Origin of the sequence: Streptomyces sp. NPDC047917 (assembly GCF_043204345.1) — a bacterium.
GTDB lineage: Bacteria > Actinomycetota > Actinomycetes > Streptomycetales > Streptomycetaceae > Streptomyces > Streptomyces sanglieri.
In genome coordinates this window covers 115,344-170,881 of sequence record NZ_JBIDCA010000010.1, presented here as the reverse complement: position 1 = coordinate 170,881, position 55,538 = coordinate 115,344, and the positions used below count along the sequence as shown (strand labels likewise).

Sequence of the window (55,538 nt, the reverse complement as noted above, 5' to 3'; positions counted from 1 at the left end):
TTGGCCGTGGGCACACAGAGGCCGGACGGTGGCTGTGGAAGACCGGCGGACGGTGCGCTGCGAGGTGGACGAAACCGAAGCGATGTCGAGCGCGTGTCACCAGGGCGGGCGCGACGGGACGGCGCGCGGTTTTCCGCCGGCTGGGCGCTCAGCTTCGTTTCAGTTGTCCTCTATACGGAGCATGGCGACACCGGCACAGGCCGACACCCTCGCGCCGATGCGGAGAGGCCCTCTTTGTCCCGGATATCGGAGAAACTCCCGGCGAACAGAGTCTCCCGCGCGCGGCCACACACCAACGTCTGTTCAGCAGGCATCTCGCAGAAAGGATTACGCATCAGGCGACAACCCTGCCGGGCCGTCGCTCAACCTGCCGACCAGACAGCCGTGGCCGTGGCGGTTGCCGTTGCCGTCGCCGTCGCCGTCGCCGTCGCCGTTGCCGTTGCCGTTGCCGTTGCCGTTGCCGTTGCCGTTGCCGTTGCCGTGAGCGAACGGATAGGACCGGCTCGCCGAGCCGTGGATGCCCCAGGCCGTGAGCAGACAGCGTCCGCCGACAGGCCGCGGCGTCGCGTGCGCGGACGGCCCCGCATCCACCGGCGCGTCGTGGCTTCCGGGACGTCAGCCACGTCGGCCAGGCGCTGAACGGTTCGGCAGTCGTGCGGAGTTCACGGATGATCGCCGTTCGGCTGTGCCCCTCTCTGTGCATTCCGTGGACGGCGACAAGTCGCTCGCGGGTCCGTTCGGCGAACCGTCGAGCGGTCGGCCGGGATGACGCCGGTCACGCCATTCCGCGTCGTCCCACGCCTTTGTCGTCCCACCGGATGTCCTAGCAGGTCACCGGTATGGGAGTCCCGCCTTGTCCCAGGTGCACCGGCTTCGGTGGCCGGGAGATGGACCCGGCCCGCACGCTCAGGGAAGCACGGCGGACAGGGCTACCCGCCCTGCTCCGCCCCGGCCATCGGAAGGAAGAATCCCCATGCACAACACGACAGTTCGCACACGACTCGGTCTCTTCACCGCGACCGGGTTCCTGGGCGTCGGATCGCTGCTGGTCTCGGCAACCACAGCAGGTGCCGCCGCACCGGCACCGGCCGGCGCGTCCGACAAGGTGGGGGTGGGGGCCCAGTCCGTGGTGTACATCCCCGGCAAGGACGTCACCTCCGGTTCCTGCAAGGGCTGGCTGAACCGTCGGTCCTCCGACGGGTATGTGCAAGCCCTGGTCCAATCGTGGGGAGCCCGGTGCGCCATGTGGCTGGAGCGCGCGGACACCTACCCTCACTACAAGCAGATCTCCTACGTCTACGAGGCCCAGCTCAACAAGCGTTCCACCGGGTTCCATTGGAACGGCCGCGGGGCCGGAGCGCGGGTCTGCATCGTGAACAAGACCCTCGGCCAGACCACTCCCTACTGCGGCAGCATCGCCTGGTAGCAGGCGCACACCACAGGGTGCCCCGGCCGGGCCTGCCGGGGCACCCGGGTTCGGCGAGCCCGCGGGCGCCGGACGCTGCACCCGACCACTGCGGAACGGGAGAGGCATTCCATCGAGGTCCGGACGACGAAAGCGGGTGCGGCGGCACGCGGAGCCACCCGGACTTCGGTACCGAGCCGGACCGGCGCGAACGAGCCCACGACCGTAGAGGAAATGGCTTCCGATCCGGCGGCCGTCCCATCACCGGGGCGGCCCGACCGCTCTTCCGAATCCCAGGACACTGGGCAGGTCACGGACGAGTGGCCACCAGCAGATCAACGACGTAGGTCTCTTCCACCGCCTCGTCGGGGAACATGTCACCCAGCCGCCTGCGCTCCTCGCGGAGAAAGGCACGCCTGGCATCCTCGGCAAGGACAAGGAACGCCGAGCGGCTGCCGATGTTGGCAAGGTGCGTGTCGAGGGGGACCGTCCGGCTCCACCGCACCTGGTGGCGCGCCACCCGGATCCCGGACAGGCCCGCGAGCCGGACAGCGTCGCTGTCATCGGGACGCGCCCGAGAAGTCGGCTTCACTCCGCAGTGTTGCGCGATCCGCTGATGCTGCCCGCGGATCCAGGGCACGTCGAATGCGGTGGTGTTCCACCAGATCGCAAGCGCACCGCCGGGAAGCAGGACCCGCAGCGCTTCCGGGACCGAGCGGGTGGTGTCGGTCCACTGCCAGGACTGCGCGTAGGTGATGAGGTCCTGGGAGGCGTCCGCGAGAGGGAGAGCGTTGCCGTCACCTCTGATGATCGGCACGTCCGGGAGCACGGTGCGGAACTGGGCGGCCATGGCGCCGCCCGGCTCGACGCCGATCACGTCAGCCCCGCGTTCACGCAGCAGAGCGGTGGCGATTCCGGTGCCCGCGCCGACATCGGCGACGCGGGCTCCGGCCAGAGGACGGTTCGTGAACTGTTCGATGAGATCGAAGAGCGCGGGAGGATAAGACGGCCGACCGGCCGCGTACTGGCCAGCGGCCGCGTTGAACGAATGGGCGCGTGAGCTGGCTGTCATCTCCACATCATCGCCTCTCTGCCCCACGCTCCGCCCACTCATCGATCGTTTCCGGTCCGCGCACCGGCCACCGGCGGCGCGTCAGCGTTGGCCGTCCGGCGGGTTCAACAGAGACATCCACAGGCGTCGATCCGGCTTGGGCTCCGCGCCCGGACAGACCCGCGCGTTCCCCACCACCACTCACATGAGAGGGCGATTGGAAGACGCGTACTCATCCGCGATGTTGAAGACGCCGGCACACCGTGGGCATTCCGCCCGGCCGAAGAGATGGGCGATTCCGTCGGCAAGCACAACTTCCCCGTCACGGACCGCGGTCTCGTGCATCCAACGACCGATGCCGGAGAGCCCCTCGGGGGACACCGGCCTCGGATCACGTCGGTCCACATCGCCCAGGTCCCAGTCCCGGACCGCCGAGTAGCGCCCGTATCCGCCGATGGCGATCGTCACCTCCACAGCGCAGTGAGGGGAGGCGACCTGGTAGAAGTCGTCCGAGAAGTCCCCCAGGACCGCACTCCAGTGGTAGTGCCCCTCGACCGCGATCGAGTCCCGGAAGGGCGTGAGGTAGTCGTCGGGCCGTGACCGCAGGTGGTGATTCAGCACCGACCGGAACTCCGCGATCGCCTCGGCACAGCTCGCCGGCAGATCGTCGCAGTCATGGTCCCCTGCCGCGCACCGGACGATCGCCCCGGCCGGCCCGCGCGCCCGCGCGCTCCGCGACGCCAGCGACACCAGACACGGCAGTGCGGCAAAACTGGCGGGGAACACCATGTCGCCCTCAAGGATCAACCGGTGTCCCAGCTCGTCCCACACCTCTGCTTCGTCCTCGCGCTCGGCCCGCGCCAGGAGCTCGGGGACGCGATCGACGTCCCCGTAGCAGTCGTACATCTGCCACCCATTGCACCACCTGAGTATTCAACCGCCCCGAGGCTGCCAGGGGCTGCTCCGCACCCCTGAACGCCATTGCGCGACCCGGCGGACAGCTCCTGGCGCGACGGGTTGCCGCAGCCCTCGCGTGCAGCGTTCCCCTGGAGGGGAAACCCGCTGGTCGCCGACCTGGGTGCTTCGACAGCCGGCGCCGTCGCAGCCGCCCGCCCTGGCGCGAACCGATGGGTCGGCGCAGTAGCGGAGCTCCTTGACCATCTCCCCCTTCGCCGGGCATCGGGAGGCTTTCGGGGCGTGGCTTGCGACTGGTGTTCAGGCGAGCACCGGTGCGGGAGCGGGCAGGTAGGGGGTGATGTTGCGCCAGGCGCGCTCGACGTATTCCTCCTTCTCGCCGACCGGGGCGACATAGTGCAGTGCGCCGTCGGCGGCCTCCTTGCCCTCAAGGCGGGCGATGGTCCAGGCGGCGAGGTAGTGCGAGGCCAGGCAGCCACCGGCGGTGGCGATGTTGCCCTCGGCGTAGAAGGGCTGGTTGAGTACCTCGACGCCGGCGGCGGCGACCCAGGGCCTGGTGATCAGGTCGGTGCAGGCGGGGATGTCGTTGAGCAGGCCGAGCCTGGCCAGCACGAGCGCGCCGGAGCACTGCGCCGCGATGAGCTGGCGCGAGGGGTCCAGGTTGCGCAGGACGTTCATGATCGCCGGGTCTTCGACGACCTCGCGGGTGGCGATGCCGCTGCCGACGATCACGGCGTCGGCGGCGCATGCCTCCTCAAGAGTGGACATCTGCTCGATGACCACCCCGTTCATCGAGGTCACCTTGGGACTGGGGGTGGCGAGGGTGACCCGCCAGTCGTCTGTCCTGACGCGGTTGAGCACACCGAGCGCGATCAAGGAGTCGAGCTCGTTGTAGCCCTCGAAGGTGAGGATGGCGATGTGCACGGCGGCTGCCCTTCCGAGTGGGTGGGTCAATAGGTCCAGACGGTATGGAGCCGCGAACAGGACAGTCAAAGAATTGTCATGCATACAATCCGGTGCATGACAGCCTCGCGGTACAAAACACTGGTCGACGTGTTCGCCGCCGATATCCGGACCGGGCGGCTCGCCGCGGGTACGCGGCTGCCGACACACCGCGGGCTAGCCGCCCGTGAGGGCATCGCCGTGGTGACCGCGACCCGGGTGTACGCCGAGCTGGAAGCGATGGGCCTGGTGAGCCGGGAGCAGGGCCGCGGCACGTTCGTGCGTGACATCGCGGTTCCCGCCGGCCACGGCATCGACCAACAGGTCGTCGCCACGGACGCGGTCGACCTCAACTTCAACTATCCGTCGCTGCCCGGACAGGCCGATCTCCTCCGACAGGCGCTGAGAGAGATAGCCACCTCCGGCGATCTCGACTCGCTGCTGCGCTACCAACCCCATCGAGGGCGCCCCCAGGACAGAGCCTCGATCGCACGGCACCTGGAGCGCCGGGGAATCACCACCGACGCGGACCGGACCCTCATCACCAACGGTGCGCAGCACGGCCTGGCCATCACTGTCATGGCCGCGCTCAACGCCGGTGAGGTCGTCGCGGTCGACGCACTCACCTACCCGGGTTTCAAGGTGCTCGCACACGCCCACCGTCTCGGCCTGGAGCCCATCCCCGCAACCGCCGAGGGACCGGATCTCGATGCCCTCGAAATGCTGTGCGCGAGCCGCCCTGTGCGCGCGATCTACACCATGCCCACCTTGCACAACCCTCTGGGCTGGGTCATGCCGGCCAGCGATCGGACCCGCCTGATCAGGATTGCTCGACAGTACGGCTCGCTCATCATCGAAGACGCCTCCTACGCCTACCTGGTCGAGAATCCACCACCACCTCTGGCCGCGACCGCGCCGGACATCACGGTCTATGTTTCGGGACTGTCCAAGAGCGTCGCCACCGGCCTGCGGGTCGGCTTCGTCGTCGCCCCGCCGTCCGTGGTGCCGTCGCTCGAACGCGCTACTCGGGCGACCACCTGGAACACTCCGGCCCTCACCACCGCGATCGCCTGCCGCTGGCTAGACGACGGCACGGTGGACCACTTGGAGGCACAGAAGCGAGAGGACGCCAAGGCACGCCAAGCACTCGCCGGACAGGAACTGGCAGGGCTCCCACTCGTCAGCCACCCCTCGTCCTACTTCACCTGGCTGCCGCTGCCCGACGACGCGCGTGCCGATCGGCTGACCACCGCCCTCGCCCGTCAGCACATCTCGGTGTCCACGGCCGAGCCGTTCACCACCTCGGTCCACACACCGCAGGCGATCCGCCTCGCCCTGGGCTCGACCGATCTGGACAGCCTCCGGTCGACGCTGCGTACCGTGCGACGAGTCGCCGTCGAGGACGCCTACGCTTGAACGCCCTCGTCGATCAGCGAATCTCTGCCCGCATCGGCGTCTCCCCCACGAAAGGGCGTCGGCGCCGCAGGGGCCTCCGGCAACCTCGTGGCAGATCTTCCGCAGGGGGGCCGGGCCGGATGCCGAACTTGTGCAGCCACAGACCGATCCGGCGGCCACTGAGCGGGCGGCCCGGCTGTCGGCCGGGGAAGAGCCGGGGGCATTGTCGGGGGTGCCCTTCTTGACTCCGCCGGTCCGGGTCGCGGCGGGCTCGCGGACCGCGCGGCCAGCGGTGTCGGGAGGATGCGGGGTGGAGTCCCCGGGGTGATCGCAAGGGTCGCGCCGGTGATGCCGACGTCATCGACGCGAGTTGGCTGATGGTGCGATCTGCTGTGCGTGATGCTGGATCCCTGGGCGCATCGCGCCTTACGGTGCCGCCATGAACGCATACCCGGAAGCGCCTGCCGCACCCGTCGAAGCCTACGACCCCCCTACTACGCGGCTGTCTTCACTACGGTGCGATCGCTGGAGCAGAGCGGCTACAGCGAGACGAACGCACGCATGGAAGACCTGGTGAAGGACGTGCCCGGGTTCCTGGGGATGGACCACGCGCAGACTCCTGGCGGGCTGGGCATCACCGTCGGGTACTTCCGCGACGCCGACGCCCTCACGGAGTGGCGGAACAACGCCGAGCACCGCGCGGCGCAAGAGCGCGGGCAGGCCGAGTGGTATCAGAGCTACACACTGCATGTGGCGAAAGTGGAGCGGAGCCACGGGTTCACGCGGGTGCATGCCCCGCAGAGCCCGACAACAGACTGACCGATCGAAGTCACCTCCCGGTCCGGCAGGCGCCGTTCCACCGGGCTGTCCGGTCGACGGAGCGAGCGGCCCTGTACCTGCCGCGCTGCCGCGGAGGGGTATCGGGCGGCAGGACGGGCGCAAGACACCAAGTGGGCGCTCGACCTGAGGGCGCCCCAGCAGTCCTGCGCACGCATTCACCGGGCGACGAGTTCGTCGAGCGAGGGCGTGCCGGCATCGGCCGCGGGGCGCGTGAGATGCAGCGCGGTGTGGAAATGGCCCGCCGCTTCCCTGCCCTCCGGGTCCTGCCCCTGGGCGGTCACCGCGTCGATGGCGTACTGCTGCTCGGCAGCGCCGGTGAAGCGGCGTTGGACGAAGGTGTGCCCGGTGTACGTCTCGGTGGTCAGGCCGTTACCGGCCAGGTACTCGGTGATCGGCTCGTAGGAGCCGGTACGCAGGACAAAGGCAGCGACCCACGGCGGTGTGCGGGCGGTTTCCAGGAGGGGCCGGAACGTGGCCCGGGACAGGAAGCTGGCACCACCCGTGATGGTGATGAGTCGGATGCTTCGGGCTGCGTCCAGCAGGTCCGGGGTCGGTGGGGTGGTCTCCAGATTCTCGGCGAATCCGTCGTCGAGCAGGCCGACCGCTCGTGCGTAGGCGATGGCGTTCGGCGCGATGTCGAGACCGATCACCGGGACGGCGTCCCGTCTGCGGCGGGCGCGGAACAAGGACCTGTCGTGCTCGGTCAGTTCCTCGGTGGTCATGGCCGCCACCCGCGGTGAGGTGTAGTGGGCGTACAGGTTGTCCAGGGTCAGGTCGTGGTTGAGCAGGGCGGCGTTGATGCCGTACGAACAGCACAGATCCAGCACCGCGTCCCCCGGAGTCCGCAGCCTGAGTGCTGCCAGGCGGCGGAAGACGCGCTGGGCGTGATGCGGCGTGCTGTAGCCGAACGCGCCGAGTTCTCGGAAGAAGGCGCGTGGATCGGCCCGGTCGTAGATGTCGTCGAACGGAGTCATCGTCCGCTGGGCGGGTTTCCCCGCGTCGTCTTCTCGTACCTCGGCCATCGCATGCTCCGTTCTGCAGGCCGGACCGCCGGCTGTGGCCGCCACAGCCTCCCGCACCGGGCGGGCCGGGGAAACAGGCCGGTGACGGATCCGGCCATGCTCGACCGGACGTCGGTGAGCATGCCCCGGCCGGTTGCGCGGTCACGACCCTCGGTGTCCTCGTTCGGCGCTCGGGGTGCGGTCGGACGGTGTTGGGCCCCACGAGGCCCCACAAGGCCCCACGAGGCGTCACGAGGCGTCAAGTCGAGCCGGAAGGACGGAACGGACTCAAGAATCCGGCGAACCGGACCGTGCACTCGCGCTCGGGAGTCAGGAAGGCTGGACCTCGTCGAAGAGGGCGAGTGCTTCGGAGGGGTTCGCGCTCACCAGTCGTTCCAGACCAGCCATCGTGATGCTCGCCCACTTGCCGGCCCGTGCCCACATCTGTTCCTCGAAGGCACGGACGGCCTCGTCCAGATCTCCTGGGCCGGGGGCGGCGGCGACGGACTCGGCGAGTTCGGCACCTTCCAGCATCGCGAGGTTCGCGCCCGCACCCAACGGGGGCATCAGGTGGGCGGCGTCGCCCAGCAGCGTCACCCCGGGGACATGGGCCCAGGTGTGGGACTCGGGAAGGGCGTAGAGGGGGCGGTGAACGAAAGCCGTACCGTGGCGGAGCAGGTCGAGGACGGGAGCGGCCCAGCCGTCGAACAGGGCCAGCAGGCCTGATCGCACGGCCTCGGCGTCGGCCCGGCCCGGGCCCTCGCGCCGATCGGGGCCCACACGCCGGTCCGGATTCGGGTCCCAGTCCAGCGGCACGCGGAACTGGGCGTACACCTTGACATGGCCGCCACTGCTGCGCTGGGCGACAAGCGCGCGGTTCACCCCGTACACGGCCACGGAACCGTCGCCGACCAGCCGGGCGAGATCGGGGTGGCGGGTGTCGATGTCGTCCAGTGCGGTCTCGACCAGGGTGACGCCCGTGTACTGGGGCGTCGCGGCCGAGACCGCCGGGCGGACCCGGGACCAGGCACCGTCCGCGCCGATCACGAGATCGAAGGTCTCGTGTCGGCCGTCCGCGAAATGGACCAGCACGCCGTCCCGGCTCCCCGGCACCACCTCCGTCACGCCCCGCCCCCACTGAACGTCCAGGGGCCCGAGCAACAGGTCACGGAGCTGCCCGCGGTCGATCTCGGGATTGGCCCGCTCCCCCGGACGGGGCTGCCAGTCCCGGAGGACGGTTCCGTCCGGGTCCAGGATGCGCATGGCCTGCCCCTCAGGACGGGAAAGTGCCTGGAATTCCGCCAGCAACCCCGCCTTCTCCACGGCCAGTTGCCCCATCCCCTCGTGCAGGTCCAGCGTGCCGCCCGCGGGACGGGCGTCGCGAGCGGTGTCGCGTTCGAGGACGGTGACAGGGTGACCATGACGGTGCAGGACCCGGGCGAAGGCAAGGCCGGCGGGGCCGCCGCCGATCACGGCGATTCGGGATCTCATGTCGATACAACGCAGGCCCCTCACCGAGTGGTTCCCGCCCCGTCACCGAACTGGAACGACGGCGGGTGTCAGCGGATGCCCCCGCAGCCGTGTCCCGCCCGCGAACTCAGGGCGGTGAGACCGGAGGAGAAGCCGCTGACGGGACGACCTGCTCGAAGGCGTTCCGGACATCCCTCGTACCGGATCCGCAATGGCCGATGTCGCGGGCCTCGGACACATGGCGGCCGTACGCCGCTGGATCAGCCCGCCCGTGGCCCGCGTCAGGTCCTCGTTCGGCGACTACGAACCGGGCCGGTTGAGCCACCTCCTCAGCCGGTGTGGCTGAGCACTGCCCTTGGCGGCTTTCGTCAAGTGGAGCACTCAGTTCTTGCCTCGCCTGTACCGGCTCCTTCGCAAAAGCCACCAGAGCGTTGGGACGGCCGTCGCTCGTCCGTGCCGGCGCTGCACTCGCGGGCTGCCGCCCAGACGCGTCGGGGCTCGGCCGCACTGATCGCCACTGCGGACTCGGTCGTCCGCCGGCCCTCCCGGTTGCCCTTGGTGAGGATGCCTCGCCGGTGTTGGTGGACGGCCATCGCAGTTCGGTCGTTGAGCGGGTCAGGCCCCGTACACGAAGACGAGACATAGAGCCGCGAAAGGCACGACGGACCCGCCGAGCAGTGCCAGCACCGCCGGAACCGCCGCCGTCAGCCGCCTCTTTCCCTTGCGTTGGCCCGAGCGGAACACCGCGCAGGCCAGGCCGAACGGCGACGCCACGAGGACGAGGGAGATCACCGGCACCACGAACCGGCTGAACGCGGTGGTGCCGGTGTCGGTGATCAGCTGCCGGGCCGTCGTACCGAGGAACATCGCCGGGCCGGCCAACAGGAAGAACGCAAGGCCCAACACCACGGCGACGGTCACTCCTTCCGTCAGCCGCTCGGCCCACTCATGCTCCCGGCGCACTTCCGCTCCACTTCTGTCCCTCATGCCCATTCTCCATTTGCCGCAGCTCGGTGTGATGCGCCGACGCCTCTCTGCCCGTCGGAACGACGTGGACGATGGCAGACCTCGCGACCCCGGCCGCACGAGCTCACTCGGACGGCACGGCCGGGGACCGGATGCCGAACCACTGCTCGGCGCCGTAGGCCTCGTACCGCTCCACCTCGGTGAATCCCAGTTTCGCCGCGAGGCGCATCGAACGGACGTTGGCGGTCTGGGTGGCGAGCACCACCGGCTCGCCGGGGGACGCGTCGGCGAACCAGTCGAGTGCCGCGCCGCACGCCTCGGCGGCGTACCCGCGTCCCCACACCTCAGGCAGGAACAGGTAGCCGAGTTCGGTCCTCCCGGCAGCCTGACGAAGGTGTCCGGTTTCCCTGTAGAGCGTGATCTGGCCGATCATCGCTCCGTCGAGATCGACCATGAAGCGGCCCGGGCGCCGACTGGGTGCCCCGGGCATTGCACGCTCTAGTTCGTCACGCGGCTGGGGGCCACCGAGGTAGGTACCCACCTCTGGTGAGGCCAGCAGTTCGATGGCCGCCGCACGGTCCCGGGCCTCGGCCTCGCGGAGCACCAGCCGCTCGGTCTTGATCGGGGCTGGTGGCCAGACGGCAGATCCCAGTTCAGTCATGGCGAGCAAGCTACCTCATGCCCGGCGGGCACGAGTTCCGGACGGCCGCCGGCGGCAGCAGTTCCCCGCCTCCGTCGTCCCGCGGAGGAACCCGGTGGGCGACTGAGCACAATGGACGTCTGCCGCCGCGGCCATGTCGACGAGCGCTGCCGGGCGGCTGCCGTGCACCTCCGAAGCGATCAGGCATGCCCACTCCACCGGCGTGTGTCACTCCCTCGCGCCGTATGCAACGCGCGGCCCGATCCGCGATCCGCGATCCATTTGGGCCAGAGTGGCCCTCAGCGTGGTGAAGGGTTCGCGGAACTCGGGTGCGGTGTTGGGCGGACGCCCGCCGTGCCGAGAGCTCTTCCGGCTCGGATGAATCCGGTACTCAAGCCTCTCGTCGGCGGCTTTCGATGCCTTCGGTCCCGATGCTCCCCCACGACCGACAACCAACCGCAAGGGCACGGTGGTTGTGCAGGCGTGAGGGCCGGAATCAGAACGCCAATGGATGGTGTCGAGGATACGGAGCCCGTACCGGACTCCGGACTGGCCCCGCACCGGACGTCCGCACCCGGCTACGGGAGATCGAAGGCGGCGGGGCAGCGGCCTTCCCAGATCCGGCGGGAGGCCTGCTCGGGGTAGGGCAGAGTCTCCGACTCGGCATCCAGGACGCGGGTGAGCTGCTGGTCGGGTCTGTGGGCGGCCCAGCCCGCGTCGCCAGTAGTGACGAAGCGGATCCAGGCCTCCTTGATTTCGTGGGAGAGCGCAACAGCCTCGGGGGTGGGATCGTCTCCGATGAGCTGCGTGCCGACGGGGCTGTCCAGCGTGCCGAACGCCAGCGGGACATCGAGGCTGTGGCAGGCGCCCAGGGCACCATCGAGTACGGGCGCGGCCCAGCGCAGTTCGAACAGGTACGAGGTGCCGCCGGCTGCGGCGTTCGCCTCGGCCAGCTTCTGTGACGGCATGCGGAAGAGGGCGTCGGAGTACACCGCCTCCACCAGCTCCTCGGGGCCGGCCTGCGGAAACGCGGCACGGTACGCCTCCGCGCCGTCCGGCTGCGGGGCCAGCCGTCCCAGGGCTGCGCGGGCGTCCTGTTCGGTGAAGGTGCCCCGCCGTCCGCTCATGACGCTGAACAGCCGGAATTCGTCCCGGGTGTGGCCGACGAGCAGTTCGGTGCCGTTCGCGCGCCCGCCGGTCAGTGCGGGCCAGGGCGTTTCGGGGAGAACCTCACCGTCGACGACGGGGCACAGGGCGGTGCCGGTCTCCGTGAGCCGTCCCCAGCTCTCCCGGTGTGCGTGGAGGCCGGCGTTGAAAGAGGTGAGCTCTGCGGCCAGGTGCCACGGATCGAAGTCGCGCAGGGCCGCGGCGGTGGGGGCCGCGGCACCGATCCGGTCCGCGAACGCGGCGGTGACCTGCCGGGCCAGCGCGGGGGTGTTGTACAGCCCAGGCACCGAGTGGGCGATCGCCCGCCGGAACAGGCCGCGCGCCGACTCCATCGCGAGGAGGGAGGCGACCGAACCTGCCCCGGCGGACTGCCCGGCCACGGTGACCCGGCCGGGGTCACCCCCGAAGGCGGCGATGTTCCGCCGCACCCACTCCAGCGCCGCGATCTGGTCGAGGAATCCGCGGTTGGGCGGTGCGTCGTCGAAGAACGCGAACCCCTCCACGCCCACACGGCAGTTGACGGTCACCACAACGAGTCCCGCCTCGGCCAGCGCTGCCGGGTCGTACATCGGGTCGCTCGACACCGCCGAGATGTAGCCGCCCACGGGGATCCACACCAGCACCGGCAGCCCTGCCGCACCCGGATCCGGAGTTCCGACGTCGAGCGTCAGCCAGTCCGTGCCCTGATGCGGACCCGTGTCGACCGGCAGCGACAGCGGCACCACGGGGCCGAACTCCGCCGCGTGCCTCGTCCCCTCCCAGCGCTGCGGCGGGACCGGTGCGGCGAAGCGGAGCGCTCCGACCGGGGGCCGGGCGTAGGGGATGCCGCGGAACACCGCGTGTCCCTGCCGCCGAAGCCCCTGCACGACACCTTCCGTGGTACGCACCCTCGGCTGTTCAGGCAGTTGTCCAGTCATGACCCCAGGGTTATAGGTCAAGTGTATTATGTCAACCGTATTGGAAAGGCTTCGGTACACGAGGGAGAGGCCGGCGATGCCGAAACAGGTGGATCACCGCGGACGCCGCGAGGCGATCGCCCGCGCACTGTGGCGGGTGGTGGAGCAGCGCGGCGTCGCGCATCTGACGATGCGCGTGGTGGCACAGGAGGCGGGCATCTCCCTCGGGCAGCTGCAGCACTATTTCGCTTCCCGGGCCGCCATGCTCTCCTTCGCCATGGACTTCGCGTCCGAGCAGACGTCGCTGCGCGTCGAGCAGGGACTCGAAAGGCTCGGCGACCGTCCGCATCCTCGTGACGTGCTGCGACTGACGCTCGCGGAGATGCTCCCCCTGCATGCCGACGCCCGCGCGACCAGCCGGATGAGTGCCGCCTACGTACTGGAGGCACTGCACGACGAGGCCGTCCACGAGCAGGCGCGCCGTGCTCTCGTCCAAGGACGGGCCCTCGTCGAGCAGTTGGTCCGCCGTTCGGTCGCGGACGGGTACATCGGCTCCGACCGCGACCCGGCGGCCGAGACCAACCTGCTCCTCGCCCTGACCGGCTTCACACCCCTCATCGAACTGAACGTGATCGATCCGCAGGACGCGCTCACCGCGATCGACCTGCATCTGGACAGGTTGTTCAGCGGGAACGATCGGAATGTGTGACGGCGGCAGCCGTGGTCACCCGACTTCGGACCCGATGATCGGGGGCACAGGTCGAGACCGCTCCCGGCCTGCCTCTCTCGCCCACCCGGCGCCGGGCGTTCGTCCTTGTGCAGGACCTCGGCTTCGGTTGCCCCGAGCTCACTCGGCCCGCGACTTCCGGCCTCTTCGCCCAGCCATGCCCAAACGCGCCGCCCAGCGCTGTTGCCCGCTCTCAGGCCAAGCGCCGACTTCACGTCGGAATTCCCGGTCCTCGCCCTTCCTTGCGAGCCGCTCCGACTCCCGCTTCAGCTCGCGCAGGACCCCTGGAGAGCCGGCGGGATCACGCACCGCGTACACGGCCGCACCCGTTTTCGTACGTGTCGGCCAGAAGCCAGACGCTGTTGTCCAGAGCCAGCATGGCGAAGCCGGGATGGCGAAGCCGGGATGGCGAAGCCGGGATGGCGAAGCCGGGATGGCCGGCGCGGACGCCGAGGAACGTCGCCGCGCCGGCCCCCATGATGTCCCACCGTTCCAGCAGGCGGACCCGGTGCCAGACGCGCATCGTGCGCCGCCGGCGATCTTCCGCGGCGGTCCGCGTTCCCCTGGGCAGCATGAGGAGGAACTCGCGATTCTCGTCGATCAGGCCGGAGGACATGGCGAGCTCGTACCATGCCCTGTTGAGCCGCCGCACGAACGCCGGGTCCTCGTACTCGACCAGACAGAACCCGAAAACCCGCTCTCGTTCGTACCCCAGGACATGTGGTATCGCCGAGCCCGGAACCGCGTCGGGTATCACTTCGAGCCCGGCTCGCAACAGCGGTCCGAACACCTTGCGGCATCTCTCCTGACGGCCCAACCCGCTACCCCCTGCCCATGCCCTGTTCGGCTTGATCGTGCCGTACTCGGCCTACGGCCGAGATCGCCCGGCCAAGTCCTGGGTGGGTGGGTAGCCGGCTGGCCGGGTCGTCCTCGGATGTCGGATGCAGTGCACCGTTCTGCTCAATGCTGCTGCTCGACGCATGCCTGATGGTGTGCCGGTTCAGCCGGTCACGGTGTAGTGCTGGAGGTAGAGGAAGATCGACTTCCAGCCGGATCCCACATTGACGATGTGCAGCTGGCCGCCCGACGGACCGTAGTCCCAGGCGGCGATCCCCTGAACCTCGTCTCCGGACTCGACGTCCTGATGGAACTCGTAGGCAACCTGACCGGTGCTGACGTCGATCGAGTAGACCGACTTCGCCGAGTCGTCCACCGAGGCGTAGAGCCTCCCCTGCCACATCGCGGCGCCCTGGATCCTGCTCAGGGGCTGCGACAGCGTCACGGTCCTCACCACAGGAAGCGTCGAACCGGCCGGGAGGCTCAGGAGGTCGTTCAGGCTGTAGGCGACCAGCTTGTTCGTGCCGTTCGCGGCGTCCTGGTCCCAGGGCGAGGTGTAGACCAGCCCCGCGGCAGCGTCCACCGCGACCCACGGCACCCCGCCCGGCATCTGCGCAAGGGGCAGTTGCACATAGCGCCCCGTGTAGCTCAGGTCGCTCGCGTTGTACAGCGCCAGCAGCGGATGCTGGTAGCCCCGGTCGCCGTCCTCGATCGGTGCGATCACATAACCGCCGTAGTACTCCACGTCCCCGATGTGATCGCTGCCGTACGTCCCGCTCAGCCCCCAGGGAATCGGGGCCACCGATGATGCGACCTCCGAGTCGTTGGCGACGGTGGCCTTCACCATCCCACCGGGCCCGGCATAGTAGAAATGCGTCCCGTCCGTCGCCACCCCCTGCCCGCGCTCAAGCGCATTGAACCCTGTCCACCGCTGATAGTCGGCCGTCCGTGTCCAGGTCGCGGCCATTGCGGGAGACGCCGCACTCCCGACGAGTGTCGCGGCCGCGATTGCCACGACCGCCGAAACCTTGCCCAGCTTCATCCGATTCCACCCTCTCTTTGTTCTGCATTACGGAACGTCGATTTTCGGGGGCGAGTGGATTACAGCAGCGGCGGACGACCACAGTCAATGAGCCCTGAATGAACGGTAGTTGGAGGACCTACGCGGACCCGATCGGCTGCTCGGCAGGGTCGCCGAGGTTACCGGGGACAGGAGCGGGACGGGATCGGCCGGCATCCGGCCGAAGGCCTGGCGGACGCCCGGCTCGGCGCTCCCGGCCCTGGTGCCCGTCCTGGTCCCGCCCCCGGCCCTGCTCCCAGTCACGGTGTTGTGGTGTGACGTGCATGACTGCGGGCCGTACGGAACCGGCCTCAGTCGGCGACGGAGCTCGGATCGTCGAGTTCGTGCAGCCCGGCCGGGTCCTCGTCGATCAGCACCTCCCCGGTCGCGGTGACGAAGCGCTGGGCATGGCCCCGGTGGATGGACAGGAGTTGCTCGCTGGTGCCGGTCCGGCCCCGGTACACGGTCAGCGCTGCCCCGTATTTGCTGCTGTGGCCGGGGATTTCGGTGTCCGTGCTCCACCCTGTGCCGTCGAAGGCGGACCACCACAGCTGCTGGCGGGCGGGGTCGCGGTGGACGCACATCAGCTTGCCGTCGAAGACAGCGAGGCCGATATTGCTCCGGGTGCGGTGTCCGGGCAGTGCGCCCTCGGAGGTCCAGGTGGTGTCACGCAGCCGGCTCCAGTGGATCGCACCGTCCTTCGGATTGCTGTGCAGCAGATGCAGGGCGCCGTCGTACCCGGCGAGCGCCGGGGACCTCGTGGTGGCGCAGCCGGGGACCGGTTCGGGGGTGCTCCAGACGCGCCCGTCCCGGCTGGTCGTGACCATGATGCGCTGGGCGGCGTCGGCGTAGACGAGGTGGAGGGCGTCACGGAAGACGGCGAGTGCCGGACCGTAGACGCTCCCGGCGTAGGGGACCGGCAGGTCCGGGCTCCACTCGTTGCCGTCGTACGAGGTCAGCGCGATGCTCCAGTCACCCGAGCCGCCGCGGTGAGCGCAGTACAGCCGATCCTGGAACACGGCCAGAGCCGGGCTGCCCAGGGTGTGGTGGTCGGGGAAGGGCCGGTCCTCGGACCAGCTGCCGTCCGCGCGGTGTGCGGTCCACCAGAGGGCGGGGTTGTCGCCCCGGCCCTGGTAGACGCAGTACAGGTCCTCGTGGAAGACGGCCAGGGCCGGGGTTTCGGAGGCGTAGCAGGGCGTGAACTGCGTGTCGGCCCCCCAGCCCGTGCCCGGGTCGAACACACTGAACCACAGTCCGGTTTCGCTCGGCGGCGCGTCGCGGGCCATGGGGGCGAGGAGGGTGGGTGCGGCCCATGGCGAGAGCAGCTCGCATCCAGTGCCGCGGGCGGCCGACCGGACCTGTTCGACGCGGCCGGGCAGCCGTGCGCCGACGGTTTCGGCAAGGGCTGCGGGCAGGACTCCGGCGAGCACTTCCTGAACCAGGCCGGGGAATCCGCTGACGGGCCCGCTGCCGTCGGGAGGCGCCAGGCGGTCGACGGACCTCTGGTCGAGGCCGAGGGCGAAGCCCCACTCCAGCAGGCGGACGGAGACGGCCGCCCCTGTCCCGGCGAGTTCCTCGCCTGCGCGCTCCGCGCGTTCGACGGCCTTGGCCGACGGGGTGTCCGCGCCGAAGTCCGGTGCCGTGTTGTTGTTCCGCCCGGAGGCGGCGCCTTCGATCGCCATGCTGTCTTCCTGCCTGCAGGGCCGCGGGCCGGTCGGTCGGCTCGCCCGCGCGGTGCGCAGTGCGCGGGCGAACCGTCCAGGCCCACGGACATGGACGCTTGGGGGCCCGCTCCTGGCGAGGTCTGCGCCGGTCTGCGGGCTTCTTCACGCTTCACCGGGCGTGCCGGTGCGACAAGTGGCCGGTCGGTCGCCTGCCGTCGGCGCACGCGCCGCCGGATCGGGGGGGGCGGTGCGAGGACGAGGAGGTGGGTGGCGACCGGGTCGGCTTCGGGAGGGGGATGGTCGGCGGCGGGAGGGGACGGGGACGGCCGGCGTCCGCAGGGGTGACGAGCAGCGCGGTGGCGGTGGCCGGGGCAGGACGCCCGGGCCTCGGATCGGTGGGCGTGGGCGGTGTCCCGGTGCGCGACGGCGTGCCAGTGCCGGCTTCAGGAGTGGTCTGCCGGGACGGGTGGCCGGCGTGGCCGTGCTTCGTGCAGCAGCGGGTGGACCGGGTCGTCCACCCTGATCGTGCCGCCGCGGATCACCTCGGCCCGTAGTCCGCCGCGGTGCAGCAGGCCGCGGATCAGGCCGGGGCGAACCAACTGTTCGAGGCGGGCGCAGGGTTCGCTGAGTCTGAGGCCGCGCAGGATCACGGTGCCGACCTGGAACTCCTGGTCCACCAGCGGGTTCAGCCTGATGTCGCGGCAGACCAGGTTGCGGCGGCATTCGGCGGGGGTGAGGGTGATGCCGTACTCGCGGGCCAGGGCATCGAGGGTCTCGGTCTCGATGAGGGTGACGTCGCAGACTCCGGATGCCCGACCGGTCCCCCGGCGCCGGGGCCGGGGGCCCTGACCCGCCCAGTAGTTGCGGTCCCCCGCGAGGCCCCGGCCGGTCACCGCTCGGGCCTGTGCGACGCGGACGGTGGGCTCGCCGGTGTGCGCGGCGAGGTGCAGGGAGGTGACCCGGCCGGGTCCGGGAAGCGGCGAGGCCTGCGTCATGGGCGGTTCACCTCTTCAGGAAGTGGTCCGTGAGGGAGCGAAGGGTGCGGAACTGGTTCACGTCGATCTGGTCGAGGTGCAGTTCCCGGCCGATCACGTCTTCCAGCAGCAGGATGAACTCCATGAAGGCGAGCGAGTCGATCAGCCGGTTCTCGATCAGATCGAGGTCCTCCGGGATCTCTTCGACGGTGGGGTTGCGTTCGCGCAGCCAGTCGACGACCGGCTTGATCGCGTCGTCCATGGTCACCTCTCCTGGATCCGGTGCAGCTCTTCGGACCTGCTCGTGTGTGCTGCGGTGGTGGCGTTCGGGGCGCTTTCCGCGGTCTGCCGCCCGGCCTCGTACTCCCGGCGGATCCGGGCGACGATGGCGGCGGCCGGGTGCGCGGTGGTGACGCGGGTGCAGGACCGGCCGCAGTACATGGCCATCTCCTCGATGCGGCCGGTTGTGGCGTCGCCCGGCGCCGCCGCGCTGTAGCGCGGAACCGGGTGGTTCCGGCCGTCCACCCGCGTGGTGGCTATGAAGGTGGCCGGGGCACGGTCCGTTGTGGTGAGGGGGTTGTGCAGGACACGGTGCGGGCGGTGTGGCCAGCCGATGTCGAAGAGGGAGGTGATGAGGGTGTCATCGGCTGCCGCTTCGATCACTCGTCGCTTGAACTCGGGGTGCGCGGTGGATTCTTCGGCCGGTACGAAGAGGGTTCCGGCCATGGCGCCGTCCGCGCCTCGGGCCACGGCGTCGGCGAGGTCCGTTCCGGTGGCGATGCCGCCCGCGACGGCCAGTACCGCCCGGGGATGGCGGGCCCGGACCGTGGCCAGCAGGCGGTCCGCGGGGTCCCGGCCCAGCAGGTGGCCGCCGGCTTCGGTGCCTTGGAGGACCAGAGCGGCCGCGCCCTGTCCGAGGGCGGTCCCGGCGTCCGCGAGGGTTCCGGTCTGGACCACCAGCGGGTGTCCGGAGGCCTGCACGGCCCGTACCGCGTCGGCGCCGAGGAGCCCGAAGGTGGTGACGAAGCCGTCCGCCGGCAGTTCGGGCAGGACGGCGCGCAACTGGTCCAGGCAGCGGGCCGGACCGGTGACCTCGGGGACCACGTTCACCCCGAACGGGCGGTCGGTGGCCGCCGCCACCTCCCGGACCAGCCGGGCGGCCCGTGCGGGCGGTTCCTTGTACAGGGCGAGGGTACCGCCCGCTCCGGCCCTGGACACTGCTGCGCACAGAGCGGGGCCGGCGACGGCTCCCATGCCGGCCTGAAGCAGTGGCAGTTCCAGCCCGAGCAGGGCGTCCAGCCGGGTCACGAGCGCTCCCCCGCCTGCCGTACCGCCCGGTGTGCGGCGGCCAGGTCCCCGTCGAAGCGGTCGCCGAGGGCATGCACCCAGCGTTCCAGGCCGAAGGCGACGCAGCCGGTGAAGGCCGGGCTGCCCGCGTGGCGGATGGTGCGGCGTTCGCCGAAGAAGTTGCGGTGGTTGTTGGTGGAGGCGACGGCGGTCCCGTCGGTGTGCAGGTACTCGTCCTTGACCGGGGCGAGCAGCTGCATGACGGTGCGGGCCCCGTCCTTCTGGAAGAACGGGTCGGTGGCGGGCCGTCGGTCCAGGGTGAGACCGAGGGCCGCGCCGAAGGCGAGGATCCGCCGCCGGTACCGGTCGAGATGGGCGCGTACGTCCTCCGCGGAGCCGACGCACACGATCTCCCGCATGGTGAACCCCCAGAGTCTGCGCAGCCCTTCGTGGTGGTCCTCCGTGCGGAAGCACTGCGCGACGGTGGTGATCAGGACCGGGTCCTCCGCGCTGGTGCCGGTGAGGTGCAGGAAACAGCCGTAGCAGGCCGCGGAGGGCAGCAGGTGGGTGGCGTCGGCCAGGTCGGCCGCGGGCAGTGCGGTGGCTCCGGAGCGGTCCGCGGCGAGGGCGTCCAGCCGGTCGGTGCGGATCCGGGTGACCGGGCTGCCCAGGTGCGGAAAGTTCCGGAAGTAGTCGAGGGTGCGCAGGTCGTCGGCGCGCAGCAGCGGTGGGTAGCTCTGCTGCCGGGCTCCGGCCTCGGCACCCCAACGGGTGAACACCTCGTCGAGTGCGGCCATCAGCAGGACGGCGGGTTCGTCGAGGGTGGCCAGGCCGTCCCGGACCGACCAGGTGGTCCCGGTGTCCCCCGGGACCGTGGGGTCAGTGGCGGGCATCGAACACCCCGATCCGCTGCAGGAAGTCGGTGGTCTTGTGGAGGACCTTGGCGTGGGCGGCCTGCCGGGCGGGGTGGGCGAGCAGCCGTCGGCGCAGCGCGAAGCCGTCCGTGAGGCCGGCGTCCCGGTAGACGGCCGGATTGTAGAAGGACTCCATGCTGGTGGTGAGGTAGCGGCCGAGGTAGTCGCGCAGGTCGAGCCGGTCCGCCTCGTTCAGGCCCCGGTCGAGGAGCCGCTGCCACAGCAGTTGCACCAGGCGGCAGCCGAACGCGATGTGGCGTGACTCGTCCTGGTGGTGGAGCCGGTTGATGTGCCGGACGGTCGGGTGCAGACGCTGGTCTGCGGCCAGGTGGACGTTGTAGTGGTCCACGATCTGCTCGAAGATCAGGATCCGCGCGAAGACCAGGAAGTTCTCGACGTCCTGGGCACGGGGTGCCTCCGGCAGCTTGACCGTTCTGTCGGGATAGATCTTGTCGGCGTACTTGAGGCAGAAGGTGGCGAAGAACCACATGTGGTCGTTCTCCTCACCTATGAAGTGGTGGAAGAACTCGGAGGGCAGCTCGAAGCCGGACGTGTGGATGCGCCGGGTGACTTCGATGAGCAGTTCGCGGATGCCGTGCACGTTGAGGCTGTAGAAGTTGACGCTCTCCCACCGGCCCAGGGCCCGGAGCTGGGCGGGGCTCAGTTCGTCCGTCAGCCCGGTGCCGTGGACGGAGAGCAGTTCGGGGGACATCCAGAGCCCGTCGGCGGGGATCGCGGGAGGCCAGTCGAAAGTGGTGAACGGGTTGTAGTAGTCCGCGGTTGCCTTGTCCGACAGCCGGTCGAGCAGCGCACGGAATTCGGTGTCGTCCCCGGTGGTGCCGGCCGGCCCGGTGGGCGGTGTGTTCACGGAGGGCACGGTCATCACTGCCTCCATCGCACGGCCGACAGCAGGGCCTGGTGGAGTTCGGGCGTGGACGCCGCCACGCAGGACCGCTGGTTGGTGACGCTCAGGTCGGTCAGAACGGTTTCGCCGAGCGGCTGTCCGTAGCCGTCGGTGATGACCGCCCCGGCCCGCTCGGCGAGGAAGACGGCCGCCGCGATGTCGTACGGGAACAGGTGCAGGACCCGGCCGTTTCCGGCGCGTTCGAACTCGGGCAGCAGTGCCGGGTCGTCGCGCAGCAGCCGGTTGCCGATGTCCACGTAGGCGTCGAGCTGGCCGGTGAGCAGCCGGGAGATGGACCAGGTGGCGCTGTTGAAGACGAACACACCGCCGGTGTTGGCCGAGCGGTCGATGAGATGACCGTAGGCCTCGGTCATCAGCCGGGCCGGGTGACCGTTGAACTCCAGCGACCAGAACATCCGCGCGAGATCGGTGGTGCGGGTCAGCGCCGGGACGGCACGGTCGTACCCGTGCGCGGTGATGCCGGGCGTCGTCACGTCCCCGTAGAGGTGGGCGCCCGTGCGCAGTTCCATCAGCAGCGCGTACTCGACGTCGGCGATGCGGGGCCGCGGTGCCATGCGGGCGACGGCGACCGAGACGGTCGCCGACTCCAGGCCGGCGACGGCGGGCCGTGTCCCGTCGATGGGGTCGACGACCAGCAGGTGTGCCGGGTCCTCACCGTGGTACTGGAGGCCGCGGTCCTCGGAGTAGACGGCGACGGGCAGGTCGTGGTCGACGACGTACTTCCACACGGCCGCCTCCGCGACCTCGTCGAGACCGAACTGCGCGTCCCCGCCCGGTGAGTGGCCCCGCACCAGGCGGCTGCCGGACGAGTGCTGAGCGGCCAGTACGGCCTCTCGGACGGCGCCGGCGAGGCCGGTCACGTAGTTCCGCATGGCTGCGGCCTCCGGAGGGCTGTCGTGCTCGGGTCCGGTCATGCGGCGGCCTCCGCCGCGAAGAGGGCATCGAGCCGGTCGCAGAGCAGATCGGCCTCGGCGCGGGTGAGGATGAGCGGTGGCCGGATCTTGATCACGTTGCCTCGGCCGTACCTGGAGGTACGCAGGATCAGGCCGTGCTCCATGCCGCGCCGGGCCAGGGCCTGGGCCCGCTCGCTGTGCGGGCGGCCCTCGTCGTCGCCGATCTCCATCCCGATCATCAGGCCGAGTCCGCGCACATCCACGACGGCGGGGTGCCGGGCGGCCAGCGCGCGGAGCCGGTCCATGATGTGTGCGCCCACCTCCCGTACGTTCTCCAGGAAACCGGGGCGCCCGATCACGTCGAGGGTCACCGCCGCGGCGGCAGCGGCGAGGACATTGCCTCCGTAGGTGAAGGAGTGGTGGTCGCTGCTGAGCCCGGACATCCGCTCGTCGGCGACGATCGCCGCGACCTGGGCGCCGGAGCCGCCGAGCCCCTTGGCGGTGGTCAGGATGTCGGGCCGGACCCCGTAGTGCTCGGCGGCGAACATCCGGCCGACCCGGCCGATACCGGTCTGGATCTCGTCGAAGACGAGGACGATGCCCCGTTCGTCGCACAGGGCGCGCAGCGCGGGGAGGTAGCCGTCGGGAGGCACGATGTTGCCACCGCTGCCGGAGACCGGCTCGACGACCACGCAGGCGACACTGCCGGAGCTGGCATGGTCCAGGAAGTCGTGGATGCGTTCGACACAGAGCATGCCGCAGCTGTCGGGGCCGGCCTGGCGGTAGAAGCAGCGCAGGCAGTACGGGTCCGGCACCTGGAGCACGCCGGGCATGAGGTGCGGGAACGGTGCCTTGCGGAAGGACTCGCCCGACATGGTGGTCGTCATCATGGTCTGGCCGTGATGACTGCGGAACAGGGTGATGACGTCGCGGCGTCCGGTGGCAAACTGCGCCATCTTGACCGCGCCCTCATTGGCGGTGGAACCGCCCGACACCTTGAGGTGCACCTTGGTCAGGTTCGGCGGGGTGACCTCGACCAGACGCCGGACCAGTTCGTTGACGGGTGCGGTCTGGAAGGTCGAGGTGGTGTGCACCAGCCGCTCGGTCTGGTCACGCATGGCCTTGACCACTTCGGGGTGGCCGTATCCGAGGCTCAGGTTGAAGGTGCCGGACGCGCAGTCGAGGTACTCGTTGCCCTCGCTGTCGTACAGGTGGATGCCCTCGCCGTGGTCCATCTCGAATGCGCTGACCGGGTAGTACAGGTGGTTCTGCGCGTAGCTCAGCGCATCACCGCGGACGTCGCTCCGGGCACCGCTCCGGGCATCTGTCTGTGTGTCGTGCTGGGCGCGCATTAGGTCGGCCATGTGTCTCCTGTCGACTTCCGTCCCGCGGAATCACGGACGACGGACACCGATATATCCGGGCGGTGAAATAAAGGGTTCCCTCCGGAATTCGGGGACCAGAATTCACACGTCCAGAACGAAGGTGAAAGCGGCATCCCAGCCTTCGGATGTCTCACGTACATCCATCAGGCATTCTGGCCGAAAATACTTGTCCAGATGGTTTCGGCGTTCGCCGGGAAAGTAGAGCATCGTGGTCAATACAGCCCCGCCGGGCGGCTGCACCTTCACATGAACGTGCCGCGTCCGTCCCGGGTACACGGCGGGCAGCACCGTCTCCAGCCGCCACCGCCCCTCGGCGTCCGCGAACTGGTGGCCACGCAGTCCGAAGCCGTCGCCGTCGTAGACTCCGGCGTCCCCGACCTGCCAGAAGTCGAGCAGGGTACCGCCGATCGGCCTGCCGTCAAGGGTGCGCACGGCACCGTGCAACAGCAGTGGGGTACCCCCATCGACATCACCCCGGAAGCCGGTCCTCAAGGGAGTGTCGGGCTTGTAGTACGGCCCTTCACGCAGGGCGGGTGTGGGCGGCGTCCCGTTGCAGCGAACGGTCGGTGTGAGCGTCTTCACGGTATCTTTCGGACTTCCGCTCGTCATTGCAGAATTCTCCCTTGATCAAGGGTATTCCGGGTTCGATCCAGGCAGACTAACCGACGTCTCCGGCGTTGAGAAGAAGGCCGCTTGTCACCTCTCCGCCATTTATAGGACTCATATCGCCAAAGCCTTCGCCATCGGCACGGACAGCAGTTACCTTTCGGGAATGGAGCGACGCACGAGTCGCATGGGAAAGGTGGGAGAGTCGGGACAGGCGGAGGAGGCGGGATGCGCAGGGCGTACGGTTGCGGCGCGCGCTGGTCCGGTCACGGACGGACCCGGCCGCGACCGGTCCCGGCTTGCTACCGGCTTCCGTCAGTGCCGGCATGTGCCGGCCGGTCGGCAGCGGTTCCGTGCAGGGCGTTCCGGTCGGCAGCGGTCCTGTGCAGGGCGGTGCGTGCGCGGGTGAAGTAGGCCGGGTCGGGCGGCGCGGTCAGGATGTCCGCGAGGGCGAAGAGGTCCAGTGTCCGGCTGAGTTGTCGCCAGTGCCCGGGCAGCCGGCCGTTCCCGCCCCGGAATCCCTGGAGGAAGCCCGTGGTGAAGGCGGGCGGGTACTCGTGGGCGAAGCGCAGCATGTTCCCGACGTCGAAGAGCGGGGAGCCGCTGAAGGCGAGTTCCCAGTCGAGCACGGCGGCCACCGCCCACTGCCCGGCCCGCCGTTCGACCAGGACGTTCTTCGGGTTGAAGTCACAGTGCACCAGGCTTCGTTCACCGGACACGGCGGCCAGTGCCCGGGGCCCCCGGCGGGCCAGTGCCCGCAGCACGCCCGCGTCCGTGCCACTCAGCGGACCGCCCCCGGCCTCGGTGGCCAGACAACGGTCGACGAAGCCCGGCAGGTCTCCCAGCGGCACCGCTTCCTCCGGGGCCGGGGCCAGCGACGCATCGCCGAAGGCACCCGGGCGGGGCAGTCTGACCCGGCCGATCCGCGCCAGCACCGCGCCGACGGCCTGCCCCAGGCTCCGCGCTTCGCCGCTCACCGGGCCGTCCGCGAGCACCTGGCTGAGCGGGATCCCGTCCACGAACCGGTAGAGCAGGGTGGGGCGTCCGGTGGCACGGCCGTGCGGATCGGAGGCGACCACCGCGGTCACCGGGACGGAGCGGGCCGCCGCCCGGGCGAGGACGGCGACCTCCACCGCACAGGTGTTGCGCGGGACCCGGCTGCCGCTCGGCCGGTAGCGGCGCAGTACGTACCGCTCCGGGCCCGGCGCATCGGCGTGCTGGGCCGTGAGCAGGGCCATGTCATTGGTGAACCCGCCGGGCAGCGGGTCCACCTCGTGCAACCGGGCTCCGGGCAGGGCGTGCCGGGTCAGCCAGGTGTGGGTGGCCGCGTCGAGGAGGCCGGCCCGGTCGGGGCTCGTCACACCGGCCAGCCTGCCCGGCCCGGGGCTGTCCTCATACATCCGGTCCCTCCGACGGCTCAGTGCCGGTCTGTGGCCGTGGCCGTGCCGCGGCGGCGGCTCCGGCCGCCAGGACCAGTCCGCCTGCCGGTCCGGCGAGCCGGCCGAGCCTCGCCGGGACCACGAAGTACTCGGCCGCGTGCTCGGGGAGCCCGGGGTAGCCGGCCAGTGTCGCGGTCAGTTCGGCGCGAAGCAGCGGGAACAGCCCGGGGAGTTCGGTGATGCCGCCGCCGATCACGATCCGCTGAGGTGCGACCGTGTAGACGATGTTGCGCAGCCCTGCGGCCAGGTAGGCCGCCTCCAGCCGCAGCGCCTCGCGCAGTGTGTCGCCGGTCAGTTCTTCGGCCGGGCTCCCCCAGCGGATGCTCATCGCCTCGCCGCCCGCAAGACCCTCCCAGCAGTCTTCGTGGAAGGGGCAGGAGCCGCGGAACGCGTCACCCGCGATCCGGGGTACGGCGAGGTGGCCCATCTCCGTGTGGATCAGGCCGCTGACCACCTTGCCGCCGATCACCGCGCCGCCGCCGATACCTGTTCCGACGGTGAGGTAGACGTAGGTGTCCAGGCCGCGTGCCGCGCCCCAGCGGCCCTCGCCGAGGGCCGCGCCGTTGACGTCGGTGTCGATGCCCACCGGCACACCGAGCGCGGCGGCGACCGGGCCGGCCACGTCCACACCGGTCCAGCCGGGTTTGGGGGTGGCGGCGAGGTGGCCGAACTTCGCGTGACCCGGGCGCAGTTCGAGGGGCCCGAAGGAGGCGATGCCGATCGCGTCCAGCGGACCGGTCGCGGCGGCCGTCTCCTGGAAGAAGGCGATGGCGCGGGCCAGGGTGGGGCCCGGTTCGCCGGTCGGGAAGCGGGTCTCGGCCTCGATCCGGTCGGGGGCCGAGCCGACCAGGCAGACGAACTTGGTCCCGCCGGACTCGATCGATCCGAGCCGCTGAGCGCTCACGCGCCCACCGGCCAGCCGTCGGCGCCGACCGGGCCGGAGTGCGAGCGGATGACGACCTTGAGCGCGTCGTAACCCGCCGGCCGTCCGGTGCCACCGTCTCCGCCGCCGTCCCGGGTGAGCCCGCCGAGGGCGGTGAAGGCATCACCGTAGCGTTCGAGCGGGAACTCGTGTGTCACCAGCCGCTCCAGGACCGGTCCGGTGCCGGTGCCGGGACGTTCGGGGCCGCCGAGTTCGACGGCCAGGTCCACGGCGACCGGGAAAATGTCGGCCCGGTAGTCCCCGGCGCCGATCAGTCGGATGCCCCGGTTGGTGAGCTGGAGCGGGCGCAGCGGCACGGTGTAGGAGTCGTCGAAGCCCATCACCACCACCCGGCCGCCGTCGTCGATCAACCGCAGCGCCGCGTCCAGGCCGGTGCCCGTGGTGTCGAAGACGACGGAGGGACGCTCGCCGCCCAAGGCCTTCACCACGGCTTCGGCCGGATCCGTCCCGGCCACGTCCACCACGTGGGCGAACTCTTCGCGGGCCAGCTCAAGTCGGTACCCGTCCGGCTCGGCGACGGTGACCCGGCGCGCCCGGCGGGCGGCGACCAGTGCGGTCAGCATCCCGATCGGGCCCGCGCCGAGCACCACCACGGTGTCGTCGAAGGTGAGGGAAGCGGCCCCTACGTTGCTCAGTACACAGGCGAGCGGTTCGATCAGGACCGCGCTGCGGAAGTGCAGCCCGGCGGGAACACGTTCGACGAAACGTTCCGGCAGGGTCACGGTTTCCGCGTACGTGCCGTCGCGGTCCACGCCGACCTCGGTTCCGGCCTTGTGGCGGCAGAAGTTGGTCGCTCCCCGGCGGCACGGGACGCACCAGCCGCAGTACAGCGTGGGGTTGACCACCACCCGGTCCCCCACCGCGACCGATCGCACCTGGGGGCCGGTCTCCCGCACCACGCCCACCGCCTCGTGCCCGAGCACCACGCCCGGCCGGGCCGGGAACCGCCCGAGCAGGATCTTGCGGTCCGTTCCGCAGACCCCCGTACCGACGACCTCCACCACGACATCGTCATCGTTCACGAGCTGACCGGCGGGCCGGTCCTGCAGTTCGGCGGAGCCTGGACCGAGATAGACGAGAGCGCGCACGAAACCTCCCCATCGGTGTTGGGTGGGCGACGCTAGCCCAGCCCGACGCGGCTGGATACAACGCCTCTGAGCCACTTCTCGACCGGGGCCGTCCTACGACGGTCTCGCGGGCTCCAGGACGGCCGGAGTGCCGGCCTGAGTGCTGGCTGGTCAGCGCCTCCTGCCGGCCCGTACGGAGCCGGGATCAGGTCGTACGTGTCCATGCGCTGCTCCAGTCCGAGATTCGGCGGTGGCGGACAGCTGACGACACGACCACATTCCTTCTGCCCGGCCCTCACCCGTCGTCGGCCGAAGAAGTCAGGCGTCACGGGCCGAAATCCTCGTAGGAGGGGCAGGGCGCCACATCCACTGCCGGTCACGCCACCGTGCCCGCTGAGTACCGCGCCGGAGTCGGCCGGGGCCTCGCCGGCCAGGGCGTCGCCGGCCGGGGAGTCGCCGGCCGAGTCGTCCGGTTCCTCGACCTGCCGACCGTGGAAGCGGACGAAGCCCCGGTGCTGCGCAGCGTCGGGACGGCACACGGCCGGGGAGCTGCAACGGCAGGGAACCGGCTCGGGCGCTGTCGGGCGGCGGGTTCTCGCAGCATTTCGTTCAGGGCCGAAAGGTCACCGGAACGCGTTCAGTCCGGTGAGCCTGATGGAGAGATCCCAGAGCCGGGATGCCGCGTCGGGGTCGATGGCCCATGGCTTGACTCCGCCGATGAGCATGTCGTCGGTGGCAGCCGGTTCCGCGATGTCGCAGTCCTGGCAGTAGGCACCTCCGTGGCCTTCGAGCAGAGGAGACGTTGCCGCCCATACGGCTGTCGCCGCGCCCTGCTCCGGGGTCTTGAAGCCGACGGCCGGCTCGCCGTCCGGGTTCACCCAGCCTTGCGCGAGCCATTCCTGACGAGGAATGTGACGCTGCAACGGCGTGAGGATGCTGCCGGGGTGCACCGCGAAGGCACTCAGGCCCCGGTCCGCACCAAGGCTGTCGAGGTGCAGGGCGAAGAGGGCATTGGCGGTCTTGGACTGCGCGTAGGCCAGCCAGCGGTCGTAGCCGGCGCGGAAGTGGATGTCGTCCCAGCGGACTCCGGACAGGAAATGCCCCGACGAGGCGACGGACACCACCCGGGCCCCTCCCGAGGCCAAGGCCGGACGGAGGCGATGGACGAGCGCGAAGTGGCCGAGGTGGTTGATCGCGAAGTGTGCCTCCCAACCGGGACCGACACGTGTCTCCGGGCAGGCCATCACGCCGGCCCCGTTGATGAGGATACGGAGGGGGCGGCGAGTCTCCAGGAAGCGCTCGCAGAAGACCCGGACGCTTTCCAGGTCTGTCAGATCGAGTGCGTGCACCTCCGTCCCGGGGATGTCGTGCAGGGCGCGTTCGGCAGTGGCCGGACGGCGGGCGGGGACGACGACGTGCGCTCCTGCGCGGGCGAGAGCTCGGGTGGCTTCCAGTCCGAGGCCCGAGTAGCCACCCGTTACCAGGGCGGTCGCGCCTGTCAGGTCGATCCCTGAAAGAACATCGGCGGCCGTGCTGTGGGCACCGAATCCGGTGCCGATCCTGAGCTGCTTCGTGATCATGATTGTGACGCTAGAACCTAGACTGCACGCTAGGTCAAGGTACGTTGCTGTGATGAGCAAGGACACGGGTGGCCTGCCCATTGGGAAGGTCGCCGAGATGACCGGCATGAGCGTGCACGCACTGCGGTTCTTCGAACGCGAGGGCCTGTTCCTCCGCGAGATCCCGCGCTCCGGTGGCGGGCAGCGGATCTACGAACAGGCGGATGTGGACTGGCTCGTGCTCTGCAGCCGGCTCCGGGATTCCGATATGCCCATTGCCATGATCAAGAAATTTGCCGAACTCGTCCGGTCCGGGCCCGGCAATGAGCCGGACCGCCTTGCGCTGCTGCGCGATCACGAACGCAACGTGCGGGCCAGGATCGACGCCCTGACCACGAGCCTGGACGTCATCCACAGCAAGGTCTTGACGTACGAACAGCATCTCAGTGGCGGGACGGCCGTCGGGCTCTGGTCGCCGACACCGGCACCGGCACATTGACCCTGCTCACTCTCCGGGACGTGTCGCGTGCGGAACCCGCCGGTGGACGTCCTCGCCGCTGTGGCCCCGGGCGGACTGCGTGGTCGGGGCGGCTGATCCCGATCCTGGTCACTTCCGCACCCGCGGCCACTCGTGGCGCAGCAGCCCGAAGACCAACTCGTCTACGCGCTGCCCGGCCCGGTGGATGCTTTCGCGCATGACCCCCTCACGCACGAAGCCCACGCCCTCCAGCAGTCGCACCGAGCGCGGGTTGTCGGCGAAGACCTCTGCCGTGATCCGATCGAGTTCGAGCACATCGAAGGCGTACTCGACTGCGCGTGCCACCGCCTGATGCCCGTATCCGAGCCCCCACAGTTCCTTCTCGCCGATGACGATGCCCAGCCGGCACCGTTGGTGGGCTCGCTCGATGAGCGCAAGGTGGAGGAACCCGATGGGCTCCGCACGGCCGACGAGGCCGGTCGCGAGATGGACGGTTTCCTCGCTCGGGCGCATCCACCGCTCAAGCGTCACGGCGACCTGCTCACGAGTGAAGACGAGTGTCTCGTCGTCGCTGAGCCGCTGGATCTCGACGTCGTTCTTCGGTCATAGCAGCGAGCGTATGGCCGCCGGCCGGCCGGAGGGACGGCCGGAGGTCGCCGGGCAAGAGGGAGAAGAGAACCAGGTCGACTTGAGCTCCGTGCACGAAGCCGGCGTTTCGCAGGGTGCCTTCGCGGTGGAAGCCGGCCTTGAGGGCGACTGCCTGGGACGCGGTGTTCTCGGTGGCGGCTCGCAGCTCCATCCGTTGGAAGCACTGGTCGGTCAGGAGCCAGTGCGCGAGCGTGCGGGTTGCTTCGGCTGCGATGCCGTGACCCCGCGCCCAGGGTGACACCCAGTAGCCGACTTCGCTCACCAGCGCTCGCCAGTCCGTTTTCTTCAAGCCGACTTGGCCCATCAAGCGCTTGGTGCCGGCGTCGGTGATGGCGAATTGGATGCCGTCGCCGCTGTCTCGCATCGCGTGTGCAGTGGTTGTGCACCAGGCTGTGGCATCGTCCAGCGTGTAGGGCCGGGGCAGCGGTAGCCATCGTTGGGTGATGGGGTCCGAGCAGCTTGCGCGTGTGTCCGGGATGTCACCGTTTCCGAACGCGCGGAGGACCAGTCGCCTGCTGCGCAGGACCGTCTCGGGGAACATGTTCGTCTCCACTGGCAACCGACGGATTGTCCCGGGAAACAGTAACGAGAACCGCCGGTCCGAGGATCGGCCGCCTGGTCGGAAGCGAACAGTCTGCCAGTCAGCCGCTGTGGCTGGCTCCTCGGCTCGGGCTCGGGCTCGGGTGCTGGGGAGGCGGCAGATGTCTGTGCCGGGTTCGATGATGGTGCCGTTGACGTCCGACCGCGTCCCGCTTCAGCTCACGTGGAACAGCGGCCCCCGAGCCGTGAAAGGCAGCCGTCCGCCGCGGGGCAGCAGGTAGGCGTGCTCCGTCCTGATCCGCAGCACGTCGCACTCGCCGTCGGTGATGACCAGGATCGGGGCCCCCGGCGGGAAGTCGTCCGCCCGGTGCAGCAGGTCGATGCCGGGCTGCAGCAGCGTGCCGCCCCGGCCGCGGACCCGCAGGCGCTGCGCGATCTCGGTGACCGGCAGGTAGCCCGCGTCGTGGGGCGCCGCGTCGCAGAACACGACCCGGGCGGCCGGTACATCGCGCGCCACCGCGTACGAGGCGATGGCGCCGAGCCCCTTGCCGAGCAGGGTTCGGTTCATCGATGCGGAGGTGTCGAGGACGACGCCGAAGGTGCAGCGCTGCACCTCCTCGGGCGGGAAGTGCCGGCCTGCCCGGGGGATGTCCGGGGTGGACGCCTGGCGGCGCGCGGGGCGGGCGAAGCTGCGGATGGGCTCCGGGCTCGGAACGAACTCGTCGAACCAACGGGCGAGTTGTGTGTCCCAGGGCAGCGGCGGCTGGGTCAGGGCACGGATCTCCTCCACCAGGCCGGCGGGCAGCATCGACCGCTCGCTCTGCCGGTGCAGGTCGAAGCCCTGGGTGAGGCCACGCCGGTAGAACGTGTCGAGGTCGGCGTAGTCCCCCGGCGGGCGGAGCGGTTCGCCGAGGATGTCCCCCACGCCCTTGCCGCGCAAGGTGGCCAGTCGCCGGATCCGGCGCAGGTCGCCCGCGATGCGGGCGTAGATCTCCTCGGCGGACAGGCCGGCGAGCTCCGGATCGTACAGCAGCCCTTCCGGCATGTCGCCGACCTGCATCTCGCGCAGCCATTGATTGATGACGTAGTCGGCGGCGATGTTGAAGAGATACGGGTCGCGGGCGCCGCAGCGGTCGGCGTGCCGCAGTGCGGCGTGCAGCATTTCGTGGGCGAGCACGAAGCGCCACTCCTCGTCGGTGAAACGGCGGTACGGGTTCAGGTAGATCTCCCCCGCCGACGCGTCGACGGCGGCGACGGAAATGCCGTGGGCGCGGGCGAGTTCGGCATCGGCGACCAGGGTCATACCGGCCGCGATGCCGCCGAGCAGCGGGTACGAGGAGACGAACCAGTTGAGCGCGTGCTCCCACGGCGGACGCCGGGCCGCGTCACCGCCGATCGACTCGCGCAGGCCGCCGGCCACGTCCATGGCCCGTGACATGGTGCGGGTCAGGGCCTGCGCGAAGGCCAGTTGCCAGTCGGGGGGATCACCGAAACCGCGCCAGGCCAGCAGGAGTTGGTCGCCCGCACCGTCCGCCGTTCCGCAGTGACGGTAGTCGGGCGGGATCCCGTCCCGCCGCCAGCGGGCAGCGAGCGCCTCCTCGTCCCCGCCGGGGTAGGAGACGGGCAGTTCGTCCGGCGCGCGGCCGACCGGGAAGGTCAGCAGGAAGCGGTTGACCACGGCGCAGCGCGCGGCTTGGTCGTACGGGTCGGCCTGCGTTCGCTCGCCCGGGGCGGACGGTACGTGCCCGAAGCCGAGGTGGATGACGCAGTGTGCCAGCGCCCAGGCCCATTCGGCAGGTTCGGCGTGGCGGGTGGGGTGCGCGTGGACGGTGCCGGCGGAGTCGACACGGGCGAAACCTTGGCCGGGCGCCAGCGCGCAGCCCTTGTCCCGGCAGAAGGTGGCCCCGACGACCGCCAGTGCCGGATTGGCCCGCAGCAGCGCGAGTCCGGCCTCGAACGACTCGGCCGCGTGGTCCGGCCGGGCCGCCGCACGACGGCCACGAGGGTGTCTCATCGCCGCGCCTCGACCAGGCGCGGCATGTCGCGCGCCGCCTCCACCAGAAACCAGGCGGGCAGCACGGGCTGACCGTCCGCGTCGTCCGCTATGACCGTCTGGGCGACTTCCACCGAGATCTCTGCAAGTTGCACGAGCAGAGACTTGGCGCGGTACGCGGTCTGCCGCCCTGCGGCGCCGACGTGTTCCTTGGAGGCGGGCAACTCCCTGATCAGGCGGCCGCGGAAGGAGTCGGCCAGATAGTAGAGCAGGTCCCGGTCCTCCAGCCGGCGCGGCCAGGAGGCGTCGCCCTTGATGATGGCCTCGATGCCGTACTCGTTCCGGACGATCTTGGCGTAGCCGCAGAAGGAGACGGCATGGGCGGGCGTGAGCGTGCCATGCGCGACGATCTTCAAGGTGTCTTCGTCGAGGGCGGGGCCGAACGAGTGCAGGGCGTCGGACAGCATGTGCCACGAACGCGGTGTGGAGAACGGCTCCTCGGTGCGGGGCGGCTTCGACCACAGATGGTCGGGCCGGTCGGTCAGGTAGTCGGTGATCCACGGGTGGATGCTGTTGCCGGCGGCCCAGGTCAGCCAGTCGGTGGCCGATGCCTCCAGGTGAATGTGAGTGAGGCGGTTCACCAGAGCCGAGGCTATGGGTCTGGCCAGGGCGTTGTCGGTGGCCCGGTTTCCGGCACCGATCACCAGGGAGCCCGGGGGCAGCTCGTAGCCGCCGATCCTGCGGTCCAGGATCAGCGAGTAGAAGGCCTTCTGCACGTCGAGGGTCGCCGCGTTGAGTTCGTCGAGGAAGAGGCAGTACGGCTCGTCGCGGGCGATGGACTCGGGCGGGCAGAACACCGACCTCCCGTCGCGGATCTGCGGGACGCCGATCAGATCCTCGGGGGCGAGCTGCGTGCCGATCAGGCTGACGCATTCGAGTCCGAGCGAGTCCGCGAAGGCGCGCACCAGCGACGACTTGCCGATGCCGGGTGCTCCCCAGATGAACACCGGCCGCACCGTGGCGAGTCCGAGCAGCAGCTCGGGGATCCGGGCGGGGGTGACGGACACGGCAGCCTGCAAGGCTCGGCTCCTCGGGGCGGGACGGCACAAATGACGGAAGGTGTGACGGAACGAACGACCGCGCGCCACCGTCTCCGAAGGCGCCCGGGCGTTCCAGTGTGCGCGGGCAGGGGGGACGACGCAGCTCCTTTTCGGCTGCGCAGCGCCTGGTGGGCCTGTTCCGCGCCCACCGGTTCGCTGTCTGCTGTACCGGGTCAAAGAGACCGGGCCCGGCGGGCAGAAGGCCCAGGAACGTCCACCTGCCGAGGTGCGCACCCGCCCGGGACCGGCCTTGCAGTGCCCTGACGTGCACCGCCCCGGCCCGGATCGCATTCCCATGGTCTGCCTGCTCGGCGACGGGCCGACGCCCGCTGCGCCGCGCTCCGCGACGGCACCTTCCACGAGTCCTGGCTGCCGCGGCGACTTGAGGCATCCTTGCCCTAGCCCGCGCCCGGCAGACGGGTCGGCCAACCGTGGGGGCCTGGCTGCCGACCACACCGGTCAGCCGGGACCGGTCAGACACACCGGAAGGGATCCCACGGCCCACCCGATGACCGGTCGCGATCCGTGGTCCGCAGCCGACCCGTCCGGCCCTGGCGGGGACGACTGTCCTTGCGACAGGCAGCCCGTCGTGGGAACGCCGTCGCGACGCGGCGGGCGACGGCCTCATTCCCGTCCGCCGTGTCGAGTGCGACAGGTGCGGTGCCATCTCCGGTTTGAGTGGTGCCGACGATGTCCCGCCGTGCGAGGATCCCCCGATGCCCCCACCTCTGGATGTCGCCGTTCCTGCATCCGCCGAAATCGAGGCACTGCTCACGGCCTCCGTCGGCGTCCCGACCACTGTCGAGCGCATCGAGCCGCTGCACCATCCCTGGGTGCTGCGCGCCCACCTGGCAGAGGCGACCGGACTCCCCGGGACGGTCATCGTGAAATGTCTCCGCCCCGAGGGATACGGCCTCCGCTCCGCCGCGGAGCTGGCGCGGTGCGAGCACGCCGCGCTCGCCTTCATCGCCGACGACCTCCGCCTCGATCTCGCGCCGGGCCTGCGCGCCGCCACACCGGACTCCCGGCTGCTCGTGCTGGAGGACCTGTACCCGCGCACTGAACTGGCCGGACTGCTGCACCGGGACGGTCACACCCCGGCTCTGGACGCCGAGCTGACCGCCTTCGCCTCCTCGATGGGCGAGCTGGCCGCCGCATCCGCCGGCCGTGGCGCGCTCTTCAACGCCCGCCGCACGGCGCTGGGCACCAGCACTGACCGGTTGGGCGACTGGGAACACGCCCACACCGGCCTCTGGCGTATCGGGCTCGTCCGGGCCGCCGCATTCGGCGTCCCGCTGTCGGCCGCTGCGGAGCGCGATCTGGAGGCGGCCGTGACCGAACTGGCAGATCCGGGCCCATTCCTGGCCCTGACCAACGGCGACTCCGAGTCACACAACTTCCTGACCGGGCCGGGCGGTGGCGGCAAGCTGATCGACTTCGAAGGGGCGGGATTCCGCCACGCCCTCACTTCCGCGACCGGCTTCACGGTTCCCGGTCCGGACTGGTTGGGAGTATCGGGGCCGGCTCAGGTCGAGGCGTTCCGCCGAGCTCTTGCCCGGACGGTCCCCGAGGCCGAGGACGACCACCGGTTCGGATTCGGCCTGGCTGCGGCTGCCATGGTGTGGGTGATGATGCGCACCGGCCGGCTCAAGACGCTGGACACACGCAGCCCTGGCAACAGCTCCCGCATCCAGATGGTGGCTCTGCTGGAATCCGGAGCCCGCACCGCCGAGGCACACCGGGTACTCCCCCATCTGACGGCCTGGTGCCGGTCCACGGCAGACCTGCTGCGCCGCCGCTGGCCCGACACCGACGTCGACAGCGCCGCCGTCGCCCCCTACACCTGGCGTGAACGGTAGGGCGGGAGTCGGACGGTCGCCGCCATGGAGGTGCCGGTCATCGGCAGTGGTTCAGGGCTCGGTGGGTACGTGGGAACTGGTCGCGATGGCGGCGGAGGAAGGTGCGGTCGGCCCATGCGGTGCGGTGCGGTCGGTTCCGGAGACGGTGGTTTCTCCCCCTCCTTGACCGCGTTGCCGAGGGCGGTACGTCATCCCGAGTTCAGGCGCGGTCCCCGTACGTGAGCGGGAGACACCGGCTCGGGCGGCCCGATGCCGACTGCGGGCGGAAAGGCCCTGGGCCTCGTGTGCTGTGTCGGGCGGAGGGTCGAACCGGCATGTACCGATGTCAGGATCCGGCAGCGGACAGGTGCCGGACCAGCTCGGTGGCCAGACGTCGCATGACCGTACGGTTGGCACGCCGCATCGTGGTCCGGACGACGGGCGCCAGCAGGCGGTCGGCGAGCGGGGCGCGCACCCAGGTGTACGTGAACGCCACGTGGCTTCCGCCGGTCCGCAGCGGTTCGACGGTGTAGGTGCCGTGGGCCAGCCGCCGGCCACCCGCACTGACGTTCCGCTCGACGATGCACAGCGGCGGGTCGGCCCTGACGACCTCGATGCTGACGCCGGTCTTCTTGCCGCCCAGCGTGGCTGTGACCGTGGCGCACGATCCGATGCCGCGGTCGGGGCCGCTGTAGCTCCATCCGGTCAGGTAGTGGTTGGTGAACCGCTCGTGATGAGCCATGACATCGAGGAAGTCGTAGACCTGCTCGGGCGTCTGCGGTACGTCGATCGATACGGTGACTGACCTCATGTACCACACGGTACACAGAGCATGTACCAATTGGTACACTCGTGACGTGGTGGATATGGACGGCTCGCGCACTGAGGACAGGTCCGCGCCCGGCACCGACGGGGACCGACGCTCTCAACTGGTGAACGCGGCTGTCGACCACGTCGCGGCACACGGCTTCGCAGACCTGAGCCTGCGCGGCCTGGGTGCCGCGATCGGTGTCAGCCACCGCATGCTGATCCACTATTTCGGCTCGAAGGAAGCGCTGCTCGTCGAGATCGTCCGGACGTCGGAGCAGCGCCAGCGCGATCTGTTGTACCGGCTCCGCCTGGAGCCCGGTCTTTCGCCCTCCGGCACGGCGAGGCTCCTCTGGCGGCAGCTGACGGATCCTCGGCTGGCCGGTCAGGAACGGCTCTTCTTCGAAATCTGCGGACACGCGCTGCGGGGCCGCCCCGAGGCCGCCCTGGCCCTGGACGGGTTCGTGGACGACTGGCTGGAGCCGCTCATGGCCGCCGAAATCGCCACGGGCAAGGACCCTGTCGCTGCCCGGAACCGCGCCAGGCTTGGACTCGCCACCGTCCGCGGTCTGCTGCTCGATCTGCTCGCCACCGGTGACCGCGTCGGCGTCGACGCGGCGATGGAGGAGTTCTTCCGGCTGTACTACGGCTCGGAGTGACGCAGTCACCGGTCGGCCCGAACGAGGGGTGCGGCGCACACCGCGAGCGGCGGCGCCCGCTTCCCGATGATTCCTTTCGATCTGGCGAGCCGTATGGTGCGGCCCATGGAATCGTTGATCGCTGCCGTACGCGGACAGGCCGAGGCTGCCAGTTTCCTCGCGTGGCCGGGTGACTTCGACCTGGACCGAGGTGACCATGTCGAAGAGGTGCACCTCGCCTCGGGAGCCGCGCTGGAGGGTTTCGCCGGCGACGGCGCCGGGGGCACGTACTTCTTCTGCGGTGAAGGTGGGGAGGACCGTCCCATCCTCTATGCCGACTCCGAAGGAAATGCCGCTCTGGTGGCGATCGGCCTGCCCGAGCTCCTGCGGCTGCTGCTGGTCGCCCCTTGGTGGCGCGACTGCCGAGCGTTCACCGACGAGGAGAGCCGCGAACTCGCGGCCGAGTACGTGGAGGACATGCCGGATCTCGTGGCCCGGAGAGACCGTGCCGCGGCAGCCCTGGGCCTGGACTTGTCGGACGAGGCAGAAGTCTTGGCCCGCTTGCGGGAGGTAGCGGTTCGAACGGGAGAGAACTTCGTCCTCGTCTTCACCCCGGAGGGCCACTCCTACGAGCCTCTCATCACGAGCTGAGACGTCCCGCGGCAGCACGCACGCACCCTTCCGGGCAACAGGGATCGGCCCACGGAGAGGCGGGGCAGAAGCGGGCCGCGGTCTTCGGGTCGATGCTGGAGACCTCGTCGTCCCACACCAGGGTTGCGCATCGCATGCACCGGTCGCGGGCGCGACACCGTCGACGGACGACCCGAAAATCGGATGCGGCTTTCGTCCAGTCACGCTGGGATCAATCACCATGAATAGTTATTTCCTCAATGAAGCCGACCTGATGGGCAGGATGGAACGGAACCTGGCGGAACATGCCTGTCACCTGCACTGGGGTATGAGCGGTGCGAGCGTCACGGACGCTGGTGACCTCCTGGTCGCCGACAGCGGTCTGGACGACGACACTTTCAACATCGTTGCTGCGGCCCGCTTCACCGCCGCTACCGCCCCCGCACGTATCACCGGGACCGCTCGGGCGCTGACCCGCACCGGCCGTCGCTTCTCCTGGTGGGTAGGGCCCGCCTCGACACCGCTGGACCTCACCACCCGACTGATGGCGGCCGGTCTGCCGGCGTCCGAACGCGAGACGGCGATGTGGGCCGGACTGGACGACGCCCTGCCACCGCCTGCCGCCCAGGGACTGGACATCCAGCAGGTGGCCACGCCCGCGCAGCTCGCCGACTACGCCACAATTCTTGCCGCGAACTGGGACCCGCCCGCAGACACCGTCCGCCGCTTCTTCGCCCAGGCCGCCCCTCAGGCTCTGGCCGCGCAGTGCCCGGCCCGGTATCTGGTCGGCTACGTGGAGAACCGCCCGGTCTGCTCCGCCGAAGTGTTTCACCACGCGGGAGTCGCCGGCATCTACAACATTGCCACTCTGGCCGCCCACCGTCGACGCGGCTACGGCGGCGCCATCACACTCGCGGCACTCCGCACAGCCCGAGACCGGGACCACCGCATCGCGGTGCTGCAAGCGTCAGCAGACGGCGAGCCCGTCTACCGCCGCCTGGGGTTCCGCCCCTGTGGTCAGTTCACCGAACACGCCGTCAACCCCTGAACCACCCCGAACTCCACAGCCCGGTTCCTAGCTCCCGGGGCACCAGGGGGACCTGGTGCCCCGTCCATCCAACAGGCCGGGCGGAACACCGTGGCTGGCGTGTCGTCGGTGGCCGGCAGGATGCCCCGACACCAGCGGCAGGGCCCGCAAGGGGCGGTCGTGTTCCGTGTACACAGGACGGGCCCGCCACCCGGACAAGGAACGACGGTTGGCGGCGGGCCGCCGAACGGCACTCAGTACGCCTGGATCTCCAGAAGGTTCCCGTCGGGATCACGCAGGTGTGCCGCTCGCAGACCCCAACCCGGTAGATCCCGGGCCGGTGCCACCAGGACCGCACCGTGCTGTCGGCACAGCGCGACCGCCGCGTCCATCGCCTCAGCGTCCGGGACAGGCACCACGAAGGTGGCACCACCCTCATCAGGAGCCGACGGAACCTCGCCGACGAACGCGTCCCGCTGCATCACGGCGAACGCGGTCGCCCCCTCGGGCGCGTCCCAACTGGCGTACCCGGACGCCGCGTCACCGTGCGCGAGCGCATATCCCGTCAGCTCGGGCAGCACGGCCGCATAGAAGGCAAAGACGGCAGGATAGTCCCCGGCGAGTACACGCGGATACAGAGCGAACATGCGTACCAACCTAATAGTCAGGTTCCCTCGACCGGGCCGGATCCCAACATCTTCTGCCCATCGATCCGGTCAGCTCTGCCGGGCACCTCTGCTCCACGTCGCCGGCCGCCCCGTTCTCTCGGCAGCTGAGGCACGGTCGATGGGCCGCGTCCGGCGCCGCGTCCCGTGCTGTCCACCTGTCGTGCAGGGCGAGGATCTCGGAGCTGCTCACAGCCCGTCAGGATCGGCGCCGAGGGGCTTGTGGTGGTGAAGCGTTCCGTGCGGCGCCGGGGCGGCCTCGGCCAGGAGGATGATCCTGGCGCGCTGTCTCCACATCTCCAGGAAACACTCCTTGTGACTGGTGCGCCGCTTCGGATCACCGCCCGGCCGGAGGAGCACGATCGGCGGTGGCCGGGGCGCCCGACGGCAGCGTTACGGGTGGTGCTTGCTCGCGAATACCCACCGGTTGCCTGCCAACGCGTCGTTCGGCTCGGGCAACGGTCCGCGTCCGTGCCGACGGGTGAAGTCGAAGGGGGTCCGAACCGATGTGTCCCAGCCCCTGCTCGCCAGGTGACCGACGGAGTCCGGCCGCGGCTCTCTGTCGAACAGGTTGAGCAGGTCGATGCCGATCTGGTGCGCCGTCGCGGTATAGAGCGGGCTGTCGCGGTATTCCAGCAGGTCCTTGTCGAGCTTGACCTCGTACGCCAGCGCGCTTCCTCCCGTACTCAACCGGTCCACCGTGTCGATGAGGTCCGTCTCGGCGGCGGCGGGCAGGTAGAACAACAGCCCCTCGGCCAGCCAGACGCTCGGTGCTTCCTTGTCGAACCCGGCGTCTGCCAGCGCTCGGGCCCAGTCGGCGCGCAGATCGATCGGGATGGGCATCCGCGCAGCCTTCGGAGTGGCCGACAGCCCGTCGAGCACCGCGTGCTTGAACGCCAGCACGCCTTCCCTGTCGATCTCGAAGACCACGCAGCCGGGAGGCCAGTCGAGTCGGAACGCCCGTGAATCCAGCCCGGCCCCGAGCAGGACCACCTGCCGGGCGCCACCCGTGTGTACAGATCGGAGGAGAAAGTCGTCGAGGACCCTTGTCCGCAATCCGAAGTAGCGCGCGAACCGGCCCCACAGTGGGTTGGTGTCGCCGTCCGGAACCTGCTGTATCCGGACCGGCCAGTGGGCGGACGCCGGTGCGGCGAGCACGAAGTGCTCCGCGTAGATGTCCCGTGCCAGTGTGTCGTGGCGGTGGGTCTCGATCGCCCGTGCCGCGGCGACCAGCAGAGCGGTCAGGCCGACACCTCCTTCCACGCCCTCCACGCCGGTGTTTCGAGACGTTGTGCCGACCACGTGTTCTCCTTCGGACAGGCTGGGACCATGAGCAACGAGAAATGCGGATGATGATGGATCAACGGTGGACGCGCGACGCCGCCGCTCCAGGCACCCCGTGCCCCGGGGAGCGCCCGACCCCGCACGGTCCTGCTACTGGCGGCCGGGCAGAGGCGTCGGGTGCCGCGATCAGCGGCCCTGTCCCTCCGGAAGCAGGACGGGTTTGACCACACGGCCCGCGTCGCAGTCGCGTTCGGCTTCGTTGATGTCGGCGAGTGGGTACGTACGAATCAGCTCGTCGAAGGGGAAACGCCCGGCCTGCCACAGCCCGGTCAGCCTCGGAATCATCAGTCCCGGCACCGCGTCCCCCTCACAGATGTGCGAGATCCTCCTGCCCCGGTCCAATGCCCCGGGTTCGAGCGGCAGCACGGTATGGAGCCGTGCCACCAGACCGAGATGACCGGTCGGGCGCAGGGACCGTAACGCGTCGTTGATCAGTTGGACGGAGGCCGTGGTGTCGAGTGCGTACTGCGCTCCGCCGTCGGTCAGTCGCCGGATTCGGCCGGGCAGGTCGGCCGACGCGGCGTGCAGCGGAATCGCGCCGAACCGTTCGGCGAGAGCCAGCCGTTCGGGGTGTCGGTCGACAGCCACGATCACCGCTCCGGAGGCGGCGGCCGCCATCACCGCGGCCAGGCCCACCGCTCCTGCGCCGAAGACTGCGATGGTGTCGCCGGGTCCGGTGCCGAAGGAGTTGAAGACCGCTCCGGCGCCGGTGAGGAATCCGCAGCCGAGCGGTCCGAGCAGTTCGACGGGCAGCGAGGGGTCGACCCGGACGGCATTGCGGGCCGGGACCACCGCGTACTGCGCGAACGAGGACTGGCCGAACCACCGGGGGGCCAGTTCGCCCCCGGCTGCGTCGCTGAGCCGCGCGGACTTCTCCTTGCGCCCTCCGAAGAGGTTGAGCGGGGCGAAGGAGTCGCAGTAGGCGGGAGCTGCGTTCATGCAGTTCCGGCAGTGTCCGCAGGAGTCGAAGCTCAGCACGACATGGTCGCCGTTGCTGAGGCCGGTGTGCGGGCCGCCCGTCTCCACCACGACCCCGGCCCCCTCATGGCCGAGAATCGCCGGCAACGGTGAACGGCCGTCCGAACGCCGGACCGCGAGATCGGTGCGGCACATCCCGCAGCCCGCGATCCTGACCAGGATCTCGCCATCGGCCGGTCCGGTGTTCAGGGTCACCTCCTCGACGGCGAATCGACTGTCGTACGCGCGCAGTACGGCCGCGCCGAACCTCATCGTCATGCCACCTCCGGGCGGTGCACGACGAACGGTCTGAGGTTCCCGTAGAGCCCCCAGGGTCCGCCCGCGACGCCGACACCGCTGTCCTTGATGCCTGCGAAGGGCTGGGCGAGGGACAGTTCGGCGTGATGGTTGATCCACGCCGTGCCGCACTCCAGCCGGTCGGCCACCGCTTCGGCCCGGTCGAGATCGGTCCCCCACACCGAGCCGCCCAGCCCGAAGCCGGTGTCGTTGGCAGCCTCGACGGCTTCGTCGAGGCTCCGGTACGGCAGCACCGGCAGAACCGGACCGAACTGCTCGTCCGTCACCACCGGACTGTCGGGGGCAACATCGGCCAGGATCGTCGGGGCGTGGAAGTAGCCCGGTCGGTCCAGCCGGTGGCCACCGGCCGCTGCTCGGGCACCGTCCGCCAGGGCCTGTGCTGTGTAGCGCTCGACCCTGGCCAGTTGGGGGATGTTGTTGACCGGACCCAGCTGCGTGTCCGGGTCGAGGCCGGATCCGACGACGGTCGTCCTCGCGCGCTGTGCGAGGGCCTCGACGACGTCGGAGTAGAGCCGGGCCGGAGCGTAGACGCGCTTGACCGCCATGCAGACCTGCCCGCAATTGCGGAACGCCGCCCAGAACAGCCGGTCCGCGATCCGCTCCACGTCGACGTCCTCCAGGAGGATGGCGGCATCGTTGCCCCCCAGCTCCAGGGTGACCCGGCCCAGCGACGCCGCCGCGCCTGCCGCGACGGCCCGTCCGGTGGGAATCGAACCGGTGAAGGTCACGTGACGGATCCCGGGGTGCGAGGCCAGGCGGGCCCCGAGGGGTTCATGACCAGTGATGATCGTGAGCACGCCCTCGGGGAGGGCGGCGGAGACAACGGAACCCAGCAGCCGTGTGGCGAGGGGCGTGAAGGGCGAGGGCTTGAGCACCACCGTGTTGCCGGCGGCGAGCGCGGGTGCCAGTTTCGCCGACGCCAGTTGGAGCGGAAAGTTCCACGGGACGATCGCGGCGACGGGCCCGAGCGATCGCCAGCGGATCTCGCTGCGTACCGGGCGGCCGTCGGTGAGGGGGCTGGGTCCGGGGTCGAGTTCGGCGAAGTAGCGCAGCCGGGCGGCTGTGCGGGCGATCTCCGCGTACGACTCGGACAGGGGTTTGCCCTGTTCACGGGTGAGCAGGGCGGCGAGCTCCGCCCCGGCGGCCTCCGTGGCGTCGGCTGCCGCGAGCAGGGCGGTGATGCGGGCGCTGCGGTCGGTCCGCCAGTCGCGCCAGGCGTCGTGGGCCCGGCCGACCACGCCGTCCAACTCGTCCGGTTGCAGGTCGGGAGCCTCCTCGAATGCCTCGCCCGTGGCCGGATCGAGGACGGCGAAGTGCTCACCGTCGGTGCCGGGCGACGCCTGACGGGGTTGGTCTGTCGACATTCCCGCGGTCAATTCGCGGCGGTGACAGCAGCCGCGTGTTCCCGGGCGTGCCGGTCCATCTCCGTCCGGAAGGCGGCCACCAACTGTGGCTGAATCCTTCCGGTCGTGCGGTCACCCCTCTCGCAGACCGCTCCGCGCACTCCCACAATGTCCGTGCCGATGCGGGTCAGCGTGCCGAGGTCTCCCGCCTTCACACTGCCGGCGAGCGCGGCGAGCAGCCCGGCCTCGTGGGCCCGCCGGACGAACTCCGCACAGGCCTCCGGTGGAACGTGGTCGAACAGCCGGGTGCCGTCCTTGACCGCGGTGTCGAGCATGGCCGCGTCGGAGCCGGAACGGAGAGCGATGTCGGGAAGTGCGAGCGGGTTGACGCAACCGATCCGGTGGGCGTCGGCATAGCCCGAGGCGACGACGAACGCGTCCGGCCGGTAGTCCTTCACCGCCCGGACGACGCCCCTCATGACGTCGATGGCCTGTTCGGGCGTCGTGCATCCGTAGAGGCCGACCTTGATGTACGTGGCTCCGGAGACAGCCGCACCGAGTGCCGCCTGGGCCACCGTTCCGGGCTTGTACGGGACGTCTCCCACGGTGGCGGACACCGGCTTGTCCGCCGGCACCGCGTCACGGATCTCCTTGATGACCCACGGAAAGTTCGCGCCGAGCGATCCCTCGTCGGGCTTCTTGACATCGACGATGTCGAGGTGTTCCGCCGCCTTCGCGCAGTCGAGGGCTTCCTCGACGCTGTCCGGGGAGATGAGAAGCAACAATGTGGACTCCTTCCACCGCATGTGCACCTGTCCGAGGGGCAGGTGTGCGGTGTCGCCTGGATTCCTTGCGGTCGGCTCATCATTGCCAGGGTCCGTGTCCACCGGTAGGGCGCGCGGAGTCGGAGCGGTGTTGCCGCCGCGTTCCCGGTGCGCCGTGCACGCCGGTTCGAGCCGGCACATGCATCGGACCAGCACATGCCCGAGCCGTGGACGTCCCGGCCGTTCACGGACAGCTCGCTGCTCCGGTCGGCCCGGCCCCGGTCGACGACAAACTCCGCCAGGTTCTCCCACGGGCACACGGGCACACGGGCACCGACTCCATCGGCGTCGTACCGCAGCAGGACGGGTAACCGGCGGCCGGTCGGACGCGGGCGTCCCAGGCCGTCGCCTGCCCGGGACCGCTGTGCGGTGGTTGCCGTCACGATCGTGACGATCCTGGGACATTCCCGGCGAGTGAGCGGGGGCACAGATCAGACCGACCATGGCTCCGGCGGAGAACAGCCGCGGAGCCATCGAGCAAGGCAAGGAGTACCCATGCGTGCAAACCGCAGGACCGCCGTCACCCTCACCGCCGTGCTGCTGGCCGCCGCGGCCCCCGCAGTCGCCCAGGCTTCCCCGGCAGCGGAAGGCGGTGCCGCCCCCTCCGCCTGCCGTCCGGCCAATCACACCGCGAAGATCACCGATGCCCCCGCCAGCGCTGGGCACCACCACTACCGCGTCACCCTGACCGCGCCGCGCGGGTACGACCCCTGCGAACTGGCCGGTTCGCCGACCGACGTGCGGTTCTCCGACCACGGCTCGCAGATCCGGCTCACCGCCGCCCGATACGGCGACCAGCACACCGCGGTGACCTTCGGCCCCGGCCACCCGGTGCACTTCGACATCCAGGTTCCCAACGACGCCCGCCAGGTTTCCGCGGACGAGGCGTCCTTCACACTCCAGGCTCCGGATGGGGAGATCCCCGGCACGTCCTTTGCCGAGGGCACGCTGAAGGTTGCCACCGGAACCCTCATCGGCCCACTGCGGCAGGGGGCCTGACCAACCTGCATGCCGGTAGCGGTACCGGTACTGGTGCCGGGTGCTCGCACCGGTACCGGTGCCGGTTCGGCGCCGACGCCAGTTCCCGTGGGCAGGGCCACCGTCAGGCCCCTCGATCAGGCACGTTCAGCAACCCGGGAGCGGCGTCCGCCCGGTATCCGGACCCGCCCGCGCAAGGGTCCACGCGCAGTGCAGCTTGAGCGGGATCGGTATTGCGGACCGCGACACGTCCCGCGCCCTCGTCGTGGACGGCCTCTGCTCACATCTCTTCGTTCCGACGCTTTCCATTCCCCTTGTCCCTCGCTCCACAACACCCCGCCCGTACGGGAGAAAAGCCTGCCGCCACCGTCCTGTGCGGCACGCTTTAAGCTCTCCCTCTATTCGAACGGGAGGGGCGGAAGCGTGACAGCTTGGGGACTGGTAATCGAGACGACCGTGGGCCTCGGGGAGCGCAAGCACACGGAGGCGTATGTGCTGACGCATGTGGAGGGCACCCGCGAAGAGGCTCTGGTGGAGTTGGAGCGGCGTGCCCGGAAACATTCGCCGGAGCACCCCAGGAGTCCGAAGCGGCGTCGGCTCTTCCGGGAACGCGACGGTTTCCTTCTGGTGATCGACGGCGCCTGGCAGTCGTTCAGCACGCGGTTCACGGTGGCGGAACTGCTGGACGACAGCGCCGCTCCCGCCCCGCCACCGCCGACGGAGGTGGCCCCGCCCGAGGCCGAGCCGGATCCGGCGGAGACGGTGCGGCCTCCGTCTCCGACCTCGACGCCGCCGGTGGAACGCGATGCCGACGGAGTGCCGGTGCGGCCCACCTGGTGGGGCCGTACCGACCTTCCGTGACGACCGGTCGCACCCTGCCGGGCCTCCGTCGGATTCCTCGCGGAGGCCTTGCACACCGCGGGTGGGGCCACCCGTCGGCTGTCTTTCGATGAGGGTGGGGGTGCCGGCTGCGGCAAGGGCGGCCGAGCGGCGGGAGCGGCAACGGCACAGCCTCCCGGCTGCCGTACTCCCGCCACCGGTGCGGAAGGGGAGAAAGGCCACGGCCGCCCGGCCGGTACGCTGCCGGGGTGATGGAGCACACCGAGCAGGAGGGGCGGCGACCCGCGAACGACGGGCCGAAGGCCGCCGCCCGTAACCGCGCCGCTCTGGTCGTCGCTGCCCGGGAGATCTTCGCTGAGCACGGTCTGGAGGCGCCCCTGTCCGCGATCGCGCGCAGGGCCGGGGTCGGGCAGGGCGTTCTGTACCGGCACTTCCCGGACCGGACTGCCGCGGTGGCTGCGGTCCTGGAGGAGAACGTGCGGCAGGTCGAGCAGGCTGCCGACGCCGAGGGGGCGACGTTCGCCGATGTTCTCGGTGTGCTGACCTGGCATCTTGCGGAGTCGGCGGCTTTCATCGGTCTTCTGCATGCCGACCGGGCGGGCGGCCGTTCCGGCATCCGCGCGCATGCCCTGGCGCTGTCCGAGCGCGTCGAGCGTGCCCTGCGACGTCATCTGCCCGACGGTCATCGGCTGAGTGGCGCGAGCGATCTCGTGCTCGCGGTCGCCATGGTCTCCGCCGCCGTCATCGGCCCCACCCGCGAGGAGCGGGAATGCCGGGCGCTGGCTGCCTGGCGGCTGCTCGGTGTCGAGGTGGGACCGGTGCGGGCCTTCGGCGGATGAGTGGAGGCCGGGTGTCAGCCGCCGTTGGACTGCCGGATGCCTTTCGCGAGCGCGTCGAAGCTGTACAGGTATCCCCCGGCGGGACCACTCACCGTCAGGTACGCCTTGGTCCCGCCGGGAGTGATGGCCACGTTCGTCGCCGACTCCAGTCCTTCGGTCCGTGCGGGAATCTCGACTGTCGCCAGTCGCTCGCCGTACCGGTCGTACACGGCCATCGCGGCCCGCCCGTGCAGTCCCTGGTAGAGGTTCCCGTCCGCGTCCACGGCGATCGAGTCGGTCTGGGCGATCCCGGCGTCGACGCGGATGGCCGTGTGCCGGGAGGTCACCACGCCCTTCGCGTCGAGGCGCAGGTAGGAGATCCGGTTCTCGGTGAGTTCGCTGAACCACAGCCCGCGGTGGTCCGCGTCGAACGAGACCCCGTTCGGCGCGGCCAGTTCCTTGGCCAGAACGGTGGCCTTCGCGCCGTCGCGGCTGATCCGCACCACCCGTCCGTGCGCCTCGCCCTCGGACAGGCCGCGTGAATCGCTGACGTACAGGTTGCCCTCCTGGTCGAACGCGATGTCATCGGGATTCATCTGCGCCCCGTCGACCTCGCCGGAGAAGAACGTCCGCTTGTCGCCACCGCCGGGGGCCAGGCTCACGACCTCCCCGTGGGCGAAGTCGCTGAGGTAGAGCCGTCCGTCGTACGGGCTGAACTGCGCCGAGGTGTAAGCACCCCGGCCGTCGGTGTGGACCGCCCGGAACGTCTTCTTCCCGACGTCGACGCGCATGACCTTGGGCTTGCCCTCCGGCGCGGTGACGTCCACGACGAACAGTCCGCCGTCCGTGCCGAACGTCGGGCCTTCCAGCAACGTCATCCCGGTCTCGCTGTGCGCCCGGGTCAACTGCATGAACTTCTGCGCGCGGATGGTCCTGCCCATGGAGGCGGACACCGCCGCTGCCTCGGGATCGCCGCTCTCCGTACCGCATCCGGTGAGCACCAGCGTGCCGATCACGGCGAGCGCGGCAAACGATCGGGCCGGAATTCGCTGCATGGGGGAACACCTTTCCTGTCCGTTGCGTGGGGTCCGAAGGCCAGGGGGTACGTAGCGCGCCGGAGGCGTGAACAGAACCTGGCCGGGTTTCGCTCTGCCTCCGAACTCCAACCGGACACCACTGTCCGGTAGTTGCTACCGTAGCGGACGGCCGCCCGCTCGTGGTGGCCCCACCGACCAGGATCGAGGCCCCGCATGACGACCCCTCACGCGCCGGCTGCCCCCGAACTCGCCGCATTGAGGCACCGCTACCGCCTCGAACGCGAGCGGCGCGTCCGCCCCGACGGAGCCGCCCAATACCGCGACGCCGACGCCGAGTTCGGCTACTACGCCGCCGACCCGTACACGGAGGGGCCGACCGAGCGCGGCCCTCTCCACGACACCGTCGATGTCGCAGTGATCGGCGGCGGTTTCGGCGGCATCCTCGCCGCGGCGCGACTCCGGCAGCAGGGAGTGGAGCGCGTCCGGATCGTCGACAAGGGCGGTGACGTCGGTGGCACCTGGTACTGGAACCGGTACCCGGGCGTCCACTGCGACATCGAGGCGCACGTGTACCTGCCGATGCTCGACGAGACGGGATACGTACCGGAGTGGAAGTACTCCCCCGGTGATGAGATCCGCCGCCACGCGGTGCGGATCGCGCGCAGGTTCAACCTCTACCCGGACGCACTGTTCTCCACCGGGGTCACTGCTCTGACCTGGGACGAGACTTCCGAGACATGGATCGTGGCCACGGACCGCGGCGACGCCTTCCGGGCCACGTACGTCGTCACCGCCACAGGCACCCTCACCGACCCGAAGCTCCCCGGGATATCCGGCATGGAGGACTTCAAGGGCCACACCTTCCACACCTCTCGATGGGACTACGCCTACACCGGCGGCACCCCGGAGGGCGGCATGACCGGCCTCGCGGACAAACGGGTGGGCATCGTCGGCACCGGGGCCACCGGCATCCAGGTCATTCCGCTGCTGGCCGAGGACGCCGCACACCTCTATGTCTTCCAGCGCACCCCCTCCACCGTGGATGTGCGGGCCAACCGCCGCACCACCGCGAGCGACGTCGGAGCCGACCGCGAGGGCTGGGCCCACGAACGACGCGAGAACTATCTCCGCATCGTCTCCGGCGAACCGGAGGACCGGGACCTCGTGGCAGACCAGTGGACCGCCTCGGCGGGCCTGCTGGAGAAGCTGCTGCCGAGCTTCCGGCGCCAGGGCGACCGGAAGACCTTCGAAGCCGCCTACGAGGTGGCCGACGCCGCCAAGATGAACGAGCTACGTGCCCGGATCGAGCAGACCGTCACCGACCCCGAGACGGCCAGGAAGCTCCAGCCCTGGTACCGCTACGCCTGCAAGCGGCCCACCTTCTCCGACCTGTACTACCCGGCTTTCAACCGCGACAACGTCACCCTGGTCGACACCGCGGACACCCACGGCATCGAGCGCATCACCGAACACGGCGTCGTGGTCGGCGGTATGGCGTACGAACTGGACTGCCTGATCTTCGCCACCGGATTCAACGTCGGGACCTCCGGCATTCACTCCGGCAAGCTCCCCGTCCACGGCCGGGGCGGCATCCAACTCCTGCACACCTGGGCACAGCAGGGCCCGCGCACGCTTCACGGCCTCACCAGCAACGGCTTCCCGAACCTGGTCCAGATGGGCCCGCTCCAGAACGCCAGCAGCGTCAACTTCACCCACATCCTTGACGAACAGGCCGTCCATGCCTCCGCCCTCATCGCGGCCGCCGAAGCCGGGGACGCCCTCATCGAACCGTCCCGGGAGGCCGAGGACGCCTGGCTCGCCGTCCTGGCCGACGGCGCACCCGACCACGAGTGGTTCCATGCCGAGTGCACACCCGGCTACTACAACCGCGAAGGACGCGGCCGGCCCAACGGCCCGAACGCCTACCCGCACGGCGCCGTCGCCTTCCACCGGCTCCTGAAGCAGTGGCGCGACAATTCCCTGGGCGAAATCCTCCGGGCCAGGACTGCCACCCGGTGAGGAGGTGCCCCGATTCCGTTCCGAGGAGTTCCCGCAGGCCCGCGGAGGCCCCCTGCTGATGCGCACCGCCCCGGGCGCGGAGCCTGCCGCTCAGCGCCCGAGGGCATTGTCCGAGGTGGTGGGTACGATCCCGGGCATGCGTCTTGAAGATCAGCTGGACACACTGGCGGGACTGGGCTTGCCGCTCGCGGTCGACCGGACCGTGGACGAGTTGCTGCACTCGTGGCCGCGGGAGGCATACGAGCGCGAGCCGTTCGACCTGGTGCTGTTCGCGCTGGGCTGCATGGTCGAGGACGAACCGTGGGAACGGTGGTTCTGCGACCGGGCCTGGCACTTCGATACCGAGTGCGTCCGCGGCCAGGGTTCGTACGTGGCGATCGCCAGGCAGCTGTGCCGGATCTCCGGCAGGCCGGACGCGTTGTCCGGCCTGCGGGACCACGTCGACCTCGGCGCGGAGGAAGCATGGATCGAGTACACGGCCGACGGCCGGCGGGTCAACTGGCCCGTCGAAGTCCGGGACGACTGGGCCGACCTGATGGTCGTCGGCTACCTCATCGACGAGCTGGAACACGGGGGCCGGCGCTTCCACGTCCGGCACAACGGCCAGGCCATGACGCTCTTCTTCCTCGACGAGCAAGCGGCCGTACGACTCAACGCACTCGCCGGGGAACAGGTGGTCTCCCCGTTCCCCGGGTAGCCGGCCCGCTGTCAGCGCCTCACCGTGCCGGTGCGGGGGCACCGGGCGCCCGGCAGCGCGGTGACTTCGGCTGCTTCGGCCATGACCACACGACCCGGCAGAACGTCCTGCGGAGTGTCATCGCGCCGACGAAATCCGGCGGTACCTGGCGCGTCCGGATCAGCCACACCGGCCAGGCACAGGCCGGTGCCCTGCCGGGGGGGGCGAGGGCACCGGTGCGGGCGCGAAGCGCCGCCTGGTCCAGTTGTGGCCGGCCACCACGCAAGACGGCGCGTGCGTCGGCAGCGGCGGCCTGGTGTCCCGGCCGCATTGCCGGGCGGATGCCTTTCAGATCTGCCGAGAAGTGCCGTTGGCCTTGCTCGTCTACGGCAGCAGCGACGATCGATGACCTCCGGCAGCAGTCGACGCGAACTCCTGCGACGGACTACTGACCAGCGGCACGATCGGCCGGGCGGGTCCGAGCGGCTGCGCCGGAGGGCCCGGTGATGCGCGTGACCGCGTCGAGGGTCAGCATTCGGTCGTGGGGCTCCGTGGCCAGGGCGCGGTGGAGGGTCAGCCCCTCGATGAGGGCATCGAGTTGGCGGGCCGTGTCCGGGTCGAAGTGTTTCTCCAGGTGGCTGCGGCTGCGACTCATCCATTCATGGGTGAGTTCCCGATAGGAGGGCCGGCGGGCGGCGAGGGTGTAGAGCTCCTGGGTGAGAACGAGGTCGCGCCGGCTTCCGTCGGACAGGGCGTGGATGAGGTCGGCCACCGCTTCTCGGACCTGGTCGCGGTCGGCCGGGGCAGCGAGGTGCTCGTCGAACAACGCGACGATGCGCCCGGTGAAGTGGCGGAACGCCTCCCGGAGCACCTCGTCGATCCCACTGAAGTGGTAGGTCATCGAGCCCAGCGGGACGTCCGCGCGCGCAGCGACCTTCCGGTGAGAAACTCCGGCGGTGCCTTCCTCCGCGATGAGGTCGAGCGTGGCCGTGAGGATGCGTTCGCGGCGCTGTGGGTCGGCGTGTCCGGTAGCCATGGTCGTCGCGGCCTCAGAGGGTGCGGACGGGGCGGGCGGGGTTGCCGAAGGCTACGACGTCCGCGGGGATGTCCTTGGTGACGACGGCACCGGCACCGATGACGGAGTTGTCCCCGATGGTCACGCCGGGGAGCACGATCGCACCTCCGCCGATCCATACGTTGTCGCCGATGACGATCGGCTCGGCGGCTTCCAGCTTGTCTCGACGGGGCTGCGGCTCCAGGGGGTGCGTCGGGGTGAGCAGTTGGACGTTGGGGCCGATCTGGCAGTCCTCGCCGATGGTGACGGCCGCGACATCGAGGGCGGTCAAGTTGTAGTTGACGAAGGTGCGCGCCCCGATCGTGATGTTGCTCCCGTAGTCCACGTACAGGGGCGGCCGCACGTGGACCTCGTCCCCCACCGAACCGAGGAGTTCGGCAAGAAGAGACCGGGCAGCGTCCGCGTCTTCGATGTAGGCGGCCTGAAACCGGGCGGCCAGACGCACGGCTCGCTGCTGGCGGACGGCGATTCCGGGGTCGTCGGCGATGTAGAGGTCGCCCGCCGCCATGCGTTCGAGGTTGGTGCGCGGGTCCTGTGCAAAGTAGTCCGTAGGCATGCGTACGATCGTACACTCCAGAGTGTACGATCGTACGCTCCACCTTCCGGTGCGGCGGGGCAGGGGATGCCCTGCGGCAAGGCGGAGCACCGCCGGTCGGCGCAAGGGCTGCTTGTCGGCGCCGTGGTCCGGCTCCGTTCACGCTCGGAGCGCCGTCACCTGGAGCCCCCTGCTGACAGTCGCCGCCCGGGCTGCGGCGACCACCTGCTCGCACGCGGACACGGGCCTCCCGTACGCATCCGAGCACATCGGCTACGCGACCATGCGGTCGCGGCGCGTCCGTCATCCGTTCGTTCGACGGTGATCAATGCGGCATCGCACGGTCCTCGGACGAACTGTCGGCTGTCGACGGGATTACGAAGAAGGCCAGTGCCGCGAGGACCGCGACACTCGCTGCGAGTGCCAGAGCACCACGCAAGGACCAGGTGGCGACCGGTCCAGCCGCCGCAACTCCCAGGGCGAACCCGGTGATCTTCAAGCTGGCGCCGGTGGTGAAGATCTGGCCGCGCAGATGTTCCGGGGCCTCCCGGTGGCGTACTGCGAACAACGCGGCCAGTTGCGGTCCTTCACCGATCCCGAGCACCAGTACGGCCACGACCAGCAGCAACGGTTGCTCCGAGGCGGCCAGGACCAGCGCGGCAGCCTGGACCAGAGCGCCGGCCCAGATGATGGCGTCCGGGGCGAGCGAGTGCGGAAACCTCGCGAGTACGGCGTTGGCCACGAGGGCGGAGACCGCCGCGCAGGAAAGCAGCATCGCGCCGCGGCCGGCTCCGCCCATCACATGCTCGCCGAGGAACACCGTGCAGGCGGTCAGCATGCCTTGCGCGACGCTGGAGACGACCGAGGTGAGAGTCACTCGGGCCAGTGGCGGTCGCCCGGTAATGACCCGGAATCCGGCAACGAGGTCGCCGGCCACCGACGCCTCCCGAGGAACGTGCTCCCGAACGGGGCGGGCCGGGAGCATCAGCGCAGTGGGCAGTGCCAAGCCGACGAGCGCCGCGGAGACCACCACAGCCGTCGATGCCCCCAGCAGCTCCGCCGTTCCGCCCGCAAGGGCCGGGCCGGCCAGGCTCGCCGCGCCGTACGTCATGGCGTCGAGCGTGTTCGCCCGGGGCAGGCCGACATCCGGTACGACCCGGGGCAGTTGGGCCGTCCATCCGCCGGACAGGGCAGGCGCCGGAATCCCCGTGAGAACTGCGATCAGGACGGTGACGGCAAATGGGAGGCGCCCGATCCCCGCGAGGATCGTTCCCAGGCCCACCGCGTACACGACGAGCGCTCCGGCCAGCAGGCGGCCCGGCCGGCTCGCTCTGTCGAGGAGCGTCCCGAGCAGCGGCCCTCCCGCTGCGGCGGAGATCGTGATGCCCGCGAGCAGCGACGACGCTTCCGAGGTCGATCCGGTCAGCGCGAAGCCGGCCAGCATCAACGCCGGCCCCGATGCCTCGTCCCCGGCGCGAGCCGCCACTGCTCCGACGAGGTAGACGCGGAGTGAGTAACGCGTTTTCATGAGCAGGACGTTACGGAAGTAACTCAAAACTCAGCAATATGCGTTACATTGCAGAGGTGTCCCCCAACATCGACGGCTGGTCCACCAGGCACTCCGTATTGGCCATGGCGCGACGTACCGCCGCTCTGGTCAATGCCCTCGACGCCGACCGCCCCGACCCGGGCGACATCGCCGATGTGCTCCGCGCACACGGCGAAGCGGACGCCATCGAGCTCACCGCGTGCGACGTCGACGGGATGCGCGCGGCTGCCACCCTGCTGCGGGAAGTCTTCGCCGCCCGGACCGCCGACAGTGCGGCCGGCCACCTCAATCGTCTTCTGGCAGAACAGACCGCACCGCTCCGCCTGACTTCTCATGACGGCAACTCCCCCTGGCACCCTCATCTCGACCACGATGACGACGCCCCCTGGGGCGAGTGGTTGCTGGCCTCGTCCTGCATGGCCCTGACGGTGCTCGTCTGGGAGCACCAACGTCCGCCCGGCAGGATCTGTTCATCCCCCAGTTGCCGGAACGCCTTCATCTCGCAGGGCAGCGGCCCGGAACGCCGCTACTGCTCCCGCCGGTGCGCAACCCGCGAGCGGGTCTCCGCCCACCGGCGCTCCCGTTCCGTCGAGCAGTCGGGCGGACCGAAGTAGGAGCGTGTCCCGCGTGGGCGTGATCCACGTGGGACGTCGCGGCTGTCCGGTCCCGCCAGATCCCTGCTTCGCAGGTTGTCCGTCCAGGTCTGCGGTTGATCAGTCCGAGCGTCCCCGCGGGACAGTATTTTCGCGTACCGGCGCCGAGGACCGCCCCGCCGGTAGGGTCGCCATCATCCTGAACGGCGAGAAGGACACCGTCCTCCGGTCCGGCGAGCTGTACTTCGTCCGCGCGCATCCGCATGCCCGCGTCGAGTTGATCGCGCGTGCAGGACATCTCGCGAACTTCGACGATCCGGATGCGTTCACCGAAGCCGTCCGCCGCTTCGCCCGGAATCTACCTGTTCGCAGCTGACTGCGGACCTGTGTGAGTACGACATACGTTGCCGGCCGGGCTCATTCACGAACCGCGCAGCACCGTCCAGAACCTGATCCGTTCCGGCACCGGCGCCGGAGGCAGCACTCGTTCATGCCACGCCTCGATGTGGTTCCTGGTCGGGCAGTGCGCAGGTCGCAGGGGGCCATCCCGTCACCGACGCCCCGGAGCTCGTGGGGTGACCCGCAGGAGACCGCCTAGAGGCGGCGTGCGCCGATGACCACTGAACTATCCGGTGTTGTCAGTATCTCGGTGGCGTCCAGGTCCGGATGAGTGAGGTAGAACATGCGGAGTTCATCCACTCGCCCCTCGAAACGAGGCGGCCAATGGGGTGAGGGGGTGAAGTCGTCCAGGACGAGGAGGCCGCCGGGAGCCAGTTGCTCGACGACCCGCTGGGGGTCGTCACGCTTGCCACCGCCGTCGCAGAAGAAGACGTCGAACGGGGCGTGCCGCTCAAGCAGCTTCCAGTCCCCCGTGAGAACGCTGACGCGTTTGTCGTCCGCGAAGACACCGGCCGCTCGACGGGCCAGTTCCTCGTCACGCTCCACGGTGACCAGGCGTGCGCCGGCACCGAGGCCACTGTGCAGCCAGGCTGTGCCGACGCCGGAGCCGGTGCCGCTCTCCGCGATGACTCCGTCGGGTTTCGCCGCAGCGGCCAGTTTGAGCAGCCTGCCCACTTCAGGGATACAGCTCTTCTTGAACCCCGCTTCGGAGGCCACACGCTCTGCGGCCACCACACGAGGCGGAACAGCACGTTCTTCCATGATCACAACTCCTCTCAACGTGAAACATGACCATATCCGCCGGCAGGGGCCTCCAGACAGCTTGCTCCGCCGGGCCTCGGCGACAGAACTCGTTCGCGTACGCACGAATCTTCTGATGTGGTGGGCGTGACAAGGGACT

The 55,538-nt window shown here is 70.0% G+C and carries 54 protein-coding genes and 1 pseudogene; 16 read left to right on the top strand and 39 right to left on the bottom strand.

Annotated elements, in window-relative coordinates:
• Window positions 1-327: 327 nt before the first annotated feature.
• Window positions 328-591, bottom strand: a complete 264-nt coding sequence (locus ACGF8B_RS24765) for a hypothetical protein (protein WP_392742411.1) — start codon at window positions 589-591, stop codon at window positions 328-330.
• Window positions 592-973: 382 nt separating this feature from the next.
• Between ACGF8B_RS24765 and ACGF8B_RS24760 the strand changes: the two genes are divergently transcribed.
• Window positions 974-1,426 (top strand): hypothetical protein, encoded by a 453-nt coding sequence (locus tag ACGF8B_RS24760; RefSeq protein ID WP_392742408.1) that lies wholly within the window; start codon window positions 974-976, stop codon window positions 1,424-1,426.
• A 289-nt stretch (window positions 1,427-1,715) separates the two neighbouring features.
• Here ACGF8B_RS24760 and ACGF8B_RS24755 read toward each other — a convergent pair whose 3' ends face one another.
• The 3 genes from ACGF8B_RS24755 to ACGF8B_RS24745 form a co-directional block, all read right to left on the bottom strand.
• Window positions 1,716-2,477 carry a class I SAM-dependent methyltransferase gene (locus tag ACGF8B_RS24755; RefSeq protein WP_392742406.1) on the bottom strand — a complete coding sequence of 254 codons (762 nt, stop codon included), beginning with the start codon at window positions 2,475-2,477 and terminating at the stop codon, window positions 1,716-1,718.
• A 180-nt stretch (window positions 2,478-2,657) separates the two neighbouring features.
• On the bottom strand, window positions 2,658-3,362 hold the full coding sequence (locus ACGF8B_RS24750) for a hypothetical protein (protein ID WP_392742404.1): 705 nt from the start codon (window positions 3,360-3,362) through the stop codon (window positions 2,658-2,660).
• A gap of 309 nt (window positions 3,363-3,671) precedes the next feature.
• Entirely contained in the window at window positions 3,672-4,295 is a 624-nt protein-coding gene (locus ACGF8B_RS24745; protein WP_392742401.1) for a DJ-1/PfpI family protein, read from the bottom strand.
• 96 nt (window positions 4,296-4,391) lie between these two features.
• Between ACGF8B_RS24745 and ACGF8B_RS24740 the strand changes: the two genes are divergently transcribed.
• Window positions 4,392-5,729, top strand: coding sequence for a PLP-dependent aminotransferase family protein (locus ACGF8B_RS24740; RefSeq protein ID WP_392742398.1), 1,338 nt, complete (start codon window positions 4,392-4,394; stop codon window positions 5,727-5,729).
• A 495-nt stretch (window positions 5,730-6,224) separates the two neighbouring features.
• Entirely contained in the window at window positions 6,225-6,527 is a 303-nt protein-coding gene (locus ACGF8B_RS24735; RefSeq protein WP_392742395.1) for an antibiotic biosynthesis monooxygenase family protein, read from the top strand.
• Window positions 6,528-6,703: 176 nt separating this feature from the next.
• Here the strand turns inward: ACGF8B_RS24735 and ACGF8B_RS24730 are convergent, their stop codons facing one another.
• The 5 genes from ACGF8B_RS24730 to ACGF8B_RS24710 all read right to left on the bottom strand — a co-directional run bounded on the left by ACGF8B_RS24730 (window position 6,704) and on the right by ACGF8B_RS24710 (window position 12,709).
• Complete coding sequence (locus ACGF8B_RS24730; protein ID WP_392742394.1) at window positions 6,704-7,570, bottom strand: hypothetical protein; 867 nt, start codon at window positions 7,568-7,570, stop codon at window positions 6,704-6,706.
• A gap of 309 nt (window positions 7,571-7,879) precedes the next feature.
• On the bottom strand, window positions 7,880-9,040 hold the full coding sequence (locus ACGF8B_RS24725) for an FAD-dependent oxidoreductase (RefSeq protein ID WP_392742393.1): 1,161 nt from the start codon (window positions 9,038-9,040) through the stop codon (window positions 7,880-7,882).
• Window positions 9,041-9,634: 594 nt separating this feature from the next.
• A complete protein-coding gene (locus tag ACGF8B_RS24720) occupies window positions 9,635-10,006 on the bottom strand; it encodes a hypothetical protein (protein WP_392742390.1) in 372 nt (123 codons plus the stop codon).
• A 103-nt stretch (window positions 10,007-10,109) separates the two neighbouring features.
• A complete protein-coding gene (locus tag ACGF8B_RS24715) occupies window positions 10,110-10,646 on the bottom strand; it encodes a GNAT family N-acetyltransferase (protein ID WP_392742387.1) in 537 nt (178 codons plus the stop codon).
• 557 nt (window positions 10,647-11,203) lie between these two features.
• A complete protein-coding gene (locus tag ACGF8B_RS24710; protein WP_392742384.1) occupies window positions 11,204-12,709 on the bottom strand; it encodes a carboxylesterase/lipase family protein in 1,506 nt (501 codons plus the stop codon).
• Window positions 12,710-12,785: 76 nt separating this feature from the next.
• On the opposite strand from ACGF8B_RS24710, the gene ACGF8B_RS24705 reads away from it, so the two are divergent.
• Entirely contained in the window at window positions 12,786-13,397 is a 612-nt protein-coding gene (locus tag ACGF8B_RS24705) for a TetR/AcrR family transcriptional regulator (protein ID WP_392742381.1), read from the top strand.
• Window positions 13,398-13,716: 319 nt separating this feature from the next.
• Here ACGF8B_RS24705 and ACGF8B_RS24700 read toward each other — a convergent pair whose 3' ends face one another.
• The 15 genes from ACGF8B_RS24700 to ACGF8B_RS24630 form a co-directional block, all read right to left on the bottom strand.
• Complete coding sequence (locus ACGF8B_RS24700; RefSeq protein WP_392742378.1) at window positions 13,717-14,205, bottom strand: hypothetical protein; 489 nt, start codon at window positions 14,203-14,205, stop codon at window positions 13,717-13,719.
• A gap of 210 nt (window positions 14,206-14,415) precedes the next feature.
• Window positions 14,416-15,099 (bottom strand): DUF6923 family protein, encoded by a 684-nt coding sequence (locus ACGF8B_RS24695; RefSeq protein WP_392742375.1) that lies wholly within the window; start codon window positions 15,097-15,099, stop codon window positions 14,416-14,418.
• Window positions 15,100-15,623: 524 nt separating this feature from the next.
• Window positions 15,624-16,994 (bottom strand): hypothetical protein, encoded by a 1,371-nt coding sequence (locus ACGF8B_RS24690; RefSeq protein WP_392742373.1) that lies wholly within the window; start codon window positions 16,992-16,994, stop codon window positions 15,624-15,626.
• A gap of 425 nt (window positions 16,995-17,419) precedes the next feature.
• Window positions 17,420-17,971, bottom strand: a complete 552-nt coding sequence (locus ACGF8B_RS24685; RefSeq protein ID WP_392742370.1) for an MOSC domain-containing protein — start codon at window positions 17,969-17,971, stop codon at window positions 17,420-17,422.
• A 7-nt stretch (window positions 17,972-17,978) separates the two neighbouring features.
• Entirely contained in the window at window positions 17,979-18,212 is a 234-nt protein-coding gene (locus ACGF8B_RS24680) for an acyl carrier protein (protein ID WP_392742367.1), read from the bottom strand.
• 2 nt (window positions 18,213-18,214) lie between these two features.
• On the bottom strand, window positions 18,215-19,258 hold the full coding sequence (locus ACGF8B_RS24675) for an NAD(P)H-dependent flavin oxidoreductase (protein ID WP_392742365.1): 1,044 nt from the start codon (window positions 19,256-19,258) through the stop codon (window positions 18,215-18,217).
• On the bottom strand, window positions 19,255-20,130 hold the full coding sequence (locus ACGF8B_RS24670) for a hypothetical protein (RefSeq protein ID WP_392742362.1): 876 nt from the start codon (window positions 20,128-20,130) through the stop codon (window positions 19,255-19,257). The genes ACGF8B_RS24675 and ACGF8B_RS24670 overlap by 4 nt, the downstream gene beginning before the upstream one ends.
• The gene (locus ACGF8B_RS24665; protein ID WP_392742359.1) at window positions 20,117-21,034 is read right to left on the bottom strand and encodes a diiron oxygenase; all 918 of its coding nucleotides are present in this window, start codon (window positions 21,032-21,034) and stop codon (window positions 20,117-20,119) included. The genes ACGF8B_RS24670 and ACGF8B_RS24665 overlap by 14 nt, the downstream gene beginning before the upstream one ends.
• Window positions 21,034-21,990 carry an inositol monophosphatase family protein gene (locus tag ACGF8B_RS24660; protein ID WP_392742356.1) on the bottom strand — a complete coding sequence of 319 codons (957 nt, stop codon included), beginning with the start codon at window positions 21,988-21,990 and terminating at the stop codon, window positions 21,034-21,036. The genes ACGF8B_RS24665 and ACGF8B_RS24660 overlap by 1 nt, the downstream gene beginning before the upstream one ends.
• The gene (locus ACGF8B_RS24655) at window positions 21,987-23,333 is read right to left on the bottom strand and encodes an aspartate aminotransferase family protein (protein WP_392742353.1); all 1,347 of its coding nucleotides are present in this window, start codon (window positions 23,331-23,333) and stop codon (window positions 21,987-21,989) included. The genes ACGF8B_RS24660 and ACGF8B_RS24655 overlap by 4 nt, the downstream gene beginning before the upstream one ends.
• 102 nt (window positions 23,334-23,435) lie before the next feature.
• Window positions 23,436-23,963: a dioxygenase gene (locus ACGF8B_RS24650; RefSeq protein ID WP_392742350.1), complete on the bottom strand. Its 528-nt coding sequence runs from the start codon at window positions 23,961-23,963 to the stop codon at window positions 23,436-23,438.
• Window positions 23,964-24,262: 299 nt separating this feature from the next.
• Entirely contained in the window at window positions 24,263-25,360 is a 1,098-nt protein-coding gene (locus ACGF8B_RS24645; protein ID WP_392742347.1) for a phosphotransferase, read from the bottom strand.
• Window positions 25,353-26,303 carry an ROK family protein gene (locus ACGF8B_RS24640; RefSeq protein ID WP_392742345.1) on the bottom strand — a complete coding sequence of 317 codons (951 nt, stop codon included), beginning with the start codon at window positions 26,301-26,303 and terminating at the stop codon, window positions 25,353-25,355. Before ACGF8B_RS24640 ends, ACGF8B_RS24645 begins: the two co-directional genes overlap by 8 nt.
• The gene (locus ACGF8B_RS24635) at window positions 26,300-27,430 is read right to left on the bottom strand and encodes a zinc-binding dehydrogenase (protein ID WP_392742343.1); all 1,131 of its coding nucleotides are present in this window, start codon (window positions 27,428-27,430) and stop codon (window positions 26,300-26,302) included. The genes ACGF8B_RS24640 and ACGF8B_RS24635 overlap by 4 nt, the downstream gene beginning before the upstream one ends.
• A gap of 602 nt (window positions 27,431-28,032) precedes the next feature.
• Window positions 28,033-28,989: an SDR family NAD(P)-dependent oxidoreductase gene (locus ACGF8B_RS24630; RefSeq protein ID WP_392742340.1), complete on the bottom strand. Its 957-nt coding sequence runs from the start codon at window positions 28,987-28,989 to the stop codon at window positions 28,033-28,035.
• 52 nt (window positions 28,990-29,041) lie between these two features.
• On the opposite strand from ACGF8B_RS24630, the gene ACGF8B_RS24625 reads away from it, so the two are divergent.
• Window positions 29,042-29,467, top strand: a complete 426-nt coding sequence (locus ACGF8B_RS24625; protein ID WP_392742337.1) for a MerR family transcriptional regulator — start codon at window positions 29,042-29,044, stop codon at window positions 29,465-29,467.
• Window positions 29,468-29,575: 108 nt separating this feature from the next.
• On the opposite strand, the gene ACGF8B_RS24620 is transcribed toward ACGF8B_RS24625, so the two are convergent.
• From ACGF8B_RS24620 to ACGF8B_RS24605, 4 genes are all read right to left on the bottom strand, one after another.
• A complete protein-coding gene (locus tag ACGF8B_RS24620; RefSeq protein WP_392742334.1) occupies window positions 29,576-29,977 on the bottom strand; it encodes a GNAT family N-acetyltransferase in 402 nt (133 codons plus the stop codon).
• A gap of 10 nt (window positions 29,978-29,987) precedes the next feature.
• A complete protein-coding gene (locus ACGF8B_RS24615; protein ID WP_392742331.1) occupies window positions 29,988-30,635 on the bottom strand; it encodes a GNAT family N-acetyltransferase in 648 nt (215 codons plus the stop codon).
• Window positions 30,636-30,848: 213 nt separating this feature from the next.
• On the bottom strand, window positions 30,849-32,648 hold the full coding sequence (locus tag ACGF8B_RS24610) for a hypothetical protein (RefSeq protein WP_392742328.1): 1,800 nt from the start codon (window positions 32,646-32,648) through the stop codon (window positions 30,849-30,851).
• Window positions 32,645-33,706, bottom strand: a complete 1,062-nt coding sequence (locus ACGF8B_RS24605; protein ID WP_392742325.1) for an ATP-binding protein — start codon at window positions 33,704-33,706, stop codon at window positions 32,645-32,647. Before ACGF8B_RS24605 ends, ACGF8B_RS24610 begins: the two co-directional genes overlap by 4 nt.
• Window positions 33,707-34,443: 737 nt before the next feature.
• On the opposite strand from ACGF8B_RS24605, the gene ACGF8B_RS24600 reads away from it, so the two are divergent.
• A complete protein-coding gene (locus tag ACGF8B_RS24600; protein WP_392742323.1) occupies window positions 34,444-35,586 on the top strand; it encodes a hypothetical protein in 1,143 nt (380 codons plus the stop codon).
• 325 nt (window positions 35,587-35,911) lie between these two features.
• Here the strand turns inward: ACGF8B_RS24600 and ACGF8B_RS24595 are convergent, their stop codons facing one another.
• Window positions 35,912-36,376 (bottom strand): SRPBCC family protein, encoded by a 465-nt coding sequence (locus ACGF8B_RS24595; protein WP_392742320.1) that lies wholly within the window; start codon window positions 36,374-36,376, stop codon window positions 35,912-35,914.
• 55 nt (window positions 36,377-36,431) lie between these two features.
• On the opposite strand from ACGF8B_RS24595, the gene ACGF8B_RS24590 reads away from it, so the two are divergent.
• From ACGF8B_RS24590 to ACGF8B_RS24580, 3 genes are all read left to right on the top strand, one after another.
• Entirely contained in the window at window positions 36,432-37,031 is a 600-nt protein-coding gene (locus tag ACGF8B_RS24590) for a TetR/AcrR family transcriptional regulator (protein WP_392742956.1), read from the top strand.
• Window positions 37,032-37,136: 105 nt separating this feature from the next.
• Window positions 37,137-37,661: a hypothetical protein gene (locus ACGF8B_RS24585; protein WP_392742319.1), complete on the top strand. Its 525-nt coding sequence runs from the start codon at window positions 37,137-37,139 to the stop codon at window positions 37,659-37,661.
• A 262-nt stretch (window positions 37,662-37,923) separates the two neighbouring features.
• Window positions 37,924-38,688, top strand: coding sequence for a GNAT family N-acetyltransferase (locus ACGF8B_RS24580; protein WP_392742954.1), 765 nt, complete (start codon window positions 37,924-37,926; stop codon window positions 38,686-38,688).
• Window positions 38,689-38,921: 233 nt separating this feature from the next.
• Here the strand turns inward: ACGF8B_RS24580 and ACGF8B_RS24575 are convergent, their stop codons facing one another.
• From ACGF8B_RS24575 to ACGF8B_RS24555, 5 genes are all read right to left on the bottom strand, one after another.
• Window positions 38,922-39,314 carry a VOC family protein gene (locus tag ACGF8B_RS24575; RefSeq protein WP_392742316.1) on the bottom strand — a complete coding sequence of 131 codons (393 nt, stop codon included), beginning with the start codon at window positions 39,312-39,314 and terminating at the stop codon, window positions 38,922-38,924.
• A 411-nt stretch (window positions 39,315-39,725) separates the two neighbouring features.
• Window positions 39,726-40,634, bottom strand: a complete 909-nt coding sequence (locus ACGF8B_RS24570) for a class I SAM-dependent methyltransferase (RefSeq protein WP_392742313.1) — start codon at window positions 40,632-40,634, stop codon at window positions 39,726-39,728.
• Between the two features lie 168 nt (window positions 40,635-40,802).
• The gene (locus tag ACGF8B_RS24565; protein WP_392742952.1) at window positions 40,803-41,906 is read right to left on the bottom strand and encodes an NAD(P)-dependent alcohol dehydrogenase; all 1,104 of its coding nucleotides are present in this window, start codon (window positions 41,904-41,906) and stop codon (window positions 40,803-40,805) included.
• Window positions 41,907-41,908: 2 nt separating this feature from the next.
• Entirely contained in the window at window positions 41,909-43,315 is a 1,407-nt protein-coding gene (locus ACGF8B_RS24560) for an aldehyde dehydrogenase family protein (RefSeq protein ID WP_392742309.1), read from the bottom strand.
• A gap of 8 nt (window positions 43,316-43,323) precedes the next feature.
• Window positions 43,324-44,100, bottom strand: coding sequence for a (5-formylfuran-3-yl)methyl phosphate synthase (locus ACGF8B_RS24555; RefSeq protein WP_392742307.1), 777 nt, complete (start codon window positions 44,098-44,100; stop codon window positions 43,324-43,326).
• Window positions 44,101-44,613: 513 nt separating this feature from the next.
• Here ACGF8B_RS24555 and ACGF8B_RS24550 point away from each other — a divergent pair.
• From ACGF8B_RS24550 to ACGF8B_RS24540, 3 genes are all read left to right on the top strand, one after another.
• Complete coding sequence (locus ACGF8B_RS24550; RefSeq protein ID WP_392742305.1) at window positions 44,614-45,117, top strand: DUF4232 domain-containing protein; 504 nt, start codon at window positions 44,614-44,616, stop codon at window positions 45,115-45,117.
• 402 nt (window positions 45,118-45,519) lie between these two features.
• On the top strand, window positions 45,520-45,957 hold the full coding sequence (locus tag ACGF8B_RS24545) for a hypothetical protein (protein ID WP_392742302.1): 438 nt from the start codon (window positions 45,520-45,522) through the stop codon (window positions 45,955-45,957).
• Between the two features lie 230 nt (window positions 45,958-46,187).
• Window positions 46,188-46,775 carry a TetR/AcrR family transcriptional regulator gene (locus ACGF8B_RS24540; RefSeq protein WP_392742949.1) on the top strand — a complete coding sequence of 196 codons (588 nt, stop codon included), beginning with the start codon at window positions 46,188-46,190 and terminating at the stop codon, window positions 46,773-46,775.
• Window positions 46,776-46,789: 14 nt separating this feature from the next.
• Here ACGF8B_RS24540 and ACGF8B_RS24535 read toward each other — a convergent pair whose 3' ends face one another.
• The gene (locus ACGF8B_RS24535; protein WP_392742299.1) at window positions 46,790-47,809 is read right to left on the bottom strand and encodes an SMP-30/gluconolactonase/LRE family protein; all 1,020 of its coding nucleotides are present in this window, start codon (window positions 47,807-47,809) and stop codon (window positions 46,790-46,792) included.
• 195 nt (window positions 47,810-48,004) lie between these two features.
• Between ACGF8B_RS24535 and ACGF8B_RS24530 the strand changes: the two genes are divergently transcribed.
• Both ACGF8B_RS24530 and ACGF8B_RS24525 read left to right on the top strand, forming a co-directional pair.
• Window positions 48,005-49,810 carry a flavin-containing monooxygenase gene (locus ACGF8B_RS24530; RefSeq protein ID WP_392742295.1) on the top strand — a complete coding sequence of 602 codons (1,806 nt, stop codon included), beginning with the start codon at window positions 48,005-48,007 and terminating at the stop codon, window positions 49,808-49,810.
• 136 nt (window positions 49,811-49,946) lie between these two features.
• The gene (locus tag ACGF8B_RS24525) at window positions 49,947-50,507 is read left to right on the top strand and encodes a hypothetical protein (RefSeq protein ID WP_392742292.1); all 561 of its coding nucleotides are present in this window, start codon (window positions 49,947-49,949) and stop codon (window positions 50,505-50,507) included.
• Between the two features lie 424 nt (window positions 50,508-50,931).
• Here ACGF8B_RS24525 and ACGF8B_RS24520 read toward each other — a convergent pair whose 3' ends face one another.
• The 3 genes from ACGF8B_RS24520 to ACGF8B_RS24510 all read right to left on the bottom strand — a co-directional run bounded on the left by ACGF8B_RS24520 (window position 50,932) and on the right by ACGF8B_RS24510 (window position 53,624).
• Window positions 50,932-51,522, bottom strand: a complete 591-nt coding sequence (locus tag ACGF8B_RS24520; protein ID WP_392742289.1) for a TetR/AcrR family transcriptional regulator — start codon at window positions 51,520-51,522, stop codon at window positions 50,932-50,934.
• A gap of 13 nt (window positions 51,523-51,535) precedes the next feature.
• The gene (locus tag ACGF8B_RS24515) at window positions 51,536-52,117 is read right to left on the bottom strand and encodes a sugar O-acetyltransferase (RefSeq protein ID WP_392742287.1); all 582 of its coding nucleotides are present in this window, start codon (window positions 52,115-52,117) and stop codon (window positions 51,536-51,538) included.
• Window positions 52,118-52,421: 304 nt separating this feature from the next.
• Window positions 52,422-53,624 (bottom strand): MFS transporter, encoded by a 1,203-nt coding sequence (locus tag ACGF8B_RS24510; protein WP_392742284.1) that lies wholly within the window; start codon window positions 53,622-53,624, stop codon window positions 52,422-52,424.
• Window positions 53,625-53,662: 38 nt separating this feature from the next.
• On the opposite strand from ACGF8B_RS24510, the gene ACGF8B_RS24505 reads away from it, so the two are divergent.
• Both ACGF8B_RS24505 and ACGF8B_RS24500 read left to right on the top strand, forming a co-directional pair.
• Window positions 53,663-54,259: a CGNR zinc finger domain-containing protein gene (locus ACGF8B_RS24505; RefSeq protein WP_392742282.1), complete on the top strand. Its 597-nt coding sequence runs from the start codon at window positions 53,663-53,665 to the stop codon at window positions 54,257-54,259.
• Between the two features lie 172 nt (window positions 54,260-54,431).
• Window positions 54,432-54,614 (top strand): annotated as a pseudogene (locus tag ACGF8B_RS24500) (alpha/beta fold hydrolase); the annotation flags it as partial.
• A 218-nt stretch (window positions 54,615-54,832) separates the two neighbouring features.
• On the opposite strand, the gene ACGF8B_RS24495 reads toward ACGF8B_RS24500, so the two are convergent.
• Entirely contained in the window at window positions 54,833-55,405 is a 573-nt protein-coding gene (locus ACGF8B_RS24495; RefSeq protein WP_392742280.1) for an O-methyltransferase, read from the bottom strand.
• Between the last annotated feature and the right edge of the window lie 133 nt (window positions 55,406-55,538).

Coding starts and splice junctions, on each gene's coding strand:
- ACGF8B_RS24760 (WP_392742408.1), top strand. CDS start 974: ATGCACAACACGACAGTTCGCACACGACTCGGTCTCTTCACCGCGACC.
- ACGF8B_RS24755 (WP_392742406.1), bottom strand. CDS start 2,477: ATGACAGCCAGCTCACGCGCCCATTCGTTCAACGCGGCCGCTGGCCAG.
- ACGF8B_RS24750 (WP_392742404.1), bottom strand. CDS start 3,362: ATGTACGACTGCTACGGGGACGTCGATCGCGTCCCCGAGCTCCTGGCG.
- ACGF8B_RS24740 (WP_392742398.1), top strand. CDS start 4,392: ATGACAGCCTCGCGGTACAAAACACTGGTCGACGTGTTCGCCGCCGAT.
- ACGF8B_RS24730 (WP_392742394.1), bottom strand. CDS start 7,570: ATGGCCGAGGTACGAGAAGACGACGCGGGGAAACCCGCCCAGCGGACG.
- ACGF8B_RS24725 (WP_392742393.1), bottom strand. CDS start 9,040: ATGAGATCCCGAATCGCCGTGATCGGCGGCGGCCCCGCCGGCCTTGCC.
- ACGF8B_RS24720 (WP_392742390.1), bottom strand. CDS start 10,006: ATGAGGGACAGAAGTGGAGCGGAAGTGCGCCGGGAGCATGAGTGGGCC.
- ACGF8B_RS24715 (WP_392742387.1), bottom strand. CDS start 10,646: ATGACTGAACTGGGATCTGCCGTCTGGCCACCAGCCCCGATCAAGACC.
- ACGF8B_RS24710 (WP_392742384.1), bottom strand. CDS start 12,709: ATGACTGGACAACTGCCTGAACAGCCGAGGGTGCGTACCACGGAAGGT.
- ACGF8B_RS24705 (WP_392742381.1), top strand. CDS start 12,786: ATGCCGAAACAGGTGGATCACCGCGGACGCCGCGAGGCGATCGCCCGC.
- ACGF8B_RS24695 (WP_392742375.1), bottom strand. CDS start 15,099: ATGGTGAAGGCCACCGTCGCCAACGACTCGGAGGTCGCATCATCGGTG.
- ACGF8B_RS24690 (WP_392742373.1), bottom strand. CDS start 16,994: ATGGCGATCGAAGGCGCCGCCTCCGGGCGGAACAACAACACGGCACCG.
- ACGF8B_RS24685 (WP_392742370.1), bottom strand. CDS start 17,971: ATGACGCAGGCCTCGCCGCTTCCCGGACCCGGCCGGGTCACCTCCCTG.
- ACGF8B_RS24680 (WP_392742367.1), bottom strand. CDS start 18,212: ATGGACGACGCGATCAAGCCGGTCGTCGACTGGCTGCGCGAACGCAAC.
- ACGF8B_RS24670 (WP_392742362.1), bottom strand. CDS start 20,130: ATGCCCGCCACTGACCCCACGGTCCCGGGGGACACCGGGACCACCTGG.
- ACGF8B_RS24665 (WP_392742359.1), bottom strand. CDS start 21,034: ATGACCGTGCCCTCCGTGAACACACCGCCCACCGGGCCGGCCGGCACC.
- ACGF8B_RS24660 (WP_392742356.1), bottom strand. CDS start 21,990: ATGACCGGACCCGAGCACGACAGCCCTCCGGAGGCCGCAGCCATGCGG.
- ACGF8B_RS24655 (WP_392742353.1), bottom strand. CDS start 23,333: ATGGCCGACCTAATGCGCGCCCAGCACGACACACAGACAGATGCCCGG.
- ACGF8B_RS24650 (WP_392742350.1), bottom strand. CDS start 23,963: ATGACGAGCGGAAGTCCGAAAGATACCGTGAAGACGCTCACACCGACC.
- ACGF8B_RS24645 (WP_392742347.1), bottom strand. CDS start 25,360: ATGTATGAGGACAGCCCCGGGCCGGGCAGGCTGGCCGGTGTGACGAGC.
- ACGF8B_RS24630 (WP_392742340.1), bottom strand. CDS start 28,989: ATGATCACGAAGCAGCTCAGGATCGGCACCGGATTCGGTGCCCACAGC.
- ACGF8B_RS24625 (WP_392742337.1), top strand. CDS start 29,042: ATGAGCAAGGACACGGGTGGCCTGCCCATTGGGAAGGTCGCCGAGATG.
- ACGF8B_RS24615 (WP_392742331.1), bottom strand. CDS start 30,635: ATGTTCCCCGAGACGGTCCTGCGCAGCAGGCGACTGGTCCTCCGCGCG.
- ACGF8B_RS24610 (WP_392742328.1), bottom strand. CDS start 32,648: ATGAGACACCCTCGTGGCCGTCGTGCGGCGGCCCGGCCGGACCACGCG.
- ACGF8B_RS24600 (WP_392742323.1), top strand. CDS start 34,444: ATGCCCCCACCTCTGGATGTCGCCGTTCCTGCATCCGCCGAAATCGAG.
- ACGF8B_RS24595 (WP_392742320.1), bottom strand. CDS start 36,376: ATGAGGTCAGTCACCGTATCGATCGACGTACCGCAGACGCCCGAGCAG.
- ACGF8B_RS24590 (WP_392742956.1), top strand. CDS start 36,432: ATGGACGGCTCGCGCACTGAGGACAGGTCCGCGCCCGGCACCGACGGG.
- ACGF8B_RS24585 (WP_392742319.1), top strand. CDS start 37,137: ATGGAATCGTTGATCGCTGCCGTACGCGGACAGGCCGAGGCTGCCAGT.
- ACGF8B_RS24580 (WP_392742954.1), top strand. CDS start 37,924: ATGGAACGGAACCTGGCGGAACATGCCTGTCACCTGCACTGGGGTATG.
- ACGF8B_RS24575 (WP_392742316.1), bottom strand. CDS start 39,314: ATGTTCGCTCTGTATCCGCGTGTACTCGCCGGGGACTATCCTGCCGTC.
- ACGF8B_RS24565 (WP_392742952.1), bottom strand. CDS start 41,906: ATGAGGTTCGGCGCGGCCGTACTGCGCGCGTACGACAGTCGATTCGCC.
- ACGF8B_RS24560 (WP_392742309.1), bottom strand. CDS start 43,315: ATGTCGACAGACCAACCCCGTCAGGCGTCGCCCGGCACCGACGGTGAG.
- ACGF8B_RS24555 (WP_392742307.1), bottom strand. CDS start 44,100: ATGCGGTGGAAGGAGTCCACATTGTTGCTTCTCATCTCCCCGGACAGC.
- ACGF8B_RS24550 (WP_392742305.1), top strand. CDS start 44,614: ATGCGTGCAAACCGCAGGACCGCCGTCACCCTCACCGCCGTGCTGCTG.
- ACGF8B_RS24540 (WP_392742949.1), top strand. CDS start 46,188: ATGGAGCACACCGAGCAGGAGGGGCGGCGACCCGCGAACGACGGGCCG.
- ACGF8B_RS24535 (WP_392742299.1), bottom strand. CDS start 47,809: ATGCAGCGAATTCCGGCCCGATCGTTTGCCGCGCTCGCCGTGATCGGC.
- ACGF8B_RS24530 (WP_392742295.1), top strand. CDS start 48,005: ATGACGACCCCTCACGCGCCGGCTGCCCCCGAACTCGCCGCATTGAGG.
- ACGF8B_RS24525 (WP_392742292.1), top strand. CDS start 49,947: ATGCGTCTTGAAGATCAGCTGGACACACTGGCGGGACTGGGCTTGCCG.
- ACGF8B_RS24520 (WP_392742289.1), bottom strand. CDS start 51,522: ATGGCTACCGGACACGCCGACCCACAGCGCCGCGAACGCATCCTCACG.
- ACGF8B_RS24515 (WP_392742287.1), bottom strand. CDS start 52,117: ATGCCTACGGACTACTTTGCACAGGACCCGCGCACCAACCTCGAACGC.
- ACGF8B_RS24510 (WP_392742284.1), bottom strand. CDS start 53,624: ATGAAAACGCGTTACTCACTCCGCGTCTACCTCGTCGGAGCAGTGGCG.
- ACGF8B_RS24505 (WP_392742282.1), top strand. CDS start 53,663: ATGCGTTACATTGCAGAGGTGTCCCCCAACATCGACGGCTGGTCCACC.